A 57,671-nucleotide genomic window follows, 5' to 3' on the forward strand; every position below is an offset into this window, starting at 1 on the left:
TAGCTCGTAATCATAGTAGCTCACCTGCTTAAGAATTATTTTATAAACACCCTCTTAGACAACAATGAATTTGCTAAACCAACACCCATAATTGAACCAATCAGCGTATGTGAACTGGATGCAGGTAAGCCCAAGTACCAGGTTCCCAAGTTCCACATGATCGCTGAAATCAAAAGTGCAAATACCATTGCAAAGCCTGCACTTGAGCCAACATTAATTACCAACTCAACCGGAAGCAGGGCAATAATGCCAAAAGCAACGGCTCCAGTTGATGTCAGCACACCAATTAGGTTCCAACATCCTGACCAAACGACGGCGATGTTTGGCTTTAGGCTATGAGTGTAAATGACTGTAGCAACTGCATTTGCAGTATCATGAAAACCATTGACAAATTCAAAGCCGAGTGCAAGACTCAGCGCCAAAGCTAGAAATAAATATTCCATTTAGCACTCCCAATAAAAGACAAGAATGCAGTCTGACAAAAACAAGTTGGTGACAAAAAAACTATTAAAACTAGGAAATAAACCTGGATTTACTGCAATTCAGAGAACTACTTAAAAATTTATAGTTATAAATACAACTTTTTCCTAAATAGATTCTCTGATTGCGCCTACTATCTCGAAATAAGAATGGGTTCTAATTACATTTGAAGATTAGATTAGATAAGTTAAGAAATGACTAAGTAATGGTAAATAATAAATTAAGTAACTTCAAATCATAGTTGTGGGGAGCAGGGAAGTGGGTAGAAATAAATTCAAAATTCAAAATTGAAGAACTCCTGCCCAATGCCCAATGCCCGATTGTTATCTAACGTTTCTCAGTAAGAAATCTGGCTGACCACAACTTTTTTGCGATCGCTTCAAAATCTCGGCGCTACAAATACCAGCTTCACCGTTTTTGGAATAACAAAAGAAGACTTCTTGCAAAAATCGTCCTGAACCAGAACAAAAAGGTGCTACACCATCAGCAGTAAAATTATTATTAGCACTGACAAATGAATTTTTAAAATTTGTAATTGTGGTACGCAAGGGTTTATTAGGACGATTATAAGCTGCGGGAATAGCGATCGCATCTTTTAACTTTTTACTGAATGCCAAGTATTCCGCAGGAGTTTTCCCCGAACAAGTACCATGTTTTTCCCATTCATGATCGTAAAGTTTATTGCTAGGATACAAATTGGGAAACTGCCGCTTTACTTCCGACGGTAATTTTTGCGTGGAGCAATTAGCAGGATAACCAGTTTGGTACTCTGGCCACAAACCATGTAGTACAAAACCAAGTTTCTTTGCAGAACCGCACTGCTGCTGGTCACGGGTACCATTTGCTGCACAATAATCCGGCGACCAAGAGAGTGTCAGTACATAAAAATCAAATTCACCCGGAGTACCGCGATTTTGAGCAATGGCAGCATTCGGTAGAAAAAGACCAGTAATTAACAGAGAAGATGCGATGAAAAGTTTTTGGAACTGCATATTATAAACAGCTAGTTTACCTTAAAAATAAAGTTATCAGAAAAATGGGACTAAAACCCCGCCGTAGAACGGCGGGGAGTGTCAAACAGAATACATTGTTAAGAGTCAAGGCTGAGGAATTCTTCCTAATTCCCCAGTTTTCAATCCCGAACGAATTCAGAAACAGCAAATCTTGGTAGGGATTCTGGGATATCCTTAGATAAGTGAAAGATTTGCCAAAAATAGTAAGAATGAAGCTGGCAGCAAGAATAAGTAAGGTAACACCTTCATTAACCTTAGCGATCGCAGCCAAGGCTAAGGCACTGAAGGCAGAGGGAATAGATGTTTGTAGTTTTAGCGCTGGAGAACCAGATTTTGATACCCCAGCGCATATTAAAGCCGCAGCAGTAAAAGCTTTGGATGAAGGCAAAACCAAATATGGTGCAGCAGCCGGAGAACCAAAGTTAAGGGAAGCGATCGCCCATAAGCTTAAAATTGATAACGGTCTTGATTACAAGTCAGAAAATGTCATCGTCACCAATGGCGGTAAGCATTCTCTGTACAACTTAATAGTGGCGCTGATCGATCCAGGTGATCAGGTAATTATCCCTGCACCCTACTGGCTAAGTTATCCCGAAATGGTGACTTTAGTCGGTGGAGTTTCGGTGATTGTGCCCACAGATGCAACGACTGGTTATAAAATTACTCCCGAACAACTCCGTAAAGCAATCACGCCCAAGACAAAGCTATTTATCCTCAACTCCCCATCTAATCCTACAGGGATGGTTTACACGCCAGATGAAATCAAAGCACTGGCGCAGGTAGTAGTTGATGCAGATATCTTTGTTGTCTCTGATGAGATTTACGAAAAGATTCTCTACGACGGTGCAGAACATATCAGCATCGGTTCTCTAGGGAAGGAAATTTTTGACCGCAGTTTGATTAGTAATGGGTTTGCGAAGGCTTATTCGATGACTGGGTGGAGACTTGGTTATTTAGCAGGCCCAGTGGAAATTATTAAAGCCGCGAGTACCATCCAAGGGCATAGTACATCTAACGTGTGTACCTTTGCTCAATATGGTGCGATCGCGGCTTTGGAAAGTTCTCAAGATTGTGTCGAAGAAATGCGCCAAGCCTTCGCCAAACGACGACAGGTAATGTTACAAAGACTCAACGCCATTCCCGGATTGAGTACCGCAAAGCCAGATGGCGCTTTTTATCTGTTCCCTGATATCAGCAAAACCGGTCTTAAATCCCTAGAATTTTCTGACGCTTTGCTGGAAGAACACCAAGTTGCAGTCATTCCCGGAATTGCTTTTGGCGCTGATGACAACATTCGCCTTTCCTACGCCACAGATATGGCGACGATTGAAAAGGGAATGGATAGATTAGAGAAATTTGTCAAGTCGCGTATTTAAACCACATCTATTTTCAGAACCATAGTTTTAAAAGTAGTGGGAGCATCTTGCTAAGATGCGGGTAGTAGCAAGTAAGATGCCCGCACTACTCCCAATACGGTTCGGATAAGGTTTTTTGATGACACGCCGCTAATCGCAAAGACGCGATAAATCGCCGTCTTTACAATAATCAGTCCTTTGTAGAGACGGCGATTTATCGCGTCTCTTACCTTAACCGAACCATATTGGCACTACTCCAGGTTTCAAAATGGACGAGGTTTAGTTAGTAGTCATTTGTGAGGATAATTTACCAACTGTCCAACTTATTAACTCCTTTCACCTTTTCGGCTCAGAACGGGTGAAGTTCATTTTCAAACCTGAAGTTTCGAGTTCCGAAGTCAATACGCTTGGGTTAAGGATTTTTGGTATGTAGAGACGTTGCATTGCAACGTCTTTACAAAGGATTTGGGGCTTAACTTAACTGAACCGTATTGGTTCCGAAGTTGAAGTTCTCAGTTCCAAGCTCGAAGTTTCAGGTTATTAGCAATAATACTGCTCTCTTCTATTTTTTCCTTGTGAATCGATATATTTTTATATAAGGCCAATCAGCCTCATCTTCCAAGTTATATAAATAATTCATTTCTCTTTGAAAAACATCTTTCATTTTCCAATTAAATTCGCGATTAATTATTACAAAAACTGTATCTGCATTTTTAGTCATTCTACTAACTTTTTCTGCCAGATTTTTACCATTTACTGTTTTGAGAACATATTCTGGTGCATTGAAAGAACTAACTGCTAGGATCATGGACGACCATAAGGCATGTTGTTTTCCATAAACACGTAGGCTAGTAAAGAATATGGCAATTACTGAGCCGACTCCGAGCAAAGCTGAGAGCGATCGAATCGCAAATTCACTATCTCCAAAAGCCGAACGCCAATAGAACAAGACCAAATAATAAAGCGGTTGGTATTTGTCACCAGCTTCTCGATTTACAATATGGAAGAGATTTTCTTGAAAGGTTGTACCATCAGATAAAGCTAGGCTCCAGCCTTCATCAAACCAAAGACTTTGATTTTGCAACAAAAAGAAACGCAGAAAGATGCTAATTATGATAATAATAAAAACAACAAAGTAGTATTTTGATTTCATCTAAATTTCCAAAGCGCTGGGACACAAAATATGCAACTTTCTAAGGATCAAAATGCCAGCTAATAGTTGAGGAAGAGATTATAATTATTGTCTCTATGCTGGGGTATAACGAATTTTCTCTATGGAAAACTTTATCACAGGAACGAGTATTTTGTTGTGTAGATGATCAAGTCCTACAGTAAACTTTTAAAATCTCTAGCAGATGAGTAGGTAGATTAGCATGAGTGAAACTACAGAAACGATTTTCAGCAAAATCATTAGTCGGGAAATTCCGGCTGATATTGTTTATGAGGATAATTTAGCCCTGGCATTCAAAGACATCCACGCCCAAGCGCCCGTTCACATCCTCGTCATTCCCAAAAAACCCATTCCCTCACTAGCTGATGCTGAATCTCACGATCATGCTCTGTTGGGGCATCTTTTGTTAACCGCCAAACGTGTTGCCGAAGAAGCTGGACTGAAAAACGGTTATCGAGTTGTGATCAACACTGGTGATGACGGTGGTCAAACAGTCCATCACTTACATGTGCATATTTTGGGAGGACGGCAGTTGAGCTGGCCTCCTGGTTGATAAAAAAGCAGGATGAATTGTATCTCTAGACGCAATTCATCACTAAAAAAAATCACTGGTAAGCTGTTCCATATCTAGTTTACATATCTAAATTTAATTAAAATCTTGTGGGGTGGGCATCTTGCCCGCCCTAATGGGAGCAAGTAAAATGTGGAACAGCTTATTAGAACGTAACTACTTTAGGAAAAACTCCAGCACGACTGCAATTGCCTAATTGAGGGGGAATAGGTCTAAGGTTTAGGTTGTCGATGGTTTATACCTGTGTTTGTAACCTAGCAGACGGGGTGTGCAGAGTCTGCTTGACCTCTGATAAATTAAAGGACTAATCCAAAAACCAGTAAGAATGTCATTATAGTAAAAGTAAGAACATCCTGGAGACAAGACAACGGTTTACGCACGTCCCTTAGCACGGTTAATTGAGCAATTGCAACGCCTACCGGGAGTTGGCCCCAAATCTGCCCAGCGACTGGCTTTGCATATTTTGAAGCGCCCAGAAGCAGAAGTAGAAGCTTTGGCACAAGCTCTTATTGAGGCAAAAAAGCAGATAGGCTTGTGTTCTGTTTGCTTTCACTTATCTGCTGAACCAGTTTGTGAAATCTGCCGCAATTCCAACCGTGACAACAGCACTATCTGTGTCGTAGCAGATCCCCGCGATGTGATTGCGCTGGAAAAAACCCGTGAGTATAAAGGTAAATATCACGTTTTGGGTGGAGTGATTTCGCCAATTGATGGAATTGGGCCAGAACAATTGACTATACTGGCTTTGCAGCGCCGGGTGAGTCAGCAAAAACCTCAAGAAGTAATTCTGGCAATTAGTCCGAGTGTAGAAGGGGAGACAACAACACTGTATATCGGTCAGCTACTGAAACCATTTACCAAGGTGACGCGCATTGCTTTTGGTTTGCCTGTAGGTGGTGATTTGGAGTATGCCGACGAAGTGACCCTGGCAAGGGCATTGGAAGGACGCAGGGAGTTAGATTAGGCTTAAATAAACTTCCTTATTTAAAGCTAGCTTTACTAATTCTGTTAAAATCACGTTTGCCAGCACATAAATTTTGAGGCACTACGATGTGTGCAAAGAGATTTGGGCAATCTCATAACCCAAAAATCAACAAGCTAGTCTTAAAGGAGTGAGCTATTGTTAGCAACGCCGTCCAGAAGCCTTAATTAAAAGCATTTGCCTCTGGTGTCGCTTGAATAAGGAAAATGATAGAGTTAAGAGCGATCGCTACGCAAAAAATGTAAATAAGATATGGCTGACCAAAAAGATAAAGCTCAAGAAAAAAACCGTCTTGAACAGCTTCAAGAAGAACAAGGCAACACCGATTCTAAACACTCAGGGGGTGCTGGCGCTTCTGGCGGCAACTCAGGTGCAGGTAAATCTGGCGCATCAAAAATTTCTGCCACTGGTACACCTGATGATATCGAAAAAGTTGATCAAGAGCAAAGCTGACTCCGACAACGAGTCAAGCTTTAACTGCGTCGGCTCTCATTTGTAACTAAACTCAACAATGGTGGATTGAATACCTGATTATTTAGTCCACCATAGCGATCGCAAAAGGAGCATGATACTGATGTTATTTACAGTGCTGATGCTAGGTAGTTGTAGTCAGAAACCTGAAGAATCTACTACTACTACGCCTCAAACACCAACTGCTGTTGCTCCATCAGCTAGTCCTACCTCTGGAAATACAACTATCTAGCTCTAAGAAGCCAGAATCGGCGAGGAATAAAACAGCAGTTTTAGCAGCAACACAAAAAATTAATTCGGCTTACCTGTAATCGTGAATGCTGCCCAGTAGTAAGGATGATTATAAAGATTTTTATCTGATGCCATTTTACTATTTCTATATAGCTGTGTCGCTAAATAAGTTTGAATGCGTAATTCTTCAGGATGCAGATTATTCAATACATCTTCATACCATTTTGTCAATTCTCCAGCAGTTAGTTCTTTCAGCCATCGTGTTGCTTCAGCTAAGGCAGTAACTGCTGATTTATTGGGCTGTAATCGTCGGTAAAACTCGATCATTACCAACGCACTAGCCGAAGATTCAACACTCCACAGAGTACTCACTACATGAGGAACACCCTGACTCACAAAACCACTCACTAAACTCACATATTCGCTGCTGATAGTGTGGTTGCTAGTACTTAAATTTTCACAGGCAGAGAGAGTAATCAGGTTGTAACTTGCTAGATTTTGCTGGCAGATTTCATCTAGAGTAAGTTTGTCTCCACCTGCTAATGCTAATTCTGATTTTTTGGGTTCAGCCAAATTATTAGTGACATGACCCGTAAAATGAAAGATGTTGTAATTAGCAAATAAGGCGTTTTCGACAATATTTTTTGTAGCTTCTGTCCCCTGAATTCGTTTGATGTTATTGAACATCTGGCTCACAACTTCAGACTCAAGTTTGGCAAATTTTAGCGTGGGATAAGCTGCACTCTCAGGATGTTCAACACTGAGCAATAACTGATTTTGCCACTGCCAAATCTCTTCAGTTTTTATTGATAAACCTATTTGGGCACTAGGCAGATAGGTGACGCTGAAATTTGACTCCACATTCGGCAACTCTTCCGGCGATGGGTCAGAGAGATGGAAAAGGGTATGAATGGGCAATCTGTACAAGTCACGGTGAGGAATTAAAACCAGTTGGGTGATGCCTTCGAGTTCCTGTGCAATTGTGGAAATATTCAGGATTTCATACAGTTGCAGCAGCTTCTGTTCCATATCAACTCGCCAAGAATGCTGGCTTTTACTTTCTTTGTCTTGAGCCATGCTGCGATATTCTTGGTATTGTTGATGCCAATCTTCTAGCCAACTTTCAAATTCAATTAAGCGTTGCACTGCTTCGGGTAGAGGCAATTCATTTAGACGGATAGCTTCTTCTCCTAAAGGTATTGCCCCAGGATCTTGCATGGGTGTAAACAGGAGGATTGGTGATGGCGCTTGGTCTTTGAGAATGAAAGTATGTAGGGCAACCGGACTAATATGCCAGTAAATAATTGCTGTTGTGGGATTGAATAGTTGTTGAATTGCGCCATAATCAGGTGAGTAAATATGATCATTCCAGCCAGAAAGCAGCCAGTTTAAACAAGCATTTTTGCCTTGTTCAGCAATTTGCCAAGCTTCAACTAAATCACCGGACTCTACGGCTAAATCAACTGCCAATTGCTCAAAACCTGTAAATTTCAGAGCTAGCTGTTTTTTACTTTCGTCTGAGCGAGTTTCTTCACTTAATAATTGTTGCAATAAATCTCTGCCGCGTTGCTGTAATTCTTGAACTTGTGTTGTTTGTCCCAAACCCATCAGCACTTTGCTTAGAGATTGCAAAACCTCTAGGTGCAACTGGGGAAAATATTCTAGCGTGAGGGTTAACAGCGCCTGATGATATTCAGATGCGGCTTTACGCCAATAATCGCGGGTATTGGTATGCTTTTTGCCTTGCTCGTAGTAAGTATTACCGATCGCAACATGCAATCTACCCCAACCTTCTGGGTGGGTATCTGTCCGCAGATGTTTTAAGCCTTCTTCGTAGCTAGCTAATTTTCCTTCATAGCCGCCCTGTTGTAAGGCGGGATTTGTCGCTGTTATCCTACTCGACAAATTCAGCAATGCCTGAGAATCGACTAAATTACCGATCGCAGTTCCTCGACCAATCCAAGCTTCCCAATAATCTTGTTTAATTTGCAAAGCGTTGTCATAACAAGCGATCGCTTCGGCAAATTGTTCTAAAGAAACCAGTGCTACTGCCTGATTATACCAAGCGAAGTGGAAGTCGGGTTTAATGGCGATCGTTTGTTGATAGGAGGCGATCGCTTCAATGTGGCGTCCTAAGTTGTCTAATGCTATACCTCTGTTATACCAAGCTAAGTAGAAATCACCTTGAACTGAAAGGGCTTTATCCCAGGAGGCGATCGCTTCTGACCACTTTCCTAAATTAAACAGCACTACACCCCGGTCTATCCAGACTTCATGATACTCTGGGTGAATTTCTAGCGCTTTGTCGTAAGATATAATCGCTTCGGCAAATTGTTCGTCTACAGCCAGTGCTATGCCTCGGTAATACCAGTTTTCCTGGTCTTCTGGTTCCAGATGCAGCGCTTGGTCATAACTAGAAATAGCTTCTGGTAGCCAACCTAACTTTAGCAGCGCCAAACCCCGGCTAGACCAAGCTTCTTGGTAGTCTGGCTTGATTTCTATGGCTTTGTCAAAAGAAGCGATCGCTTCTTCAAAGTATCCTAATTCTCCCAGAGTTCGGCCTCTGTTGTACCAAGCTTTGTAGAAGTCGGGTTTCAGTTCTGTGGCTGTTTGGTAAGATGCGATCGCTTCATCAAAACGTTCTAAATGAAACAACGTTAAGCCTCGATTAAACCAATATTCTGGGAATTCGGGTTGAAGTTCAATGGCTTGGTCATAAGATGCGATCGCGCCTAACAAATCACCCGTTTTAGCTTGGCTTAGACCTTGGTAAAACCACGCTTGAGCCTGGGTAAGGGGATTATCGCTATGTCGCTCAATAATACCAGGGGGATTACTGCTTTGAACTGCCAAGTTAGAAGCAAGTTGCTGGACTAAATTGGTACTTTGATCCAACCTCACCCACAACTCATCTAGGGTATAAGCCACATTTGGCTCTAAATTCGTCAAAGTGTTATCCCACGTTTCCTCTGAGTCAGAGGTTGTCAATTCAGTTTTTTGTCTAGTGGAAAGCAGATTTGTTGGTGTTTTAGTTGGAGTAACTTCTTCTTCTTCGCCGAACCTCAGTTGAGCTAATGAGGTGATTGAATCTTCTGCGGCGGGGAGAGGGAAATTTTCTGTTATTGTGGTTTGGGCGTCTTCTGGTTCATATTCCAATACCGATTCCTCTAAATTCTCGGTCAATCCTTCCTCAGAAGAGACATTTTGGGGTGCTGACGTTATTGGTTCAACATCTTGCACATCATATTCCCATAGCTTTTCACCTAAGCTACGGATTAGCTCTTGCCCAGGGGAAGTTGGGAAAATTTCTTCATCGGTTGTAATTTCTACGACATCTGGCTGATTATACTCCCATAACTGTTCGCCTAAATTGCGGATCAGTTCTTGCCCAGGAGTAGTTTCTATTTCTACCACATCTGGCTGATCATACTCCCATAACTGTTCGCCTAAGTCGCGGATCAGCGCTTGCCCAGGAGTGATTTCTACCCCATCTTGCGCCTGATTGCCCTCATACTCTATTGGTGTGGGGGAGTTTTGTATGGGTGAGTTTTGCATCAGCCGGATGCCAATGTTATAGGCAACGTCTCCAATTCTGCCAACACCAAGTTCTCCCAATTGCACCATCTGGGTTGCTAACAGAGGATTCGGTGTGGGTGAAGCAAGCAAGCTTTCGCCAAACATCACCAACCAATCTATCCAGCGTTCAGCCGGAATGCGATTTTCGATCCGTTGCAGATACCTCAATGCCCACTGTCGTCCTCGTGCTTGATGCACGCCTTCTAACAATTGCATAAACAATTGTTCCAGATCCGCATTGGTTAGTTCTGGTACTACCCCCACCAGATTACGTCCTCTCCCACCCTTGAGAGAACGACGAGTCTGCTTACTTTGAATGAGGCGCTTTAAAAACCTTTTAAGCGACTGCGATATCCGCCTGAGCATCTGCCACACTCTTGGATTTTGTTTTTCTAGATTGTAGCCATCGTTGTCTTCAAAAAATCGTCTATTACGTAAAAACCCATTAGATCCTGACAGCGCTTCCGTAGCAGACTAGCAAAAAATATACTAAACTTCAAGACAATAGCATTACAACGTTACAATTCCCAGATTCAACTCTTGAATTTTGAGTTTGCCAAGCCCTTAATTTTCTGTTTGCTCTGTAGTCGATTGACCAGCAGGATATAATTGATTAATCAATGCCTGGACAAGCAGTTGTGGATCGTCTGTCTCAACGGCAAGCTGTTGAGCAATCTGCTGGCGTAAGTTTTGATCCTGCTGCAACATTACAAACAACTCTTCTAGGGTGACAGTTTGGGATTCTCCCTCTGGGAGGTTCTCTGGCGCATCTGCTGACTCTGATATTGGGGTGGTTGCCTCAGAGGCGAAAGTTGTGCTAACAGCATCTGGCCCTTCATATTCCCAAATTGGTTCGCCTTGATTGCGTGTCAACAACTGCATCCCAATACTATAGGCAACATCTCCGATTTCTCCAATGCCCAACTCACCCAGTTGCACTAACCGCGCAGCTATTTCATTATTGGGTGTAGCTGATGCCAGCAATCTGTCGCCAAAGCGCCCTAACCACTCAACCCAGCGTTCAGTTGGGATGCGGTGTTCAATATTATGTAGCCACTTCCGTGCCCATGCTTCCCCTCGTGCTTGATGTACTCCTTGCAACAGTTCGTTGAAGAGATATTCCAGATCCGTATCGCTTAAGGGTGGTGCTGGTTCTTTTTGCACATCCCCCCGATATTTTGAGGCAGTCTGTTTTCCACCAAACAAGCTCTGAAAAAGCTTTTTGAGCCATTGAAATAGCCGCTTGAGCATCTGCTACACCATCGAGTATTGCTTATCCTAAAATTGTAGCGATCGCACTGGACTATGGCGTTAGTTCCGTCAATAAATGTATTTTTCCTGTTGGGCATTGGCCAAACAGGGCATTGGGCATGGGGCAGAGGGGGAAGACTTACTGCAACTTTCCCTGTGCTCCCCTGCTCCTTTGTCCTCTTCTGTGAGGTTTAATAGTTCATGGTGGAAGTGTTGAGATTTATTAAGAAGACATTATGAAATATTAGCGACTGTTAGCTAGTTTTGTCTTAGCTATGTGGACGGTGGCGAGGCTTTTATTGATCGCAAAGGAATGGCTGCTGATAGCCGCGATTTCCAATTGTCAGGTATTTCTTCCAAAAGTGGATGCTCCCAACCAATGGTGCTTAACCACATTGCTGAATATTGGCTCGACGGAGTATAGGCGATGTTTAATAATTTAGACTAGGCAATAGTCATGTTGACTCGCACGATCATATCGTTGAAATCTTTGTCACCACCACTTGGTAAATCCTCAAAGCCAAAAACGTTATTCCCTAACAAGCGAATGTGATCTACTTTATCAGCGTTAGCTCCCAAGAATGGGAAGTAAACTGCTGGATTGTTATTTGGATTGCTATCAATTAAAGCATCAGGTATACCATTAGCAATAATAAATGGTGCAAAGATAGAACCTGGCTGGAAAGCTCCTGTATAAGTTGCACTACCTTGGTTATTAACTGTCAAGTCAATGCCTGCAATACGCCCACGAACTGCGGCTTCAGTATAACCAGCCTGTCCGGTGAGAATATCTGCTTTACCATCTGCGTTGGTGTCAATGCCACCATTCTCATCAGCTACTTGATAGAAGCCGATAAAATTATTGAAAGCTGCTTCTCTGTTGACCACAAAATCAGCTTTTACCTGACTTGTGATACCGCGCAAATCAATCACTTCTCCTTGGGAGTTTCCTTGGAGATTTGTACCCAGAGGTAATGAATCATTTGTGGACTGAATTTTTACCACCAGATTATTGAAGTCAGCAGCGTTATTACCAGAGCCATCTTTCCAAGCAAGGGAAAAGTCATCATTCCCCAAATCTGTAATCTTTTGGCTTAAAGGATTAGAAAATAGTATGTCTGTGAGTGGAGTTACTCCAGCCCGTACAGCATCACTTGTGCTATTTTTCAGCAAATAAAATCTCAAGTTCTCATCGGAGTTAAATTCCAACAGATGTGTCAAATTGTCGGTATTAAACCCATTGGGAAGATTGGCAATAGCAGAGAAAATTACCTTAGCTCGGTCTAAAGCTGCTTGGGCATAACCTGCTGCGCCTGGAGCAATACCATTAATGTTACCTTGAGCATCGTCAACGGTAAACACTCCTAGTTCATTTACAAGATTAGAGCTTTGTCCGGTGAGAGTAACTTGAAGTTTTGATTTGCTACTGCTATTAGAGATTTTAAAGATATCATCCGCAATTTTTGAAAGCTTGAAGGTAGGTGTGTCTAGGCTAAAGGCACCAGTTGCGGGGGTAATGCCACCCTTGCCATCGATGACGTTGTAGTTAAGGCTAACTGTACCGTTGTAGTTAGCAGCGGGGTTAAAGGTGTAAGTTCCGTCGCCATTGTCAGTCAGAGTGCCATTGTTAGCAGTTAATCCAGAAACGGAAAGCGTATCATTGTCAACATCGGTGAACCCTTGTAAGAGTTGAACAGCAGTGATGGTATAAGCGGTATCTTCTGTGCCATTGCTGAGGGTGGCTGCTGTTGCTGTGAGGGTAGGTGCGTCGTTGACAGGCGTGATATTGATGGTTGCGGTGGCGCTTGCCGTCTGGCTGGCGTTATTTTCAACGGAAACAGTCAGGGTCTTCGACGTGTCGGGGTTATCCGAAGTGTTGTTGTACTGAACCCTGCGGGCGATGGTGGATAGATGAGTGTCGTTTAGAACTGGAGGCGGCACCGCCTGGGTAACGGTCACGTCGTCGATGTAAACCTGTGCGCCTGCAGCCGTACCGCCGCTAAAGTCGTAAGTACCGTCAACGAAGACGAACTTATACTCACCAGCCTTGGAGACGGTAATTGCCTTTGTCGCCCAAGTAGTGGAGGCAGAGCCACTGCTACCCGTCTCGTTCAGAATAGTCTCGATGTAGCCGGTGTTGACATCAACGATGTAGCCATAAACGTCATAGGCATCATCGCCACCCTCAGCCTGCCATTCAAAAGATACCTTGTCGCCAACTGATAGGTCTGCCGTACTATTGCTGTAGATGTAGGGCCCGCGAACGATATCATAGCCTTGGGCGGTCGTGATTCCTGAACTCGTCAACCGGACGGAATTGCCAGACCCATCGTTCTGAGTGGAATCGAGGACTGTTGTCATTGTGCCAGGGGACGCGGCCGTATTTTTGTCGGCGTTGGGCGCGTTTGCCGGAATAGTCGTGTCGATGGGCGTCGGCAAGCCAGCGATGGTATCGATACCGAATTTTACCTGCTGGTTCACGCTAGTCCAGCCCGTTATGGTGGTACTCCCAGGCGAGCCGAGATTAAAATTGCCGTTTTTGAAATCGTTGGAATCGTTGGAGAAGTTTATCCGCAGCTTTTGACCGTTTTGACCGTTGAACGTCGGGTCTACGCTACCGACTACTACTGCTTTAGTCCCATTGCCGATATAAACCGTATCACCAAAAATGGAAATTTCACTGTTGACGGTGGAAGGGGTTCCATCGGTGATTAGCGTCAGATTGTCGAATGAGGTCGGGGTGTCCAGGCTGAACTCGATATAGCCGCCCTTGTAGTCCGTACCCCCTGAGAAGCTGATGTCGTTGTCCAAGACAATGGCAGGAGCCTGCTCGGTATAGGATGAATTGCTGAGGTTGTTAATGCTCAGTGCCAGTCGTCCCATCCAGGTCGCCAGCACCGCTTCATTGAATGGGGCAGGTGCGTTTGTTCCTGTCGAGCTAACGTCGAGCGACCAGTAACCATCACCAATTACCTGGCGCGATGCAGCTACCTCTGCTCCAGTCAGTTGATGCAACTTCTCTATAAACTCTTCGCCTGCATCGCCAGCAGCCACGTTACAACCATAGAGGTGGAGAGAGGGGGAGGTGGAGAGAGTGAACCAGGTTTGAAGTTGTGACGTGTAGTTGTGCAGGGTATCAAGACACAGTTGGGTGTTGCGTAGGTATAAGCAACCGGGGCTACCATGAGAAACAATGTGAACCGTGTTAACTTCTGGACGGCGTTGCAGAATTTGGGTAATTTGGGCTACACCATCTTGCTCACCAGAAAGGACGTGCGTTTCAATACTAGGTAAAGCCCCCCGCAATAAAGTCTCAATGTCATTAACAGTCGCATCAATAAAAAGGAGTTGAGTCGGTTTGTAATTCATGTTGTGGAAAATTTTTGGTTTACTGATTAAATTTTGCTGACTGTTTGGTATTTAAAAGCATACGTAAATAGCGTCCTGATTCTTTGTAAAACAAGGACAAAGACTAGACAATTGCTACTGTTATGCAAGAATGAAAATCTTTAACTAAAGAAACCTCAAAACGTTAGTTTATCTAGCCTCAACCTCCAAGTCACAAGTTATTGGGAGTAGTTTTAAAAAGCATTTTTTTGTAATTCTTGTAACGTTAACGATACTTTTTGTTTTTAACCACAGTATAAACACTTAAAAAATGGCGTTTCTGATCTGTTCTGAGTCTAGTTTGAGATATATAGGACTTACACACTGAAGCCTGAAACGTAAATCCTCGCTAGCTCCTTAAGGTGGTTGGGGGATCTGAGTGCGTAAGTCATGATTGGGCAATAGTTATTCTTCCCAACTCCCCACTCCTTTTAATAGAACAAATGTACTAAATGATATGCTATAATTCCGATACTTTGATGTTGAAATCATAGTAGAGGATAAGCTGTGGTTGCTAGCTTTACTGAGTGCCAAAATTTACGGCATTAGTTGAGTCTTGCGCTATGGCAACATTGGCAAACAAAGCAGGTACGAGAGTTTAAAATAGTTGAATCCTAAACTCGACTCGGTGCTACTAATTAACTTTGAAAGGCATTGAAGTCTCTATTTCCATGTCTTACGAACCCCTGCACCACAAATATCGCCCCAAGAGTTTTGCTGAACTGGTGGGACAAGAAGCGATCGCTACCACCCTCACGAACGCGATCGCCACATCCAAAATCGCCCCCGCCTATTTATTCACTGGGCCAAGAGGTACGGGGAAAACTTCTAGTGCCCGGATTCTGGCTAAATCCCTCAATTGTCTCAAAGGTGATAAGCCCACTGCTGAACCCTGCGGCGTGTGTGAGGTTTGTCAGGGGATCACCAAGGGCTACGCCTTAGATGTAATTGAAATCGACGCCGCGAGCAACACTGGTGTCGATAATATCCGCGAGTTGATTGAAAAAGCCCAGTTTGCTCCTGTGCAGTGTCGGTACAAGGTTTATGTGATCGACGAGTGTTTAACTGGAGATTCTCTGGTTTTGACTGATGAGGGACTTCAAAGAATTGATGATCCTAAAATTAAAGACAAGAAGGTTCTGAGTTACAACGACTCATTAAGTAAGTGGGAGTTCAAGAAAGTTGTTAGGTGGTTAGACCAAGGAGAACGGCAAACCCTGGTTATCAAGACAACTAACCGAGAAATTAAATGTACGGGTAATCATTTAATTAGGACAAACCAGGGATGGCTACCAGCAAAGAACGTAAAAGAAGGAATGAAGATACTATCCCCTGTGAATGTGGATGTGGCATCCTCATTTACAAATTTGGTATCGATGGACGCACCCGGAGATTTGCTAGCGGACACCAGTTTAAAGGCAATACATCCGGGCAAAAATCATTCGACCTGGAATCTATCCTTAAACAAGCCGAATTACTCCGACCTTTCTGTGCTTGCGGGTGTGGAGAAAAGCTTGATATCCCAACCTTTTTACAAAAAAAAGGCCGAGGAATCATCAGCATCCAGTCTCGTTGGGAAAAACATCCATATAAAAAAGGACGCGGAATTTGGGAACTTAGAACAGAAAAGTTTCTTGCAGATGCGGCAGTTATCCAGCCAAATGTACTTGGACTTATCTACGGAACCTTACTTGGAGATGGCTCTATCAGTTATCCCAATAAATACAGCAGATTCCCCAGATTATGTTGGACACACTCAGAAAATCAGCAAGAATGGTTGGAATACAAAGCCTATCGCCTTCAAGAATTGCGTCCAAAACTACGAATTACAGCTAACAAAGGATACGGAAACATATCAGTTACCTGTAAGACAGGTTGCCATCCCCAACTCAAAGATGTCTTTAACATCGTTAAACCGAATCGGGATAAAAAACTCGTCTCTATGGACTGGCTTAATCGAATTACCCCAGAAGGACTTGCTTGGTGGTTTTGCGATGATGGTTCACTTGCCCTCAGTCCAGAAGGAAGTCCACAAATTCAACTACATACCGAAGGATTCTCTGCCGCAGAAAACCAACTCATTGCTACTTGGCTTACAGCAATGGGATACTCAGCAACAACAAAATTTTACACCAGAAGTAGTACTGGCAAGACATACCACTATATACGGTTGGGGGCAAGCACCAGTAGAAAATGGCTGGCAGACCTTAAACAATATTCCATCCCCTCGATGGATTACAAGTTTGGAGACAGTCGAATCTGTTCACCTCGCTGGGATTGAGCGAGTCTATGACATTGAAGTTGCAGATAATCATAATTTTGTGGCAAATGGGCTTTTGGTACACAATTGCCACATGCTCAGTACTCAAGCGTTCAACGCGCTACTGAAAACATTAGAAGAACCACCGAGACACGTTGTTTTTGTATTGGCGACAACAGACCCGCAACGGGTGTTACCAACGATTATTTCGCGCTGTCAAAGGTTTGATTTTAGACGCATTCAGTTAGAAGCGATGGTGAAGCATTTAAGTGCGATCGCCTCTATAGAAAACATTCATATTTCACCCGACGCTGTAACCCTGGTAGCCCAACTTGCTCAGGGAGGGTTGCGAGATGCCGAAAGTCTACTTGACCAATTGGGTTTGTTAGCGGGTGAAGTAACACCAGAGCGAGTTTGGGATTTGGTGGGGACGGTAAGCGAACAGGACTTGCTGGGGCTTTTAAATGCGATCGCTCAAGATAAACCGGAAGCAGTTCTGGACTGTACCCACTACATTTTAGATCGTGGTCGAGAACCCCTAACTATTTTGCAAAATCTCGCCGCTTTTTACCGCGATTTACTCATTGCCAAAACTGCACCCAATCGCCACGATTTGGTTGCTTCTACTCAGCAAACCTGGACAGCGCTGGTTGAGTTTGCCCAATACTTGGATATGAGCGCGATTTTAGCAGGACAGCAACACCTGCGAACATCAGAAGTACAAATTAAAAATAGCACCCAGCCACGTTTGTGGTTGGAGGTAACATTACTAGGATTGTTACCGAGTGCAACGAATATTCAGCCACAAGCCGCAAGTGTCGCGCCGCGAGTTAATACACCTGCTGTATCTCCAAGCTATCCTCCAGCAGTTGCCCAAAATCAAGCAGTCTCTTCTGTACCTTTACCTGATTCGCAAACAAATCAGAATTCTGCAAACCATCATCTAGCATCTGCCCAAAATCAGCCCGTCATTTCATCTCCCCCAGTTGAACGGCAAACGAATCACAATTCTGCTGCTAACTCAGTTTCACCACCAATCCCAGAACCGGAATCTGTACCTATATCACCTGTGAACGTTGAACCAGTAACTTCAGAAGTTGTTGGGGAAGCAGAATATGACTTAACTCAGGTTTGGCAACAAGTGCGTGCTAATTTTCCGATGCCTTCCAGGCAAGCTTTACTGGGGCAAATGTGCCAGCTAATAGAGTTTAACGGTACTGTAGCGCGTATTGCTGTTAAAGGGGCTAAATGGTATGAAACACTTAAATCTGATCTCCCGATGATGAAAGCAGCTTTCCAGCAGACTTTTCAACGTGAAGTTCAGGTAAATCTGGAACAAGTCAGTTCTGCAACTCCCACCTCAGCCAAAAAAAATCCACCCCCAAAAGACTCTACTCGCGTTCAGCAACCACCTACTCCCAGTTACAACCAGCAAATTTCGTCTCCAGCGCCAGTACCACAGCCAACCACTCCACCACCAGCACCGACAGCAGCAAAAAATGGAAATGGTGTAAATGGAAATGGGGCAAATGGAAATGGGGCAAATGGAAATGGGGTAAACGGAAATGGGATGCAAACTTTGCCTCCAGCGCCAAAGCGAACACCCGCACCTGATTGGGAACCTGACGAAGTAGCGATCGCAGCTCAACATCTAGCAAAATTTTTCAACGGACAAATTATCCGCTTTGCAGATGATTCCACAGAATTTTCCGACTCTATAACTACGCCTGAGTGGGTAGAAGAATCAGAAGTTGATGATGAATAAAAAATGCAAAATTATTTTTGGTAATTTTGCATTTTTAATTTTTAATTTTTAATTCCCGAAAGGGACTATTCCCCATTCCCAGTATGCAAAGTTTTCACCCATTTCAGCCGCTTTGGTCTTACCGACATCCGGGCAGTAGTACTGCTCATGACGACTAACCAGTGCAACATATATAAACTGCCACGCAGGGTTTGCACTAGCAACAGAAAATATGTAGAAAGGGGGAATTTTTGATCTTGACGTACCCGCCTCAGACCTGTAAACATCCCTACCATCGACATAGAAATGGACAAGCCTGTGATCGGACTTAACATTGGTGGACGATGACGAGCGATCGCCATCAATAAATCTGGGACTGTTGCTGTAGGTAAAATATACATAATCAGCATAAAAATCAGCAAATCCCAGCTTTTGCGTATTCCCATGCGGTTTTTGAGAATTAAATCCCAATAATCCAAATAGCGTTGATAACCGCCTTCAGCCCAACGGTTGCGCTGATGCCAGAGTGCGATCGCACTTCTGACTCCTTCTTCTTGCACCGCCGGATGGAAAACACACTCAATATCCCATTTGTCCAAATGTAAGCGGATTGTCAAATCCAAATCATCGGTAATGGTTTCTTCATTCCAGCCACCGCAGCTTTCCAAGGCTGAACGCCTGACAAATTGACCATTGCCCCGCAGTTCGCCAATGCCACCAAGAGCAGTTCGCTGTTGCTGAAACCAGGTATCAAGTGCCATTTCGGCCATTTGACCCTTAGTCCAAAAGTTTTCTTTAGCGTTGGCGATCGCTTTTCGCAATTGCACCGCCCCCACCTTTTCTCTTTGAAATAAAGGTATTACCTGTTGCAGCAAGTCTGGTGTCACTTGGGCATCAGCATCAAATACTGCGATAATCTCGCCCTTTGCCAGTGGCAATACCTGATTCAACGCCCCCGATTTGCCGCCACTAGCTTCTGCTGAACGCCTTAGTACTTTCAATTGCTTGTGTTTTTGCTCTAGTTCTGCTAATAAATGTGGGGTGCTATCACTGCTATGATCGTCAATTATCCATATTTCGTACTGCCCACCTGGATATTCCAGATTACAAAGATTTTTGACTAATTTAGCAATGACCGCTTCCTCATTTTTCGCAGCCACTAGCAAAGATACAAAGGGTAAATCTCCCTGTATTTCTTTTGGATAGCGACGGGATTTAGTAAACACTACCACCAAGGCATGAAATCCTAGAATGGTGGTCAGTCCTAGAATAAATATAGAAGCCCAAGAAACTAAATGTAGTGCGATCGTGCCACTCCAGACGATAGTCAAGACTAGAGCCGCCTTACGTCTACGACCTTGAAACCGCGATGGTAGAGACACAGGATCTGTCTCTAACACCGACTCCTCATCTACTGATAGGTCAGACAACAAGGAGTTGAGCGGATCAAGTTCTTGATAAGAATCTTCTTCGGGCCAGGAATTCGCTGGCATAGGTTAGGTTGCTTGATTCAAAAACCAGTATTTGTCTACAGTTAGTAATTTTACGGACAAATATCCCTAAGCTACTTTTCCCGATATTAATCGGAATGGGCAAACTGCAATACCCGCTATCTCTAAGCCAAAAGCCGCTGGGACTACCTTTGTTGTCACCGCCACTCTGCGTAATTACCTCACATTAACCACGTTTGCTACTCTTAGACAGAGGCTTGATTCCTTTGATAACCACTTGGGCAGGAAGCTTGTAGAGTCGGACTTTCTCCAATGAGAACTCCGGTTTGGGCAAAGTAATAGCAAGGTAGCAGCAGCTTGTTGTTGGGAGAAACTGCAATAACGGCATCCACCACTTTACAGTGGGGATCTTTAGTGTTATCTTCCCCAGCTTCGATAAAAGTTAATGCAGCATTATTGTAACCGAAATTTTAATATTTCTTAGCAGTAACTTCATTTATTGGCCAAACAGGGCATTAGTAATTCTTTCTCCCTCATCTCCCTCATCTCCCCCACTCCCCCACTCCCCACTCCCCTATCTATGTGCTTTAGACACATCTTTTGGGAATACTACCAATAGCCACTAATATCCCCAGTTGCCAACTAACTTGAGGAAGATTTAACAATGTCTATTGAGCAACTTCAGCCTGCCACCCCACAACAAGCCAGTGTTTACTTACCTTACGTTCAGGGCGCTAGGCGCAATTTCTTACCCTATGCCATCAGTCTTTATCAAAAAGGGGCCTTGGAGGGACATCGGAAGATAGAAGCCAGTGAACATATCCCCTTCGTCGCTTCCTGGAATGTTGGTACTTTACCCTCAGACTTAACCCGTTGCCGAATCCAGTTTGATGGCAACGCTGACCTGAGTTACGAACTGATGATGGCTAGTTTCGAGTTTATTAATTTTTTAATTGAACTTATGGACAACTATAAACGTCATCGTGCGACCGATTTTTCACAACCGTTTTATCGCAAGCTACTGCGTATAGACGATTGATTAAACTTAGCCGGACTTTTACAAGTTCGGCTTGTCTTTAAAACTGTTTATAAAGTCTAATATATTAATCACCTGGGCGACTCGAAGTCGCACGCCAGTTGCTCATGGGGAGCCACTCCGTTGCGGGGGTTCCCCCCGTTGAAGGAAGTGGCGTGGAAACCCCCAAGACCGCACTGGCTTGGCTACACAAACAAAACCTGCCTCCGCAGGTTAGCAAAACTTTGATTTTGATTAGTCCACCTCCGTGGACTAAGCTTTGTGTAGAGGGAATTAAGCGATCGCTATCTTTATTCTTGCTTATGATCGCTGAATATATCGAAGACAATTGCGTAGACTGCTTGCTTGCGATCGCTCCTGATCTCCCAACATCTAATTAAAAAGCGATCGCACTCTAAATCTTCGATTTCAGGTAATTTGTGAAAGACGTACATGAAAGTAAAAAGTACTTTGCATCAGCAATAGTTAGATCAGGCTCAGTCAACATAGCATGTCTGATACCTCCCTCATCACTTGTATATCCATACAGATTTAAAAATGAATTTTTTAAAGCGGGATGTAACTTATTAGAAACTTCCAGAACTTTCAGGGCTTCTCCTAAAGTTGCCTTTTGTTTTCCAGTAATAGCTTTCGCAAGACTTTCAACTGCGGAAATAGATTCTTTTATAGAGTTTCTATAGTCAGGATTTTCCCTGTCACTCATTAAAGCAAGGGAGCGCTTCAAATGGCTGGACACAGCAGGAAAATTTTTATCATCTACCGCCTGTTCAAGCATTTCAATTTCTTGCTCATTGGTGATATCTGTGAATACACCTCCGACAAATCTATAACCTGCAAGTTCTCTTTCTAATACAGAGTTTATATCATTTACAAGTTCTGGAGTTCTAAAATAGTTGATTGTAAACGCAAGAAAATCATAAACTTCATTATATTGGCACTTTTGGAAATATTTTAGTAACCAGTTTACAGATGCTCCTGATCCTCTAGGCAAGTTATCCAAAGGATACTTAAAATAGTTTTTCCAAAGATATTTAATAAAATTGTCTATATCCATGCCTGAATATCTCATAATTGTAAAACTGAATTTTTCTGAGTACTCAAGTAAGAAATTTGTACTTAAAACATTCCAAAGAGAATTCCGTAGATCATCATTCATACTATCAATTTGGATAATCTCAGATATTGGCTTCAAGCCTCGTCGTTGGCTAAAGCTCTTGGCTGAAACCTCATCTGCGAACATTTCAGGTAGATGTTGTTTCGCCTCGGATTCAGCAATTTTTTCAGGATCATGTATATGACAGTATCCAGAAGAATTAGCTTTGAGCTTACATTTTTCTCCAGATTTAGTTATTGCCTTGCAATTAGCTGATGACATGCTAGATCACATCGAGGACATCTTTATTAAGATAGCAGTTTTCTTAATAAAGCCTAGTATTAATTAAAACGCTGACAGTGGTCTAAGAGAATATTTGAAAAGTCTAATTTATTACTAGCCCTGGCGACTGGAAGTCGCGGCTACACAGACAAAACCCACCTCCGTGGGTTAAAAACCTTGATTTTTCGTTACAAACGAATTTGGCTCACTGTGTCTTCGCAGTATATTCAGCTTCCAAACGGTCGTATTCTTCAATTTCTGCGGCAATCTCTGTGTCAATTACTTCCTGGTTAGCATAGTAGTAAGCTAGCGCTGCATAAATTTGTGCCAACATTAGCTGTGGTCTTTCGACAACTATCTCTTCCGGTTTCATGCCTGTGTTGAAGTCGATCGCAATGTTGTGTACCGTAATCCGGTGTCCCGCAATCCGAGGGCGACCACCACAGGTTCCCGGTGTGCTGACAATCAGCGTACCAATGTCGGTAATGGTTTGCATAGCTTGTTTACTAAATTTTGCTCCCATAAGCAACTGAGCAATTTAAAACTTATTCTAATCTAGCAATATAAATGTCCAGTTATTTATTTAACTACCCACAGCAAAATAAAACATTTATCCTTAATAATTAGGAGTCTAGCACTAATCCCACAATACTAAAGATCATGCCTAGATTGGAGACGATAGACTTTTTATAAGAGTAATTTTTGCAAAAACTCGAATTTCCCAACATTTCAAAGCAGGTATGGGGCAATGGTGCGATTAAAACCGTGGCAATGGGTCGTGTTGGCAATCCCGATCGCGTTTATCATTATTTTCTTACTGGTATCCGCCGGTTCACAAATTCATGCGTGGGGCATTAATTGGATTTGGGGTGTATTCACCCTTCTATTCGTGGGTTGGCGTTGGCTGTTGGTCAAATGGACTCAACCAGCTGTTAACCAAGTGGAAGCTGTATTAGCCCAAGTCCAAGAAGAACTGGAATCGACAACAGAAGATAAAGTAGGGCTACCAGTGGGAAGTGACACCACAAAGCAAGCAGAAACCGCCCTTCAAGAAATTCTGCAAGTAGCACAAAGCGATCGCCCGATTTGGGAAGACTGGCAAACTTTTTGGACGCGATGCCAGGATTTGGTTGTAGCGATCGCTCATATTTACAATCCTCAAATTCAATATCCGCTACTGAACATTTACGTCCCCCAAGCTTACGGGCTGATTCGGGGAACGGTGGATGATATGGATCAGTGGATGCAAAAGTTATCCCCTGTCCTCAATCAGGTGACGGTTGGGCAAGCATACCAAGGATACGAAGTCTACCGGAAGTTGGAGCCATCGGCTCGGAAATTCTGGAAAGCTTGGAACTGGGCACAGTGGGTCTTAAATCCAGTGGCGGCAGTGGCAAAACAAGCCAGCAAAGGTTCTAGTAACCAGGCAACTCAGCAATTATTGGGGAATTTGAGCCAGTTATTCCGGGAAGCTGCCCTGAGAAACTTATGCCAGCAGGCAATCGCTCTCTACGGAGGTAGCAAATTACCAGTTTCAGCATCCTCACGTACAGCAACTTTACCCAAGGTAAAAACCCAAACACTCCGAGAAATCTTGACTCAAGCTCAACCAGTCGAGGCGGTTGAGCAAAAACCCGTGAATATTCTGCTGGTGGGGCGCACGGGAGCGGGAAAAAGTAGCCTGATTAACACGCTCTTTCAGGCGGATCTCGCAGCCGTTGATGTTTTACCCAGTACTGATCGCATTCAGAATTATCAATGGCAGACTCAAAGTGGCGAAATTCTGACGCTTTGGGATACACCTGGTTATGAACAAGTCAACCGTGCCGATCTCCGAAACCTGGTGCTTGATTATGCCATTAACGCAGACTTGCTGCTGTTAGCTACCCCTGCCCTCGATCCTGCCCTGCAAATGGATGTGGACTTTTTGCAAGACATCAAAGCAGAAGTTGCAGATTTACCGGCGATCGCGATCGTCACTCAAGTAGATCGTCTGCGTCCGATCCGCGAATGGCAACCACCTTATGATTGGGAATGGGGCGATCGCGCCAAAGAAATTGCGATTCGTGAAGCCACTGAGTATCGCGCCAAACTATTAGGAAACTTCTGTAATCTAGTTGTGCCTCTGGTTACAGGTGACAGTAAAACAAATCGAGTTGCTTGGGGAGTGGAGGCTTTATCGTTGGGATTAGTAGATGCGATCGCGCCTACCAAGCAACTCCGTCTCGCCCGCTTTTTGCGTAACCTAGAAGCCCGTACCATCGCCGCAGCCAAAATCATTGACCACTATACCTTCCAGATGACGACAACACAGGGACTAACGGCATTGCTCAAAAGTCCCGTCCTCCAGTTTGTTTCTACGCTCTCAACCGGATCTCCAGCCCTAGCATATATGCTGGCAGAGCAAATTCCCGTGGAACAGTTGCCGATTGTGATTGGTAAACTGCAAATGGGATATGAGCTTTTCTCGCTCTTGAATACAGGCAACCTTAACCCGCTCAACTTTGAATTGGCATCCCTCTGGCCGCTATTGCTGGAAAATTCCGCTTCACCCGATCGCAACGCCTGGGCATTTGGTCACGCCCTAGTGGAATACTGGACTCAAAATTTGACGGTTGAACAACTCCGGGAGCGATTTGAGTATTATTTAGCGATCGCTAAATAATTAGGACTTAGGCACTGTACAAAAACACTATCTTGTGTGTTAACGGAATTTGGTCTTCAAAAGCTTGAAACGACCAACTTCAGATAGAGAGCGATCGCTAAAAAATCCTCACACTATGATATACACCGAAATATCTCCTAACCGATTTAATTTTATTCAATGGTAAGAGGTATGGAACCGACCATCGAGCAACTTAAAGCATTCTTTGACTTTTGCGTTCGGGCTAGTAATTTACTTAGAGATATAGCATTAGTTAGATTTGATCAGAGGACAAGCCGAATCGTGATTTTGATAGGCGAAACCATCCAAGTAGAAATTCTTAGTAATGGGGAGAACATTATCCGATGACAGACTATTTAACTCTTAATGAGCAACAATTAAGACAATATGTGATATTAAACCCCCAGGATGAGGAGGCATTTCAGCATTACCTCAGCATCATGAGAGCGAAACCGGGGGTAGTGGTCAGCACTCCAGAACAATTAGAGGCTGAGTTAAAACGGCGTATTAATCAAGGTAGTTAACATAGAACCCGTTACTGACATTCCAGTAACGGGGTACACTTACGCATCTTTCATCCTCACATAGCTATTTAAGTATATTTACAAGGTAATACTTATCATAATTAAGTATATTTATACCATAATTACAAAAAATCAAAAATGCGGTAACGGGTCATACTCTTAACATCAAAGTTCAGATTACGATTAAGAGTAGGTGTCTGGTGAAACCTACCCGCTTTACTTGAGTTTCTACACAGACATCCCTTTTGTTCGGAGTTATTTATGAAAAATATATTACAAACCTGCATTTCTCAAGAACAGAATTCATATCAGAGCTATAATATTTCGTCTTACAACAGGCTGCTTTCGGTCGTGAAAGATTTGGCTTGTGTGCGGACTATTGAGGAAATTATTGAGATTGTGCGTTTGGCGGCTCGCGATCTCACCAATGCTGATGGAGTCACTTTTGTACTGCGGGATGGTGAATGTTGTCACTATGTCGATGAAAACGCAATTGGGCCACTTTGGAAAGGTATGCGTTTTCCGCTCAAGTCTTGCATCTCCGGTTGGGCAATGCTCAATAAACAAGCAGCCGTAATTGAAGACATTTACCAGGATGCTCGAATTCCTCTTGATGCTTATAAAGTGACTTTTGTCAAGAGTTTAGTGATGGTTCCCATACGGATTTCTGATCCACTGGGTGCGATCGGAGCGTACTGGAGTACACAACACCGAGCCACGTCCGAAGAGATAGAACTGCTTGAGATTTTGACCGACACTACGGCAGTTGCGATCGCGAACGTTCAACTTTTCCAGAAACTGACGAACCAAAACGCCCTGAAAGACAAATTCATTGCGATGCTAGCTCACGAGTTGAGGAATCCCGTTGCCCCGATCTCAAACGGGGTTCAGCTTCTCAAGTTAAAGCTGGGCGAGACTGGCGCAGTCGGAGAAACAGTTTTAATGATGCAACACCAGATTAAGCACCTCTCGAAATTAATCGATGAGTTACTTGACGTATCGTCCATCACCTATGGGAAAATTTCATTAAACCTTGAGAAAGTTAATCTGGTGGAATTAGTTCGCCAGAGTCTCAATGATCATGCACAAGCAATAAAGCGATCGCACCTTACCCTAGTACAAAACTTGCCAAACACGCCTCTGTGGGCTTATGTTGACCCGACGCGCTTCTTCCAAATCTTTGGGAACCTTCTTGATAACGCCTTAAAGTTTTCCAAGCCAGATGGGATGATCTGGGTGGATCTCTCATTTATTCCAGGTGAGAATGGCTCAGGCAGTGTAGCGGTATTATCTGTAAGAGACTCAGGCATAGGGATAGAGCCGACAATCTTACCAGAACTATTCGAGCCGTTTACCCAGGCCGATCGCAGTTTAGACCGTTCGAGGGGCGGGCTAGGTTTGGGACTCTCGGTAGTAAAAAGTCTTGTCGAACTTCATGGTGGTAATGTTGAAGCCTCAAGTAGAGGGGTCAATTTGGGAGCAGAATTCAAAGTCACTCTCCCCGTATGCGAAGAGATTACAGCTTGGGATAACGACCTGGAGATTATAGAGGCAGCTAAAAAATCGTTGAAGATTTTAGTCATCGAAGATAACGAGGATTCAGCCGTAACATTACAAGCAATACTTGAGCATTTTGGGCATGAGGTTTCCATTGCCAAGAATGGAATTTTAGGGGTAGAACTTGCAAGGGAATTGGAGCCTCAGGTGATTATTTGTGACATCGGACTTCCGGAAATGGATGGATTCGCCGTTGCACAGGAACTGAGTAAAGATCCCAAATTTAATCGCTCAATTCTGATTGCGCTCACCGGCTACGGTGGCCAGGAGGATAAAGAGCTTGCGCTTAAGTCTGGTTTTAAATGCCACTTGACTAAGCCTGTGGACTTTGAAATACTTACGGCAGAAATTGATCAATACTTTCTGATGAGTGTGTAAGTGTAGACTTCCTAGACATCGCTATTCTTCGATTAAATCATCTGTGGTAGGTTCACCTGGATAAAAGCGATCGCTGAGAATTTCCTCAAAAGGATATAAACATTGCTTGGGAAAAGTTGAGAGTCGCAGATTTGTTTCTCCTGATGCTAAATCCCTACCATTTTGATAAGATTCCTGGAGTGCTTCTTCAACGTAAGGCTTCAGGCTAGGATTTTCGCTCAACAACTTGAGAATTTCCCGTCGTTGTACTCTAATTGTTGCTAACCCTTCGGGTTCGCCAGTCGCTACAACGGGGGGAACCCCCGCAACGCGCTGGCTCACCAACTACGACTCCGTTGCTTTGGTTGATATTCCCATTTGAGCAAATGTCCAATTAATATACCAAGACGATTTCTCAATTCTTGGCGTTCCTTTCTTCCCAAAGATTCGATTTCCTCAATTAAATTGGGTAGGTCAAGCTGGTTCCATTGGTGATGACGCAAAAGGTTAGCTTGTTCTTGAGTCCAACTGTAAAAGTCTGCTTCATACAAGTTTTGCATCAGTTTTTTTGGCGTTTTTCAGGTTTGTAGTCTCTACATAATTGAAAAATTTATAATTCATAATTATGTTTTAGATAAGTAGGTAGGCATAAACAAACCTAACTATGTAACGAAATATAAAATGCTCGAAACCTTTGCGATTGCTTCTCTTCTCTACGAGAGGCTGCGCCAACGAGACGCTCCGCGAACGCTTCACTTCTCTACGAGACGCTACCGCGTTAAGCGAAGCTATGCCGAAGGCTTTACGTTCCACTCGCAATGACCTAGTTATAAATTTTCCCGCCTACCTACTTAGATATTTCTCTCGTCTCTCGTTCCCAGACTTTGGCTGGGAATGCCTCTCGTCAGGCTCCGCCTGCTGAATTTGCGGCAGAGCCGCAATGAGGTGCATTTCCAGCCAGAGGCTAGAAACGAGAATTTTCTCTCGTGTTTTAGCTTAAGTTCACACCCATAAGCAATGTTCCCTACAGTTGATTGTATCTTGAGAAAAAGCTTTGAATCTAATAGCTAAAAAGTTACCACACTGCGAATTGATTCACCTTTATGCATCAATTCAAAAGCATCATTAATTTGCTCAATCGGCATCACATGCGTAATTAAATCATCAATATTTATCTTACCTTGCATATACCAATCAACAATTTTCGGCACATCTGTACGTCCTCTAGCGCCACCGAATGCTGAACCTTTCCAAACGCGTCCAGTTACTAATTGAAAAGGACGAGTACTGATTTCCTGTCCAGCACCAGCAACACCAATAACCACGCTAACACCCCAACCTTTGTGGCAACATTCTAATGCTTGACGCATAATTTTGACATTACCGATACATTCAAAACTGTAATCAGCACCGCCTTTGGTTAAATCAACCAGATAGGGAACTAAATCACCCTCTACTTCCTGGGGATTGACAAAGTGCGTCATGCCAAACTTTTCCGCCAACGCGCGTTTACTGGGATTAATATCCACCCCGACAATCATATTCGCCCCTACCATCCGCGCTGCTTGGATGACATTTAAACCAATACCACCCAAGCCGAAAACCACAACATTTGCTCCCGGTTCCACTTTGGCAGTATTGATCACTGCACCAACACCAGTAGTCACACCACAGCCAATGTAACAAACTTTATCAAATGGGGCGTCTTCCCGAATTTTTGCCACGGCGATTTCTGGCAGCACCGTATAGTTGGCAAAAGTGGATGTACCCATATAATGATGAATAATTTGCCCATCAATGCTAAAGCGACTAGTGCCATCGGGCATGACACCGCGTGCTTGAGTTAGGCGAATGGCTTGACAAAGATTCGTTTTGAAGCTCAAACAATATTCGCACTGGCGGCATTCAGGAGTGTAGAGGGGAATTACATGATCCCCTGGTTTGACGCTGGTAACACCAGCACCCACCTCTACTACCACACCAGCACCTTCATGCCCCAAAATTGCCGGAAACAAACCTTCGGGATCGTCACCAGATAGGGTAAAGGCGTCCGTATGACAAACCCCACTGGCTTTAATTTCAACTAACACTTCGCCGGCTTGTGGCCCCGATAGTTGAACGGTTTCAATTGTCAACGGCTTACCTGCGCTGTAAGCGACTGCTGCTTTAACTTGCAACGTTAGTCCTCCTATATAGTTTTTGACGTTCTCCCCAATGCTGAACCACGGGGATTTTTTCACTTAAACATACTTGAAGACATGATAAACTTTTGTATCACTTCATCGTATTTACTCAGCACGATCGCCGCTAGAACGATAAATATTACTTTGTTAAAATATCATTCTCTAGCTAGATTGGTTAAAGGCGGCAACAGCTGTTTTGACAACGATGTAAACTGGATGTCAGCAGCAACTCCCAAATAATTTGTCCACCCCTTAATTAATACATTTTGTCACAGCTTATGAACCCTGCCCTAACTCAAATTGGCGCTCAAATGTCCAACCTGACTGGCGTAAGAGCAATCATGAAGGATATTATCGAAACATTACGAGCGGGTGCAGGGCAGCAGTTTATTAATTTGAGTGCTGGGAATCCGTTGATTTTGCCAGAGGTAGAGCAATTATGGCGGGATTGTACTGCACAGCTTCTCGCTAGTCCAGAATATGGTGAGGTAGTTTGCCGCTACGGTTCAAGTCAGGGCTATGCACCATTCGTTGAAGCGATCGCTAATGATTTTAACAAACGCTACGGGTTAAACTTGAGCGATCGCAATATCTTGATCACCCCCGGCAGTCAAAGCCTCTACTTCTACGCTGTTAATAGCTTCGGTGGCTACACCCCTAGCGGCGAGTTAAAACAAATAGTTTTGCCCCTCAGCCCTGACTACACAGGTTACGGCGGCATCTGCTTAGTTCCAAAAGCCTTAATCGCCTACAAACCGACTCTTGATATTGATACAGCTGCCCACAGATTTAAATATCGCCCCGACTTCAGCCAACTGTCGATTACAGAAAACACGGGTTGTGTCCTCTTCTCTCGCCCCTGTAATCCCACTGGTAATGTCCTCACTGATGATGAGGTGAAAAAAATTGCTGCTTTGGCTGCGCCTTACAATCTGCCCGTGTTAATTGACTCCGCTTATGCGCCTCCCTTCCCAGCATTGAACTTTACCGAAATGACACCAGTGTTTGGTGATAACATCCTCCACTGCATGAGTTTATCGAAAGCGGGATTACCAGGAGAAAGGATTGGTATTGCGATTGGGGATGAAAAGTGGATTGAAGTGCTGGAGTGTTTCCAAGCAAATATGAGTCTCCATTCTTCACGTTACGGCCAAGCGATCGCAGCTTTTGCAATCAATTCTGGTGCTTTAGTGGAAATTTCTCACACTGTCATCCGTCCCTTTTACCAAAATAAATTTACCGTTTTAGAAACCAGCTTAGAACAAGCGATGCCCAAGAATTTACCTTGGTTTCTCCATCGCGGTGAAGGAGCAATTTTTGCTTGGTTGTGGTTAGAGGATTTACCCATCAGTGATTGGGAATTTTACCAACGACTCAAGCAAGTAGGTGTGATTATTGTGCCTGGAAGTACCTTCTTCCCCGGTTTAGAGGAAGAATGGGCGCATAAGCACCAATGTTTCCGCATCAGCCTCACCGGCAGCGATGAGGAGATTGCCACTGCTATGCAACGTTTAGCAAAAGTGGCTGAAGAAGCTTATCAGCGTGCAGTTGTGAGTGCTTGATTAGGGGGAGTTAGGAGAGACGCGATGAATCGCGTCTGTACAAAAGTAGAGACGCGATGAATCGCGTCTGTTATAAGAATTCTTTCCCCAATGCCCAATGCCCAATGCCCAATGACAAATGACAAATGACAAATGACAAATGACAAATGACAAATCAGATGATTGGCTAGAAATTGGTAAGATTGTTGCCCCTCAAGGATTATCTGGGGAATTACGGGTTTATCCTGTATCTGACTTCCCCGAAAGATTTGAGGTGCCGGGAAAACGTTGGTTGTTACGTTCTGGTGAAACAGAACCACAACCAATCGAATTATTGACAGGACGTTATATTAGTAACAAAAATTTGTATGTGATCAAATTAGCTGGTGTGGTAAATTGCGATCAGGCTCTGGCGTTGCGCGGTTGTAAGTTAATGGTGCCAGCAAGCGATCGCCCCCAATTAGGCGAAGATGAATATCATGTCCTCGATTTGATTGGCTTGGAAGTCTTCATGCAAGCATCTGGCGAACTCGTGGGTACTGTGGTAGATATCATCGCTGCTGGTAATGATTTGTTAGAAGTAAAGTTGGATGAATCCTTTGCTAGTGACAAAAAGCAAAAGACTGTTTTGATTCCATTTGTACAAGCGATCGCACCAGTGGTAGACTTGCCATCTGGCCGCATTGAAATTACGCCACCGCCTGGGTTATTGGAAATTAATAATTAGGTCATTACTTGATCTGCTCTAGCTAATAATGAACACATTTCACCTTGAATCTTTAACCAAAATTTTGGAGGCTGGACAATGACTCAAGCTTTACCAAAAATCGTAACTTTTGAAGAATTTGTCAAGTGGAAACCAGAGAATGACCACTATGAATTGCACAACGGAACAATTGTTAAAATGCCTCAACCTGTAGGAGATCATGAAGAGGTAACAGGATTTTTAGCCTTTGAACTGACTAGAGAATGTATCCGTTTAAATCTCCCATCCTTCATACCCAAGACTGCACTAGTCAAACCACCTGTAAATGAATCAGGTTACTCGCCAGATGTACTGTTGTTGAATCGCCCTAATTTGATAAATGAATCTCTTTGGAAAAAAGAATCTACTGTTATTCAACCTGCATCAATTCCTCTAATTGTTGAAGTTGTTAGTACAAATTGGCGTGATGATTACCTCAAAAAATACGCGGATTATGAGGAAATGGGAATTCCTGAGTATTGGATTGTGGATTATGCTGCTTTAGGCGGTAGGGAGTTTATTGGCAAACCAAAACAACCTACTATCTTAGTTTGTTCTTTGGATGAAGGTGAGTATCAAGTTAGCAAGTTTAGGGATACAGACCGCATCCAGTCCCCAATATTTCCAGAGTTAAATTTAACTGCTCAACAGATTTTTCAAGCGGGTAATATTTCATATTAATTCATAATAGACATAGGCGTGAAATTAAATATGCGTTACCCAGAACCCTTGTAGAGACGTAGCAGTGCTACGTCAAAACAATTCTTTTTCACTCCTATGTCTAATTCATAATTTCAGGACAGAGCAACTTAATTTATAGTATTAATCAATAGCGTCATCAAACAGCCCGTTGTAGACATCGCTCTCCATCGTCTGCCAAGAAAGAAGGAATTTAGTCACAAAGGCTGGAAAAATTCATCATGGGTAGATGGCCATTATCTAGAAAATCAGTAAAATTGCATACTGATGAAGCCGTCAAAATCCTTTTGGAATGGAGTGTCGATAATGACATTAGCAACGACTCCACAAATCAAGCCTTTAACAGATGAAGAATTACGTAAGATAAACGCCTACTGGCGTGCAGCTAACTATCTTTCGGTTGGGCAGATATATCTACTCGACAATGCGCTACTGAGAGAACCCCTAAAGCTGGAACACGTCAAACCCAGACTCTTGGGGCACTGGGGAACAACGCCAGGGCTGAACTTGATCTATGCTCACCTGAATCGGGTGATTAAGAAATATGACCTAAACACGATCTATATTGCTGGGCCTGGTCATGGAGGCCCTGGACTGGTAGCTAATACCTACCTGGAAGGTACTTACACTGAGTATTATCACAACATCTCCCAGGATGCTGAAGGAATCCAGAAACTCTTCAAACAATTTTCTTTCCCCGGTGGGATTCCCAGCCACGTTGCACCGGAAACTCCTGGTTCGATCCACGAAGGCGGTGAACTAGGTTACGCCCTCGTCCACGCTTACGGTGCTGCCTTTGATAACCCTGACTTGATTGTTGCTGCTGTTGTCGGTGATGGCGAAGCTGAAACAGGTGCTTTAGCGACTAGCTGGCATTCCAACAAGTTTCTTAACCCTGTGCATGATGGTGCTGTACTTCCGATCCTCCACCTGAATGGGTATAAAATTGCCAATCCAACAGTACTGGCACGGATTAGCCATGAGGAATTAGAAAGCTTATTTGTGGGCTACGGCTACAAGCCATACTTTGTCGAAGGTGACGATCCCGCAGATGTCCACCAGCAGATGGCGGCGACTCTAGAAACAGCGATCGCCGAAATTCAAAGCATCCAGCGAGAAGCCCGCGTACATGGTTTCACTGAACGTCCGCAGTGGCCAATGATTGTCATGAGAACCCCCAAAGGTTGGACAGGGCCCAAGGAAGTCGATGGCAAAAAAACCGAAGGTTCTTGGCGATCGCACCAAGTTCCCTTGACCAACATAGCCAAACAGCCAGAACACCTGAAACTCCTAGAAGATTGGCTGAAGAGTTACAACCCAGAAGAACTCTTCGACGCTAACGGCACACTGATCCCCGAATTAGCAGAACTGGCTCCCAAGGGTCATCGACGCATGGGTGACAATCCCCACGCTAACGGCGGTATTTTGCTGCGCGACCTGAAGATGCCGGACTTTCAAGACTATGCTGTAGATGTTCTTAAACCAGGGCAAGCGATCGCAGAAGCTACCCAAGTTGCCGGAAAATTCCTGCGGGATATCATGCAACTTAACCAAGAAAGCCGCAATTTCCGCATCCTCGGCCCCGATGAAACGGTATCAAATCGCTTAGGCGCTGTGCTAGAAGTCACAGACCGGGACTGGGCAGCCCAGATCCTCCCGGAAGATGACCACCTTTCCCCCGACGGTCGGGTGATGGAAATTCTCAGCGAAACTAATTGTCAAGGATGGTTAGAAGGCTACCTCCTCACAGGACGCCACGGATTTTTCTCTTGCTATGAGGCGTTCATCCACATCATTGACTCGATGTTCAATCAGCACGCCAAATGGCTGAAAACGACCAGAGATATTCCCTGGCGTAGACCAATAGCTTCTCTCAATTATCTACTCACCTCCCACGTTTGGCGACAAGACCACAACGGTTTCTCTCACCAAGACCCCGGTTTTATCGACCATGTAATCAACAAAAAAGCAGAAATCGTTCGCGTGTATTTGCCCCCCGATGCCAACACTCTGCTATCGGTAACTGACCATTGTTTAAGAAGCCGCAACTATGTCAACGTCATCGTTGCAGGAAAGCAACCAGCATTGCAATACCTAAATATGGATGCTGCTATCAAGCACTGCACCAAAGGCATCGGTATTTGGGAATGGGCAAGCAACGACAAAGACGGCGAACCAGATGTAGTAATGGCTTGTGCTGGGGATATTCCCACCTTAGAAACTTTAGCGGCTGTGGACATTCTGCGCCAGCACTTCTCTGAGTTAAAGGTGCGGGTGGTGAACGTAGTCGATTTGATGACACTACAGCCAAAAAGCGAACACCCGCACGGTTTGAGCGAAAAAGACTTTGAAACGATTTTTACCACAAACAAACCGATTATCTTTGCATTTCATGGCTATCCTTGGCTGATTCATCGCCTAACCTATCGCCAGGCCAACCATGATAACTTGCATGTGCGTGGCTATAAGGAAGAAGGAACCACCACCACTCCCTTTGATATGGTTGTGCTTAACGATCTAGATCGCTTTCACCTAGTGATGGACGTAATTGATCGCGTACCAAAGCTAGGATATAGGGCAGCTTATGTCAAACAGCAGTTGCAAGATAAGCTGATTGAACACAAACATTACATTGAGAAGTACGGCGACGATATGCCGGAAATTCGTGACTGGAAGTGGCCCTATTAACAAGGAATGAGGAGAAAGAGGCAGAGGGGAAACTTTTCTCCCTGTTTCTCCCTTTTTTAGGACTTACGCAGAAGAGCAACATCAGTTTAGTTGCTGCCTAATCCCCGATTTGTTGCAGCTAATTGTTAAGACTGCGGATTTTGCCGAAGCCCCAACAAGTTTCCGTCAATATCCTTGAAGACAGACAATTGCACTCCATGACCGACATCTGTAATTGGCCCAACTTCAACTCCTTTTTCAATAAGGCTTTGACGAGCAGCAACTATATTGTTTACAACAAAGGTACTGACACTACTACCTGTTTCAACTGAGCTACTTAAGTTCAGCCCAATTGCAAAGCGTGGAATATCAGGAAAACTAAACTGTCTCCAGCTAGGCGTATCATATTTGTCTTCAGGTACTAATCCGAGCTTGGACTTGTACCACTCGACACTTGCTTCCAGATTCGTAACGTCTACTTTAGTGACAAAACTATATTCACCAAAGGTGTTTTTCAATGTCATAATCTACACTGCTAATCCAAAACTTTTGCAATATAGATATTATCAACCTTTTTGACAATTAAAAACCCTGTAAGCCGATAGGTTTACAGTAGTTTACTATAGCAATCCTGATATCATGTCCGGTAAATTAGTTGTGATATAGCAATCATATCTGAGTTGTGAAAAATAACTAATCGCCTTCTTTGCCAGAGGCTCCGCCAAAGCTCGCAATGACAAGTGTTTAACCGGACATGATCTGAATCATTCGTGAGAAAAATACTGAAGAAAAATATTAGGACTTACGCAAAATATCTCTCAAACTCCTATTTCTCCGTGTCGCGCCAGTTGCTTCTCCCAAGGGGAGACGCTGCGCGAACAAGTCGGAAAACCCGCCCAACGCACTGGCTTCTCTGCGCCTAGAGTGGTTCGTTATTCCGTAACTCTTGCGTAAGTCCTAAATATATACCAATACAGTTCAGTTAAGCATTTCTTCCTTCTCTTTCTTCTCTTCCTTTGCGTCCTTCTCTACGAGACGCTACGCGAACGCGTCCTTCGCGGTTCGTTAAAAAAATTGACTTTGACAAAGAGTTAGGCCTTAACCCAAGCGTATTGAAATATATACAACTAATACTTCATCTGTAAACTGGTCTGATTGCATGTTTCAAGAAGCCAGGATTCTCCTCTGCTCTCCCGCCCTTGTGGCTCTTCCCCATTGCCAATGCCCCATCATGTACGTCCGGTGAGGTTGGCAATTACAGCTGCTAACTCACCCGGATTAACCGGCTTGGGGACGTGGAGTTGAAAGCCTGCCAGCAGGGCTTGCGTGCGATCTTCTGCCCTAGCATAGGCTGTCAGCGCCACTGCTGGAATCCGTCCTCCTTCCTCTGTTGGCAGCGCCCTCACTTTCTTTATCAGTGTGTAGCCGTCTTCTTGGGGCATACTAATGTCGCTTACCAGTATATGGGGGCGAAATTGTTGCAGGGCAAGCAGTGCTTCACAAGCAGATGCAGCTGCTATAACTTGGATGCCAAACTCTGTCAGAATTGTGGTGAGCAAATGACGCGCGTCTGCCTCATCATCGACGATTAGCACCCGCAAGCCATCTAAATTCGGCAGGTAATTGTTAGCCTCTTGGGCATCTACAACAGATGAAACCTCCTCTGCTGTAGATGCCTCTACGTCAACGGCTTTCATTGGCAGATTGACAATGAATGTCGCCCCCAGTCCAATTCCTGGACTTTGGGCAGAGATTGTGCCACCGTGTAATTCTACCAAGTGGCGGACGATCGCTAACCCTAATCCTAATCCACCATGCGATCGCGTGCTGGAACTGTCAGCTTGACAAAAGCGTTCAAATACATGGGATAGGTATTCGGCAGCAATTCCCGCTCCCGTATCACTCACCCGAATTTGCACATGGGATTGAATCCGCTTCAATTGCACATCAACTCTTCCCCTCTTGGGTGTAAACTTGATAGCGTTGGAGAGCAAATTCCACACAACCTGTTGCAAGCGGTTGCCATCACCCACAACTACCCCTACTTCCGGGTCAAATTTACACTTGATGCGAATTTCTTTCGCCTGGGCTGCTGGACGCACAGTATCGATTGCTGCCTCTACAAGTGGTACAAGTTTTACCTGATGAATATTTAGATGGAGCGTACCTCTAATAATCCGCGAGACATCTAGGATATCTTCGATCAGTTGAGTTAGAGATTTGCTGTTACGATCGATTGTCTCTAGTGCGCGGACAGCAGTAGTCTCATCCAACTTGCGACTCCTAAGTAGCTGCGTCCAGCCCATTATGGCGTTTAGGGGTGTGCGGAGTTCCTGGGAGAGTGTGGCGAGAAACTCATCCTTGATGCGGTTTGCAGTTTCGGCATCGGCGCGTGCTGTCTGTTCGCTCTCAAGCAATTGTTCGCGTTCTTGCTCTGCTTGCTTGCGTTCTGTGATGTCGCGTTGAGTTCCCCACGCTCTGACTAAAAGCCCATTTTCAACAATTCCCACCAGATTATTCAAAAAATATTTGGGATTACCTTGCTTATCTATTTCATGAGACTCTGCATCGATTAGTCGGTAGTTAGAACGGATAAAAGTACGCAGGTATGCAATATTATGTGGATCGGAGCGAACCAGAAAGTCTCCTAGTCTGGCGCTGATAATTTCTTCGGCACAAGAAAAGCCATACATCTGCGCCATCACATTGTTGCATTCCGCTAAGTAAACATATTGGTAAAAATGTTGAATTTGTTCATCTTCTGGACAATCTGGCGAAATTGGTACTTCCAGTTCGATGCACCAAATACCTTCTGAACTCTGCTCTAAAAAAGCGCGGTAGCGTTCTTCACTTTTGCAAAGCGCAAGCTCTACTTGTTTGCGTTTGCTTAAATCAAGTACAAAACTGATAATATTATTTGGATTATTTTCTAATAAAGCAGAACCTAACAGGATGGGAACCCGGCTGTTATCTTTGCGGATATATTCGTTCTCAAAGGGCTGACACACGCCTTTGGTTGTGAGTTCTGCGTTAGCGTTCGCGAAGCGTCTCGTAGAGAAGCTCACCGTTCGCGTAGCGTCTCGCAGAGAAGGTATCGCACTATTGTTAGCTTCAATATATTCTGGTGGTATGATGTCGCGCCATCGGATTCGCCCTGCTTGCAAATCCTCTTGCGAATAACCTACCATTTCTAAAAAAGCATCATTAGCCTCTGCGATCGCTCCGTCCATATTGGCTACAATTACCCCAATAATGTTGGAATCTACCAACCTTTTAAACCTTGCTTCGCTCACCTGAAGATATTGTTTGGCTGTGCGTAACTCTGAATTGAGCAAGTTAATAAGTATTGTCACCAGCGCAAACAAGCCTAACCGCACTATGGTATCTAGACTCGCAACAAACAACGAAAACACTGGCTCTAAAAAAAAGTAGCTGATAGCTAAAGTAGACAAAGCAGTAGCCAGCAACCCTGCTTTCATGCTGCCATACCAGGCACTAACCGCCACGGCAGTAAAAAACAGCAGAAAAATAATTGCTTCCAGGAGTGGCTGTAGCAATAGTGTTAGTAGCAAGACACTAGCAACTGCCAATAGCGCCACAGCATAAGGCGCTAGTAGCGAACGTATTCCTTTCAATGTGGCTTCTCCTTTTATGCAGCTAGCTAAAGGATTATTCCCAAAATCAGCTAGACAATGCGTTGGCGTAGCCCGTCGTAGACATCGCTCAACACCTATTATGAGGGAAAAATACACATTTAAACAGTTAGTTCCTCCGAATCTATCTAAAGTAGTAAAACTTAGTTCTAGCAAAGGTTCAATAGATGATAATCGTCGCTCTAATTATAGATACTTTCTTTTTTCTTCTCTATCAAATAGTAGAGATTTATTAAAGTTTTAAATTGATTTGTTTTAGGATATAAGTCATCATTTCACCTTTACCTTTAACCTGAATTAAACCTCGTTTTTCCAATAAGTATTTATCCTTTAAAAGCTGATAAGTTGCTTCACAAACCTGGATACTACCTGCTATACCATGTGATTCCATTCTACTAGCAATATTGACTGTATCTCCCCAAAGGTCGTAGGCAAACTTTTTCAGCCCAATCACCCCTGCTACTACTGGCCCTGTACTAATGCCAATACGGATGCTAAAAGATTGGTTATTTTCTTCGTTAAACGTAGCTATAGCATTTTGCATATCTAAGGCCATATTAGCTATTGCTGGAGCATGGTAGTTAGACTGCTTTGGCAACCCAGCAACAGCCATATATGCATCGCCAATCGTCTTGATTTTCTCTACCCCATGACGTTCTGCCAATTGGTCGAACAAACAGAATATTGTATTTAATAACTCGACTAATTCCGCAGGAGATGTCCGAGTTGAAAGCTCTGTGAAGCCAACAATATCGGCAAATAGCACCGTAACTTCTAGAAAGCTATCGGCAATAGTTGTATGCGATTGTTTTAATTGTTCTGCAATCATCTCTGGCAGAATATTTAGTAGCAGCCGTTCTGATTTGTACTGCGCTAGTTCCATTGCCTTCCGGGCGTAAAATTCTTTTTTTCGCAAGCGTTCGTATAAATAGACAGAGAAGACACAAATTATGCAAGTCCAAAATAAATATAAACCTTGCTCAATGTAAAAAGCTGATGGATTTTTTAATATGGGATTATATAAGATATATAAAATTAAATAGCAAATAATTGTCCCAATTTGTGATATTAAATGTATCCACCATTGCACTGGAACGATTGTAGCCTGAGTGAGAAACATCCAATTCCAGAGATTGCTTCTAGGTTCTAGATTATTAAACAGCAAAGCTACATGAATTTGGACAGCACAAGTTACAGACCAGCATAAAGTCAAAAAAATTAAATTTGGGTAACGACGGCCTATAGAGGTTTTACATAAACCCCAGCAAATGAGCGTGACTAGTTCTACTAAAAGACCAATTTTAAAAGCATATATCTTACCATCTAATTGTGAATTTGCCCAAAGAAAAAAAGCGATTAAAGTCAAGCCAGCTACCAGGATAATCTGCGCCTGCAATTGCAGCCGTTTCAGCATAAAACTCTGGCGCTGTTCTTTGTAGGATTCGGCAAGGTTATTGTTTGTTTGCCGATAGGACATTCCGTGACTAATCAGCGCATCTAGTTGGGTTTTGTCGGAGTTACTTGGATGAATCATGCACTTTTTGCGTTATTAGTAATTAAGGGAGTAGGGAGTAGGGAGTGGGGAGTGGGGAGTGGGGAGTGGGGAGTTAGGAGTTAGGAGTTAGGAGTTAGGAGTTATAAATATTAACTCTTCACCAATGCCCAATGCCCAATGCCCAATGCCCAATGCCCAATGCCCAATGCCCAATTTCAAATTTCCAAAATGGCTCGTACCCCTACATTAAATTTTGATCGTGGCACATTAATTTTGCATCCACCACCACGCGGCAAAGGTTGGATGGACTATGCTACGTGGGATGATAGAGTTGAAAAATTCCGCATTCCCGCAATTAGATACCGATCGCTAGTGGAAGCACTACAAGCGGAAGATGTTTATTTTATCGATGAGGCAAAGCAATTTTATCCTGTAGATTTGGTTCCCAGTCTGGAAATGGAACCCTATCCCCACCAGACTGAGGCGCTAGCGGCTTGGAAACTGGCGGGTAGACAAGGGGTCGTTGTGCTTCCCACGGCGGCGGGAAAGACTTATTTGGCGCAAATGGCGATGCAGTCAACGCCGCGCACGACGCTAATTGTGGTACCAACTTTGGATTTGATGCATCAATGGTATGCACACTTGGTAGCGGCTTTCCCCGATGCTGAGGTGGGATTGCTGGGAGGTGGTTCGCGCGATAGAACGGCTATTCTGGTTGCAACTTATGATAGTGCAGCAATTCACGCTGAGACGTTGGGAAATCAATATGCGTTGATTGTTTTTGACGAATGTCATCATTTACCGACAGATTTTAATCGGGTGATTGCTGAATATGCGATCGCACCTTATCGCCTGGGACTCTCCGCGACACCGGAACGCACTGATGGTAAACACGCTGATTTAAATATCCTCATTGGGCAAGAAGTATATCGCAAACGTGCTGAGGATTTGGCGGGGAAGGCGTTAGCAGAGCATGAAATTGTCCAAATTAAGGTTAAGTTATCGCAACTTGAGCGGGAAAGATACAATCAATTAATTCAAACCCGCAACGATTTTTTGAAGCAATCTAAGATTTCTTTGGGGAGTCTGCAAGGTTGGCAAATGTTCGTGCAAATGAGTGCGCGATCGCAATCTGGACGTAGAGCTATGTTAGCGCACCGGGAAGCGAAAGATATCGCTTTGGGTACTGATGGTAAATTGCGAATTCTGGCTGATTTATTGGCAGAACATTATCCGGCAAGAATTTTGATTTTTACTGCTGATAATGCGACGGTTTATCGCATTTCTCAAGAGTTGCTAATTCCGGCAATTACTCATCAAACTCCTGTGAAGGAACGGCATGAGATATTAACAAAGTTTCGAGAGGGTAAATTTAATACTTTGGTTGCTTCTCATGTGTTGAATGAAGGGGTTGATGTGCCTGCGGCTTCTGTGGCGATTATTTTATCGGGGACGGGTTCGGCTAGGGAGTATACTCAGCGCTTGGGGAGGGTTTTACGGAAGGGGAATATTGAGAATAAACGGGCGATTTTGTATGAGGTGGTGGCGGAGGATACGAGTGAGGAGGGAACTTCAGCTAGGCGGAGAGGGGAGAGGAATAACGAACCGCATTCGCAAAGCGTCTCGCAGAGAAGGCGCGAAGGACACGAAGGGAAGAAAGAGAAGGAAGGGAAGTTACAGGTTGTGTATGGAAGTGGGAAGGAAAGGAGTTTGAAGGCTGCGGAACAGTTAGAAATTAATTATTCAATCCAAAATCCAAAATCTAAAATCCAAAATTCAGCAGATGTTACCGACAGACTTACTGATGCATCGCCAAAACGGGGAGGAGATCATTCCGAAGAGACTGAAGATTGATCAGAAAACTTCGGAGTTGGCGATTGAGTTAATTAATTATTTTCAATCAGCAGTGGGGAAAACTCAAGGTGTGCTTGAGCGACAACTAACTGATTTTGAAGGAGATTCTACAGATTATCGGGTGAAGCGGGGATTAGCTTATATTCTCAAAAGCAGTTTTTGCACTTTTGAGGTGGTTAGTCCTTTGGAACCACAAATGTTAAGAGAACGGGTGTTTTCTCTGGCTGCAAAGTCTATTTCTAGTCGGGAATCAACACAAGCTACTTTAACTAAAATTGCTGATGAGTTAACTCAAGAACTTGAGCGGGAAGTTTTACTAGAACAGGTTCGGAATGGACTATATGCTGATTTATCTGAAAATAAAATTTTGACTGTGTTTGATGCACCAACAGCACCAGATTTGTTAAATCGATATAATTTATCTCAGGTGCAGGGTGTGTTCTATAAGGCCAGTCAACTGGTGTTAAATGCTCACCGGAATGTTCCAGGTGAATATAAGCTGTTATTTCGCTATTTGAAGTTGTTTCAATTGATGGCTTATATTGAGGGTGATGCTGACCACGGGTTTACAATTACGATAGATGGGCCAACGAGTTTGTTTAATTCTAGTACGCGATATGGGTTAGCGATCGCTAAACTTATTCCTGCTTTACTTCACGTTACTAGATGGAGTCTTTCTTCTATTCTCCAAAGCCGTGACGCTTATACAAATACTTGGAAAACTGGACGTTTTACTCTCAATTCCGAATGTGGTTTGGTATCCCATTATCCACCAGGTAAGCCCTACGATAGTATGCTAGAAGCATCCTTTGCTGATAAGTGGGATACCTTGAAAAGTGGTTGGGCGTTAGAGCGAGAAGTTGATTTGATACCAATCCCCGGTAGTGTGATGATTCCCGATTTTCGCTTGGTGCATTCTGATGGACGTACTTTCTTATTAGAAATTGTTGGTTATTGGCGACCAGAATATTTACAAAAGAAGTTTTCTCAGGTGCGGCGGGCTGGACGTGAAGACTTGATTTTGGCGATTTCCGAGCGACTTAATTTAGAAAAGGCGGGAGTAAAATTAAATGATGTCCCCGCCAGAATTGTTTGGTTTAAAGATAAGTTATTGCCGAAAGCTGTGTTAGCTGTAATGGATTGATTAAGCAGTAATGAGATGAGAACTATAGAAACAATTGCCACAGTTACTAAAGATGGTAAGATTACAGCCCAATTACCATTGGATATTCCAGAGGGCGAACATCAGGTGGTAATAGTAATTGATGAAAAGCCTTTGACTGAGAAAGCAGAGAGGAAAGAAAAGCGTCCTCCTCTAAACTTTCCTGTGCATAATTATGGCCCTTGGCCTGAAAATCTTTCTTTAAGACGTGAGGATATGTATGGTGATTGGGGACGCTAACTCTGTATTTATGGACACTAACATCTTGGTGTATGCAAATGTGTCTGAATATCGTTTTTACCAAGCAGTGATGTATTAATCTAATAGAAATACTATGAAAACTATAGAAACAATTGCCACAGTTACAAAAGATGGTAAAATTACAGCGCAGTTACCATTGGATATTCCAGAAGGTGAACATCAGGTAGTAATAGTAATTGATGAAAAGCTTTTGACTGAGGGAACAGAGAAGAAAGAAAAGAAAGCGCCTCTCAAATTTTCCGCCTATCCTGTAGGATTAGTCTCGGAAAGTTTAACTTTCCGTAGAGAAGACCTTTATGCAAACGACTAATAGCTCTGTTTTCGTCGATACGAATATTTTAGTTTATGCAAATTTAGCCTTGTCGCCATTTCATATACAAGCGACAGAACGACTGCAAGCGCTTACAGAACAAGGTATTGATTTATGGATTAGTCGTCAAACTTTGAGAGAGTATTTGGCAGCAATGACAAGACGAGGTGACTTAACTGAGAACATTTCTATTACATCTTTAGTAGCAGATGTGAGATATTTTGCTAGTTATTTTCACTTGGTTGAAGATAATTTGCTAGTGACAGAAAGGTTACTGGCACTCATGGAGGAAATTCCTAGCGGTGGTAAGCAAGTTCATGATGCAAATATTGTCGCCACAATGCTAGTTTATGGTATTCCTCAGTTACTCACTCACAACATAGGTGATTTTGCCAGATTTTCTGGGTTAATTACTGTGTTGCCATTACAAGGTTAACGCCGTGTGCAACTTTATTATAACTCTTGTGGGGTGGGCATCTTGCCCGCCCTAATTATGCAAGTTAAATGTGGAACAGCTTAACCCCAAACACTTCTGCGTTCCCAAAATTGGGCGACTCTTTTTTCCCACTCCTCCCAGTAATCTTTAATAACTGCTGATTCAAACCAAAATACTTCTGCTGGCATTTCTGGAATCGCTACTACCAAAAGAGCCTGCTTTAGCTGAATACCATAATCTCGATAATATTCGTTAGCTGCTCCTATGTATGCCGTAAGTTGCAGTGGATGTTCATATAAATGCTCAATTGAACCTTTGGGTTTGTCTGCTGTTTTCCACTCGCAAATACAAGGAATACCTTGATAGCTGGCAATACAATCAACTTTGCCAGAATAACCCAAATCATGATGAAAAACTGAGCCTTCCACGAGTCTAACTGTGTCGATTTCTTCTAAAACTGGCTTGATACTCTCCCAATAAGGGCGACTCGCTTCAGGACAAACAGGGTTTTGACCAAGGAGGTAGCGCTCAATTTGTTTGTGTGTTTGGGTTCCCCGACGGCTAGCAGTTGTAGTAATGCGGGTAGCTTCTTCTGTACCAACACGCGTTTTCCAGTTTAATAATCTGTCTCTGTCTGCTTGTGATTTGGTGGCATTAAGTATTGTAGTAACGCTGGGAAAGCGATTTCCGTTGGTATCTACATAATATTGTTTACCATTTTCTCTTTTGGCTGTGGCATTAATCCGTGGTAGCAATTGGGTATCATGCATCAGTTGGTGTGTTGCTTTGAGATTCCCTTAAGAAGGAAAGTGAATAAAACCCTATTCCATTGTAAGGAATGAGGCTGGAGATAAGGGTTTGTTAGAGTGCAAAATGTCACTTTTATCGGTTATTCTTTCAAATTATCCCTTACTTAAAATCTATTAAACTCAAGTCCGTAAGTCGGAGATATTGCGTCTGTTGCATTACCCGCCATAGGTTTCTAACCTATGGCTAATAGCTAAAGTCTTCTAAGAGGATGTTTTAAAAGTCATGATTGATATATCAAATATTTTTTTACCTCACCCTAACCCTCCCCGATATATTGGGGAGGGAACCGGATTTTCTTGTTTCCCACCTTTATAAGGGGGGATTAAGGGGGGTAAAACCTTGGTTAATCGGCTATTTCAGACTTGTGTGTACACTGTAGACTAAGGAGAGGAGAGATAAAGCTGTACCATCGGAGACATCGCCGCACTTAAAATGTAGAATTATTAGCGATCGCACACTTAAACCTCTGCTGCCCCCAGTATCAAGGCGGCAGCCCACCCGTTAGGCATTCTCAGTCTCCAAATGGGAACAGCTATTAGCCCAAAATGCAATTAAGGCGGGATTTTGGGCTAAAGCTACGCAGTATTGCTTTCTTTTCTGGTTGTCTATTTGGGTACTCCAATCGGATATTTGGGTACTCCAATCGGATATTTGGGTACTTCAATCGGATATTTGGGTACTCCAATCAGATATTTGGGTACTCCAATCAGATATTTGGGTACTCCAATTAGATATTTGGGTACTCCAATCGGATATTTGGGTACTCCAATCGGATATTTGGGTACTCCAATCGGATATTTAAAGACTTAAGAGTAATAAATAAAAATTTTATACCTTTCTTTGTAATATTTTTAAGTAAAACTAACGAATAAATATGAGATTTTATTGTAGACCATACTTTAATTTTAGTTGTTTTTGCTCAGGGCAATGGGGATAGCAGATGGCTAGAGTTTAAACAGAAGCTTGTACTAATTTTCACATTAGCTTTGAGAGGAGATACATATATGGCACGATTAAAACGCAGTTCTACGGCACTGAATAAGGGAACACGACGGATCGCGGGGATGCGATCGATTAGTGAAACGCTGGAATTTGGTAATGGCTTGAGTTTGGTAGAGTATGAGAGGCGGATTCAAACCTTGCAAGCGAAGCTATCGAGCTATAACACGATGCTTTCTAGCGTGGATGAAGCGATGGGACAGATTGAATTACTAGAGCAGGATTTGATTAGCTATTCGGAAAAGATGTTGATGAGTGTAAGGACGTACTATGGCAAGAACAGTTTGCAGTATATGCAGGCGGGGGGAAAGCCGCGCCAGAGTCATAAGCGACCTGCTCTTAATGCTGCATTGACGACTGACAGTGATAGCACCAAATCTAGAGAAAGCGATGGGGAATGACAAAAGTACGAAGACAGGAGTGAATTAGGGGAGTGGACTCATAGGTGCAATTGCCCGAACACAAGCGATAAATCGCCGTCAAGACAAAGGACTGATTATTGTAAAGACGGCGATTTATCGCGTCTTTGCGATCTAGGACGTGTCATTAAAAAACCTTATCCGAACCGTATTGAGATCCTGGTAGAGTTAGCAAACCTTAAAGGCTATCCCCTCATCTCAAAACTTGTTGTGTTGAATCATAGGATGAGAAAATAAGGATAAGTAATAATCCCCAAACTTGCTGGGCTATTTACCCAAGACAGATAATCAGCAAATTTTATTAGTCAAAATTTATGACTTTAACCACTCGGAAGCCGCCCACTCAAGCAATAGGAGCTAAAATTTTCCACTCCTGTAACATCATTAGTCTGTTTATCATGCTCACCAGTGGACTACAAATTTACAACGCCAACCCTGTTTTTGGTGGACGCGCAGGTTTGCACATTCCTCCGATATTTACTTTAGGAGGTTGGCTCGCAGGAGGTAGACACTGGCATTTTGCAGCAATGTGGCTATTCTCGCTGAATCTTTTGTGGTATGGAATTTACGTTTTAATTACTCGGCGCTGGCGACATCGGTTTGTCGGTGCCAATGACCTCAAAGCATTACAAAAAACTCAAAATTCCCAGCGTCTAATTTATGCTTGGCATCGGATTGCCTATACAGCAATTATTCCGATCTTGCTGCTGGCATTATTTACAGGAATAGGAATGTATAAACCTGCTCAATTTCCCTGGATTGTGGATCTATTTGGCAGTTGGGAAGCATTGCGAATTGTTCACTTTGCCTCAGTGCCGATGGTTATCTTATTTGCAGTCATTCACTCTCAATTAGGGCAAAAAGCTGGAGGCACTCAACTAACAGAATCGATGTTTTGGTAAACGAGACATCAATAACTAATAACTCTTTTTTAAAACCGAAAAATATGAACTTTTTTGATAAATTGAATCGTAATATCTTGCAAAATCAAAGCTTACTGTTTGTCGGACTTGATCCGAATCCAGAGATGATGCCTGTGCGTTATGAATCTGAAGAACTCATCGCTGGTTTGGGGAAGTGGTTACAATTCATTATTGCTGAAACTGCCGATTACGTTTGTGCGTATAAACCAACACTTGGCTTTTATGAAGCGTTAGGTATTCCCGGTTTAGAACTGCTGTATAAAACTTTAGCAGCTATTCCAGCCCACATCCCAGTTATTTTAGATGCCAAACACAGTGACTTAAATACTAGTACCATCTTTGCCAAGACTGTGTTTACAGAATGGCAAGTGGATGCAATTACTCTCAGTCCTTATACAGGACAAGATCATGTAGCACCTTTTTTGGTATATCCTGAGAAAGCGGTGTTTATTTTATGCTGTACTTCTAATCCAAGTGCAGAAGCTTTACAGCAATATCCTACGAACGAATCACCCCTTTATTTACAGGTGGTAAAAGAATCAAAAACCTGGGGAACTCCAGAACAATTAGGTTTGGAAGTGGGAACTACAAACCCGGAAATTTTAGCACTTATTCGAGCGATCGCACCTGAACGAATTATTATGGCGCGTAGTATCTGGGCGGAGGGTCAAAACCTGAAGCAAATTTTAGAAGCAGGTTTGAATGCTAACGGTGATGGTTTGCTGATTCCTGTTCCTCAAGATATGTTGGGAAATACAAAACTATCTGAGGAAGTCCAATCTTTACGCACAGAAATTAATCAAATCAAAGCTGAAATTATTCATGAAAATTCCACTTGTTCTGTGTGGTTTCCTGATGTTTGTTTGCTAAATCAGCACCCGCAACAAGATTTGATTTTACAACTTTATGACATTGACTGTATTATGTTTGGCAGCTTTGTCCAAGCATCAGGAGCGATATTTCCTTATTACATCGACTTACGCAAAATTATTTCCAATCCCCAAGTCTTTAATCAAGTTCTCACTGCATATCAAGATATTTTGAAGAATCTCAATTTTGATCGGTTAGCAGGTATTCCCTATGGTTCTTTACCTACTGCGACTGGTTTAGCTTTGCGCCTTCATTGTCCGATGATTTTTCCCCGTAAAGAGGTGAAGGCGCACGGAACTCGGAAAGTAATTGAGGGTAACTTTCATCCTGGTGAAACAGTTGTGGTGGTTGATGATATTCTGATTAGCGGCAAAAGTGTTATGGAAGGGGCAGAAAAATTGAAATCAGCAGGATTAAATGTTAATGATATTGTGGTATTAATCGACCATGAACAAGGAGTGAAAGATAGGTTACAGCAAAATGGTTATCGCGGTCATGCAGTTTTAACTATTTCGGAAATTACTAATACTCTATATCAAGCTGGGCGAATAAATGAGGAGCAATTTTTGGCTTTTGCTGAAAGTTAGTAATTGGAATAATGGGGAGTGGGGAGTGGGGAGTAGAGACGCGATTAATCGCGTCTCTACTAGGGAATGGGGGAAGATTTTTGTTATCTACTTACCATTAGGCATATTTAATTTCCAGGTTCAATCTAGTAACTAAAATAATTTTGATTTCTAAATTAATGATGAATTTTTCACTGAATCAACTACTTAGATGGTTAATTTTTACTCTGCTATTTCCTCTAGTCTTTCTCAATGGTTGGCTAGCATTTTTGCTTGTTAAAAGTCTTCAACCTGTCGTAACAATTCTTGTGTTGGCTACTTTGCTTGCATTCGTTTTAAACTATCCTGTTTCGATTCTCCAACAGAGGGGAGTTAAACGAGGCTATGCAGTAGCATTAGTTTTTATATTAGCATTGGTAATTGTTGTTGCTCTGGGTATCACTTTATTGCCCATTGTTTTAGAGCAATTTAATGACATGGCTAAAGTCCTTCCTCAATGGATTGATTCTAGCGAAGAAAAACTTCAGATTTTAAATGATTGGTTTTCTAGGCACAAATTAAATGTGAATCTCAGTCAGTTATTAACACAAATAACCAACAAATTGCCTAATGAATTAGAGTTTATTTCCGATAAACTTTTAAGCATTATCATAGATACTATTGATAGTATTTCTGAGTCATTGATCACAGTAGTATTGACTTTTTATCTGTTGTTAGATGGCCCAAGAATTTGGGAGGCAATATTTAAGAAGTTACCTGGAAATGTTGCCCAGGACATTAGCCAGTCTATTCAGCAAAACTTCCAAAATTACTTGATTGGTCAGGGAAGTTTGGCTTTGCTGATGGGTTTTTCAGTAACATTATTGTTTTTAGCTTTTCAAGTCCAGTTTGGTTTACTCTTTGGTTTGGGAGTTGGGCTTTTGAGCTTAATTCCCTTTGGTGATGTCGTCAGTCTGATTGTAATCACTTTCATAATAGCTACACATGACTTTTGGCTAGCAGCAAAGGTTTTTGCAGTAGCTGTTGTCATTGACCAGTTAATTGATCAGGCGATCGCACCTCGTCTTTTAGGCAAATTTACTGGAATTAGACCAATATGGGTGTTAATTGCTTTGCTTGTAGGAACCAATGTTGCTGGAGTTTTAGGTTTGCTAGTCGCGGTACCTATAGCTGGTTTTATCAAAGATGTAGCAGATGGTTTTTCTACATCTGGTGATTCTGATAATGCTGTTGATGGTAAATCAGCATCAGAATTGTTACCAGAGGAGTCAGCATCGTGATTAATTTGTAAGGGGGTAGTGGGATGAGGCAATTCAAAATTACAATCTCCTGTAAAATTGCCCGATTTCTAGATAAGAAAAAAAATTTTCAAGCCACAGTAGTTGCAACTGAACTGATTATTTTTAGTAGCAAATGGTGACAACGAAACTCAGCAGGGTATTGCTTATCTGATGGAACTATACGGTTGTGATCCGAGGTTTTGTGATCGCGATTTGGAAAATCTGGATGATGACTTAATGTACAAGGTACTTTGGCTTCAATTTTGCTGAAAGTTTTACTAGGATCGCCGGAAAAAAGATAACCAAGCATTCCTCCCTCACTAGAGAAGGGCGCGTATCGACAAGTCAGAAAATTGCCGTTTATCTCTTTTATATATTCAGCCACAGCCCCATCAGAAATCAATACTTTTGCTTCTAAAGGCCAAATAATCCTCTCATTAGCCCTGAGAATGAATGCAATGTCATACTGTGGTGGTTGCGCTTGTGCTGATTGACTACTTTCAAATTCATAGACTTCATGTTGTACATCAAATGGCTCATCTCCGGTCATAACTCTACGAATTCTTAGCTCAAGAGATTGAGTGATGCTCCTTTCTATCTGCTCCTCTTCTCCATTAAAATTAATTTTTGATAGAACATCGATAACGAGTAGATCATAACCTTGCCAAACCAATTTTATGAGAACTGTGATAGCATCAAGATTCCATTCTCTAGCCAATCTAACAAAGTCATCTGGATTTTTCCACCTCTGTTCTAGAATAGTTCTACCTCTTCTACCCACTGTATGACTCCTGTATAACCTCAGATTCATTGTCAAACTTTGAACGCCACATCATAATATCTGCGGCAACTTCGTCAGCATCCCTTAAAGCCATAGAGCGAGTCCAGTAACGAATTTTGTCAGGTTTTATCAAATAAATAGTGGGGAGTTTTAACCCATTCAATTGAATGGAATCATAAACCCTCGCAACACGCTGATAAAAGATTCCACCATCTTCTGTAGCCCCTCTATCCAAGCACAACTGATTCAGATTTTCCAATTGTTCCAGTAAATTAGGAGAATCAATAGCCTTTATATGCACCCCTTCATAGTCTGGTCTATTAAGATGAATTGCAACTAAGCGGACAGGAAGACGAGTGCTAGTTTGCTCTTGAAATATGGTGGCGCAAACTTGTTTATCTTTTCCAAATCCTGCTTTGAGAACTCGCAAGAAATACTCGCAATATGCTGTAAGTTCTGGTTCAGTATTATTTTCCGACTGACCATTATCTCTACGACGAGTTCTTTGCCGTCCAGGAGAAGAACTGTCTCCTTTAAAATCTGGTAGGGTGTAATTAAATAGATCCTCAATCAGCACCCATTCACTATCTTTGAATAAAAAAGCTTGACGTATACTCTGATCTACCTCCTCAACATTTTTTATATTTTGCAATACTTCTACCTGGGATTGAGGTATTGGCACACGCAGTAAATCGTCTACATTAACTTCTGGAATATAAGAAGCAAAACGACCACTAGAAAGAAGTAGATAGTAGACTGCTAATTTACTATTGTATGCTAAACAGGCAGCACTTAGTTGCAAAAAATACTGCTCATCAATATGTATACTGACATAACTTTCAGAGCAGATGATTCCTTCATTAGTATCATTAGCTTCAATTATTACTGAACGAAATCTGCCGCTATTTTTTTGCCAACTTAGCTTTAAAATCATTTGTGGCAGTTGAAATGCAGCAAAGTTAGTGGAGTCTTTGGAGTGAGTACGTGAATCAGAATTTATAGGAAGTTCTTCAGCTTTTAGATAGAGAAGGCTTCTTTTGAGAAAGTTAGAAGATTTTAGAATTCGCTTGTTTTGGATCTCGCCTTGTAATTTTCTTTTATCACCTCTTACCACACCTTGGCGTGTTTTAGCAATGCCACTTTGTTTAAGTTTTTCAATACTTAATTCCTGGCTCAATCTCCTCATAAACGAAAGATCGCGTCTCCCTCCCCACATTAATCCTGTCCAAACTAAAGGATCTACTATTGCTTCATGTGGGTAGATCGTATTGATATCGTGTGGTTCTATGACTATGTGATAGTCATCCTCATTCGTCAGGACTGGTTTAGGACAGATATATATTAAAGGCTCACCATCAGGAAGCATCACTGACATTGTGATGATACAAGCCGGAGAGATCGCATTTTTGAATAACCCAAAACGCAAGGCAGATAAATTAACTATCTCCTCAACTTTAAATTCTGAAAAAAGCTTGGCTCGAAATTCTTTAGCAGTACCAATTTGATTAAAAATTAGAACACCAGCAGGCTGCATCATTGCAATCTGTCCACCCAGCTTCGTCAAAGCGGCAGCTTTTGGTAAAAAGAGTGGGCCAATATTACCGTAAGTTATCTTCCACTCATCTCCAGCCCAAGATTTAGCTGTTTGGGTGACAGTGTTTCTTCCCCATGGTGCATTCCCAACAACTAAATCATATTTAGCTGCATCAGCATCAGAGCGAAATCCTTCTTTATCCTCTTGAAAAAAATCAGCATTTATTAATTGATGTTCTCGTAATCTTGGGAAGTGGAATTCATTTTCCCAATAGTACAGAGGTTCAATCTTATCAAGCATAGTTAAATAGAGGCTGAAAGATGCTACTCTTACAGCTTGAGAATCTACATCAACACCAAATAAATTGTTTTCAAGTAAAGACCTCAAATCGCTGGGCTGAATTGTTCTATTCAGATGAGCTTGTTCCCATCGATAAATTAAACGCTGGAATGCTTTAACAAGAAAAATCCCTGAGCCACAGGCAGGATCAAGAATCTTGATATTCCATTCTTGACTATTCCACGAGAGAACACCATCAAGGATAAAATCAACTATGTGTTCTGGGGTGTAATGAATTCCTGTACCAGATTCTTTACTAACAAATTCTTCATAGATACTGCTAATAAAATCAAGAGGTATAACGTCAAAGCGATAGTATGGCCATAGACATCTCTGCCCTTTTTCCATTTCCAAGTCACCACGGACAAACTCTGCAAGTAAATTGAGATGCGCTTGTGTAACTTTCGCTTCTTCGATTTGCCATTCAGCGTCACGTTCTTCTTCTGTGGCTCCTTTACCTGGGAATAAATCACCATTGAACTTGCCGTTGAGCCAGCGAAAGAACTGATAAGTGTCTCTATGATTTATTAATATTTCAGGTAAATTAGAGTATTTAGCTGATAGTTCTCCCATCCTATACAAATTAGCAAGAAATTTTGCATCTAGAGCCGGATTACCCTGAGAATCTTTTCTATGGAAAAGAAATTGAATAAAAATAATCCTTGCTAATAAATCATGAATAGTATCGTAATCAAGTTCAAGTGCATTGAGTTGCTGTCGAACGCTTTTAAGGTTGCTAAGTAGCATTTGATCAGCAGCCTGGCTTCGTTGAAACCGTTGGCTATGTTCTTGAAAAAACTGGCCAGTTACTAAATCAGCCCAGTGTAAGCGCAAAGTTTCAGCAGCTTGTTCTGAAAGAGAAGACTGACTGAAAGATTCAAGCTCTCTCCGGGAAACTTCAACGACTGGATGAATGATCTCATATTCATCTGGTGGTTCTTCGTAACATGTCCAAATTCTTAATCGGTTAGGTTCCGTTGTAATTAATGATGGAGTACGAGAGAAGCTCCATGCGAGTTTATAAGTTTCTCTAAGAGTAGCCTCTGACACTTCCATCTCGAAATTACACACAATGGCAATGGGTGCTTCAGTTGAGTTACCTTCAGGATTTGCTGCTAGAACTCCTATTTGCACACCATGGCCATCTGGAAGTTTGCTTATAGTCCTTCCCAGTTTTTCTCTAGCCATCCGTGCATAAATACTCGGGCCAGCACCAATTGGCTCCAATATTTGTGTTGGAGTCGGCCAGTGAAGCTTCTCATGTGCTAGTTCAAGTAGTCCAGACTGTGGCATTCTATTCTTTAAGCTGCATTAGAGTATGATTTCATATTTCAACCACCACATTGTGATGAATTGATTCATTTTATTCAACAGTACAAAAGTATTAGTCACTGCTGCAACAATACTAAGTGCAGTTTTAAAAATTTTGATGAGGGTAATCACCTGCATCAAAAAAACACGCTCCAACACAAAAAAAGCCCCCGGTATTTCTACCAGGGGTGAAAGATATAATACCATTTCACTTGATGTTTGTCGGAGATGCCCCTGCTTGTACCTCTACTTAGATAACAGGTAGTCAGCGCAGTCTTCTCCTCCGGGGAAGCAAGCTATGCGTAGCGTCTCCGACAGGAGAAGGGCTGGAGTGTTTCTCAAATATTACACCAAAAGCAATCAGGTATAAAATTAGCCAACATTTGCCAAGAGTAATTCTCGTTTTTCTGATTTTTGTACTCTCACCTGAGAGTCATCATCAACATCGATAATCGCTGTGTCTCCATCTGTAATTTCACCAGACAGCATTGCTTCGGCGAGAGAATCTTCTAGGAGGCGCATAATTGCCCGACGTAATGGCCTAGCACCATAACTAGGGTTGTAGCCTTCTTGAATTACACGCTCTTTGAAGCGATCGCTAACTTCTAGGATAATTCCTCTTTCCGTCAAGCGGCTAGCAACATCACGGAGCATAATCTCAGCGATTTGCTTAACTTCATCCTTGGAAAGCTGGGTGAAGACGATAATCTCATCGAGACGGTTGAGGAACTCTGGACGGAAGTAAGCTTTCAATTCCTCATTTACCAAGGTGCGGATGCGGTTGTAACTAGCGTCGGCTTGAGTGTCGAAGTCAAAGCCTAAACCACTACCACCTTTTTCAATCACCTTGGAACCGATGTTAGAAGTCAAAATGATCAGCGTGTTCTTGAAGTCCACTTTCCGACCTTTGGCATCGGTAAGATGGCCGTCATCCAAGAGTTGCAGCAGCATATTGAATATATCGGGGTGAGCTTTTTCGATTTCGTCGAATAGCAGCACTGTATAAGGTTTCCGCCGCACAGCTTCCGTCAGCTGTCCGCCTTCGTCGTATCCCACATAACCAGGAGGCGAACCAATCAGCTTGGCGACGGTGTGGCTTTCCATGTATTCGGACATATCTAGCCGAATCATCGAGTCTTCCGAACCGAAGAAGTAGCCAGCTAGTGCCTTCGCCAATTCTGTTTTACCGACTCCAGTAGGGCCAGAGAAGATAAAGCTAGCAATGGGACGATTGGGATTTTTTAGTCCGACGCGGGCGCGACGGATACCGCGAGATACAGCCGAGACTGCTTGCTCTTGTCCGATGAGTCGTTGATGCAGAGTGTCTTCCAGGTGCAGGAGCAACTCTGACTCAGATTCAGTTAGTTTGTTAACTGGTACGCCAGTCCAAGAGGCAACGATTTGGGCGATGTCTTCTTCGTCAACTACATTAGAGTTGACAGGTTGACCATTTTGTGCAAACGTTGCTTGCAGTTGTTCTGCAAGTTCTAATTCTTGGTCGCGCAGGCTTCCAGCTTTGTCAAAATCTTGGACTCTGACTGCTGCTTCTTTAGATTTGGTAACGCCAGCGAGTTCCCGCTTAAGTTCTTTATTCGGAGAACTTTGAGAGTTCCGCAGATGAACGCGAGAACCTGCTTCATCAATCAAGTCTATTGCCTTATCGGGCAAGAAGCGATCGCTAATATAGCGGTCTGATAATTCTGCTGCTGCTAGAAGTGCCGCATCCGAAATTGTGACTTTGTGGTGTTGTTCATAAGCACCGCGTAAACCGTAGAGAATTTGTACGGTTTCCTCTACTGAGGGTTCCCCAACCATAATCGGTTGGAAACGACGCTCTAGGGCGGCATCGCGCTCGATATGCTTACGATATTCATCGATGGTAGTTGCGCCGATGCACTGGAGTTCGCCTCGTGCTAAGGCAGGTTTGAGGATGTTCGCTGCATCCAAGCCACCTTCTGTACCACCAGCGCCAACCAAGGTGTGAATTTCGTCAATCACCAGGATGATATTGCCTACAGTGCGGACTTCTTCCACGACTTTTTTGATGCGTTCTTCAAAATCGCCACGGAAGCGAGTTCCAGCTACCAATGACCCCATATCGAGGCTGATAACTTGTTTGCCTTGTAAGCTTTCGGGAACATCCTGGTTGATAATACGTTGAGCTAGACCTTCTGCGATCGCAGTTTTACCAACTCCTGGTTCTCCAATCAACACTGGGTTATTCTTAGTGCGGCGACCGAGGATTTGGATAGCACGCTCAATTTCCTTCTGGCGACCAACTACGGGGTCGAGTCTGCCTTCTTGTGCTAATTTGGTCAAATTCCTGCCAAACTCTTCCATAGTTAGCGGTTGCGTGCGCTTTTGATTACCACTACCAGCGAAAGCCGGTGCATTTTCACCCAAACGGCGAACGATGGCACTGCGGACACTCTTGAAGTCAACCCCTAGATTTTGCAGTACTTTGGCGGCGACACCTTCACCAGCCTCGGTCAATCCCAAGAGTAAATGTTCAGTGTTAATGTAATTCTGTCCCAGACTATGAGCTTCTTTAAACGATTGCTCGAAGAGGCTTTTCACCTTCGGGGTAAAAGGAATTTCTGGTGGTACAAAGCCAGAACCTCTACCAATAATTTTTTCTACCTCACGGCGTGCGTCTTTGAGGGTAACGCCTAATTCGGCCAGCACTTTAGCAGCAACCCCAGTTCCTTCTCCCATCAAACCCAGGAGAATTTGTTCTGTTCCTACAAAGTTATGTCCCAGGCGACGTGCTTCCTCCTGAGCTAGCATAATTACTCTAATTGCTTCGGAAGTGAAGTGTTCAAACATAGCGGGTTCTTGCTCCCTAGCTGCTTGGACTTTGGGTGAGATAAAATTCACCCTCATCTAAAGTTTTTTGTATTTTCTTAAGGACTAATGTAACTTTATTTAAAGTTAGGTGGCAGTGGTGAGAGCCGTAAGACCTCAGGTGTAGTTGCCGTCTAGTATGAGTGAGGAGTTAGGAGTTAGGAGTGATGAGTTCGGACTGAATGAGTAGGTAAGGAGTTATCAATTTTACAATTAATTTTTCAGTGCAGAAGATAATTTTCTTTTGCCTTTTCTGCTCCTCTGCTCTCGGCTAAACTTAAAACTCAGGACTCAGCAATGTTAACTCTTTACTCACGATGACTGATGCACCCGCAGGGAAAGACCAACAACATCCTCTTTATAATCGCGATCGCCCTGTTATTGATATTTTACTCCTTCAAGAGGCGACAGACTATAACTTAGCAGAATTGGCTCGACTGCGAATGCGTTATCAAGGGTTTCCAGGCGCGAGAGATATCCAAAAAGACCTAGATAAAGTCTTGCAGCAGTGGGGTTTGACCGAAGCCGAGCT

The 57,671-nt window shown here is 43.0% G+C and carries 46 protein-coding genes and 1 pseudogene (1 of these 47 running past the window's edge); 28 read left to right on the top strand and 19 right to left on the bottom strand.

All coding sequences use genetic code 11. The features are described from left to right. Positions 1 to 35 precede the first annotated feature (35 nt). Together HWQ23_RS21940 and HWQ23_RS21945 are read right to left on the bottom strand one after the other, a co-directional pair. On the bottom strand, positions 36 to 443 hold the full coding sequence (locus tag HWQ23_RS21940; protein WP_292832747.1) for an inorganic phosphate transporter: 408 nt from the start codon (positions 441 to 443) through the stop codon (positions 36 to 38). Positions 444 to 803: 360 nt separating this feature from the next. Continuing rightward, positions 804 to 1,472 carry a ribonuclease T2 family protein gene (locus HWQ23_RS21945; RefSeq protein WP_292832749.1) on the bottom strand — a complete coding sequence of 223 codons (669 nt, stop codon included), beginning with the start codon at positions 1,470 to 1,472 and terminating at the stop codon, positions 804 to 806. Positions 1,473 to 1,702: 230 nt separating this feature from the next. On the opposite strand from HWQ23_RS21945, the gene HWQ23_RS21950 reads away from it, so the two are divergent. Further along, positions 1,703 to 2,869 (top strand): pyridoxal phosphate-dependent aminotransferase, encoded by a 1,167-nt coding sequence (locus HWQ23_RS21950; RefSeq protein ID WP_292832752.1) that lies wholly within the window; start codon positions 1,703 to 1,705, stop codon positions 2,867 to 2,869. Positions 2,870 to 3,410: 541 nt separating this feature from the next. Here HWQ23_RS21950 and HWQ23_RS21955 read toward each other — a convergent pair. Further along, positions 3,411 to 4,001, bottom strand: coding sequence for a glycosyltransferase family protein (locus tag HWQ23_RS21955; RefSeq protein WP_292832755.1), 591 nt, complete (start codon positions 3,999 to 4,001; stop codon positions 3,411 to 3,413). Between the two features lie 220 nt (positions 4,002 to 4,221). Between HWQ23_RS21955 and HWQ23_RS21960 the strand changes: the two genes are divergently transcribed. From HWQ23_RS21960 to HWQ23_RS21975, 4 genes are all read left to right on the top strand, one after another. Further along, positions 4,222 to 4,572 carry a histidine triad nucleotide-binding protein gene (locus tag HWQ23_RS21960; RefSeq protein ID WP_292832758.1) on the top strand — a complete coding sequence of 117 codons (351 nt, stop codon included), beginning with the start codon at positions 4,222 to 4,224 and terminating at the stop codon, positions 4,570 to 4,572. A 424-nt stretch (positions 4,573 to 4,996) separates the two neighbouring features. Continuing rightward, positions 4,997 to 5,554, top strand: a complete 558-nt coding sequence (gene recR / locus HWQ23_RS21965; protein ID WP_292760440.1) for a recombination mediator RecR — start codon at positions 4,997 to 4,999, stop codon at positions 5,552 to 5,554. 270 nt (positions 5,555 to 5,824) lie between these two features. Then, positions 5,825 to 6,025: a hypothetical protein gene (locus HWQ23_RS21970; RefSeq protein WP_292789634.1), complete on the top strand. Its 201-nt coding sequence runs from the start codon at positions 5,825 to 5,827 to the stop codon at positions 6,023 to 6,025. A gap of 121 nt (positions 6,026 to 6,146) precedes the next feature. Next, the gene (locus HWQ23_RS21975) at positions 6,147 to 6,275 is read left to right on the top strand and encodes a hypothetical protein (RefSeq protein ID WP_292832761.1); all 129 of its coding nucleotides are present in this window, start codon (positions 6,147 to 6,149) and stop codon (positions 6,273 to 6,275) included. Positions 6,276 to 6,334: 59 nt separating this feature from the next. On the opposite strand, the gene HWQ23_RS21980 is transcribed toward HWQ23_RS21975, so the two are convergent. Then, on the bottom strand, positions 6,335 to 10,216 hold the full coding sequence (locus tag HWQ23_RS21980; protein ID WP_292832764.1) for a CHAT domain-containing protein: 3,882 nt from the start codon (positions 10,214 to 10,216) through the stop codon (positions 6,335 to 6,337). A 198-nt stretch (positions 10,217 to 10,414) separates the two neighbouring features. Further along, complete coding sequence (locus tag HWQ23_RS21985) at positions 10,415 to 11,101, bottom strand: hypothetical protein (RefSeq protein WP_292832767.1); 687 nt, start codon at positions 11,099 to 11,101, stop codon at positions 10,415 to 10,417. 277 nt (positions 11,102 to 11,378) lie between these two features. Between HWQ23_RS21985 and HWQ23_RS21990 the strand changes: the two genes are divergently transcribed. Further along, complete coding sequence (locus tag HWQ23_RS21990) at positions 11,379 to 11,525, top strand: hypothetical protein (RefSeq protein WP_292832770.1); 147 nt, start codon at positions 11,379 to 11,381, stop codon at positions 11,523 to 11,525. Positions 11,526 to 11,545: 20 nt separating this feature from the next. Here the strand turns inward: HWQ23_RS21990 and HWQ23_RS21995 are convergent, their stop codons facing one another. Then, positions 11,546 to 14,470 (bottom strand): DUF4347 domain-containing protein, encoded by a 2,925-nt coding sequence (locus HWQ23_RS21995; RefSeq protein ID WP_292832773.1) that lies wholly within the window; start codon positions 14,468 to 14,470, stop codon positions 11,546 to 11,548. A 689-nt stretch (positions 14,471 to 15,159) separates the two neighbouring features. On the opposite strand from HWQ23_RS21995, the gene dnaX reads away from it, so the two are divergent. Continuing rightward, on the top strand, positions 15,160 to 18,513 hold the full coding sequence (dnaX, locus tag HWQ23_RS22000) for a DNA polymerase III subunit gamma/tau (RefSeq protein WP_292832777.1): 3,354 nt from the start codon (positions 15,160 to 15,162) through the stop codon (positions 18,511 to 18,513). Between the two features lie 65 nt (positions 18,514 to 18,578). On the opposite strand, the gene HWQ23_RS22005 is transcribed toward dnaX, so the two are convergent. Together HWQ23_RS22005 and HWQ23_RS22010 are read right to left on the bottom strand one after the other, a co-directional pair. Beyond that, positions 18,579 to 19,985, bottom strand: a complete 1,407-nt coding sequence (locus HWQ23_RS22005) for a glycosyltransferase family 2 protein (protein WP_292832780.1) — start codon at positions 19,983 to 19,985, stop codon at positions 18,579 to 18,581. A 203-nt stretch (positions 19,986 to 20,188) separates the two neighbouring features. Beyond that, positions 20,189 to 20,335, bottom strand: a complete 147-nt coding sequence (locus tag HWQ23_RS22010; RefSeq protein WP_292832783.1) for a hypothetical protein — start codon at positions 20,333 to 20,335, stop codon at positions 20,189 to 20,191. 272 nt (positions 20,336 to 20,607) lie between these two features. Between HWQ23_RS22010 and ebsA the strand changes: the two genes are divergently transcribed. Both ebsA and HWQ23_RS22020 read left to right on the top strand, forming a co-directional pair. Continuing rightward, positions 20,608 to 20,982, top strand: coding sequence for a type IV pilus biogenesis protein EbsA (ebsA, locus tag HWQ23_RS22015; RefSeq protein WP_292832786.1), 375 nt, complete (start codon positions 20,608 to 20,610; stop codon positions 20,980 to 20,982). A 152-nt stretch (positions 20,983 to 21,134) separates the two neighbouring features. Further along, positions 21,135 to 21,359 carry a hypothetical protein gene (locus tag HWQ23_RS22020; protein WP_292832788.1) on the top strand — a complete coding sequence of 75 codons (225 nt, stop codon included), beginning with the start codon at positions 21,135 to 21,137 and terminating at the stop codon, positions 21,357 to 21,359. Positions 21,360 to 21,373: 14 nt separating this feature from the next. Here the strand turns inward: HWQ23_RS22020 and HWQ23_RS22025 are convergent, their stop codons facing one another. Continuing rightward, the gene (locus HWQ23_RS22025) at positions 21,374 to 22,354 is read right to left on the bottom strand and encodes an AbiJ-NTD4 domain-containing protein (protein WP_292832791.1); all 981 of its coding nucleotides are present in this window, start codon (positions 22,352 to 22,354) and stop codon (positions 21,374 to 21,376) included. 205 nt (positions 22,355 to 22,559) lie between these two features. Beyond that, the gene (locus HWQ23_RS22030) at positions 22,560 to 22,850 is read right to left on the bottom strand and encodes a DUF433 domain-containing protein (RefSeq protein WP_292832794.1); all 291 of its coding nucleotides are present in this window, start codon (positions 22,848 to 22,850) and stop codon (positions 22,560 to 22,562) included. A 252-nt stretch (positions 22,851 to 23,102) separates the two neighbouring features. On the opposite strand from HWQ23_RS22030, the gene HWQ23_RS22035 reads away from it, so the two are divergent. From HWQ23_RS22035 to HWQ23_RS22050, 4 genes are all read left to right on the top strand, one after another. After that, positions 23,103 to 25,019 carry a GTPase family protein gene (locus HWQ23_RS22035; protein ID WP_292832797.1) on the top strand — a complete coding sequence of 639 codons (1,917 nt, stop codon included), beginning with the start codon at positions 23,103 to 23,105 and terminating at the stop codon, positions 25,017 to 25,019. Between the two features lie 171 nt (positions 25,020 to 25,190). Then, the gene (locus HWQ23_RS22040; RefSeq protein WP_167407638.1) at positions 25,191 to 25,367 is read left to right on the top strand and encodes a DUF6888 family protein; all 177 of its coding nucleotides are present in this window, start codon (positions 25,191 to 25,193) and stop codon (positions 25,365 to 25,367) included. After that, a complete protein-coding gene (locus HWQ23_RS22045; protein ID WP_292832801.1) occupies positions 25,364 to 25,543 on the top strand; it encodes a DUF6887 family protein in 180 nt (59 codons plus the stop codon). Before HWQ23_RS22040 ends, HWQ23_RS22045 begins: the two co-directional genes overlap by 4 nt. A gap of 261 nt (positions 25,544 to 25,804) precedes the next feature. Continuing rightward, positions 25,805 to 27,478, top strand: coding sequence for a hybrid sensor histidine kinase/response regulator (locus tag HWQ23_RS22050; protein WP_292832804.1), 1,674 nt, complete (start codon positions 25,805 to 25,807; stop codon positions 27,476 to 27,478). A gap of 21 nt (positions 27,479 to 27,499) precedes the next feature. Here HWQ23_RS22050 and HWQ23_RS22055 read toward each other — a convergent pair. Both HWQ23_RS22055 and HWQ23_RS22060 read right to left on the bottom strand, forming a co-directional pair. Further along, positions 27,500 to 28,017: pseudogene (locus HWQ23_RS22055) on the bottom strand (DUF29 domain-containing protein). A 507-nt stretch (positions 28,018 to 28,524) separates the two neighbouring features. Next, positions 28,525 to 29,634 carry an S-(hydroxymethyl)glutathione dehydrogenase/class III alcohol dehydrogenase gene (locus HWQ23_RS22060; protein WP_292832806.1) on the bottom strand — a complete coding sequence of 370 codons (1,110 nt, stop codon included), beginning with the start codon at positions 29,632 to 29,634 and terminating at the stop codon, positions 28,525 to 28,527. Between the two features lie 284 nt (positions 29,635 to 29,918). Between HWQ23_RS22060 and HWQ23_RS22065 the strand changes: the two genes are divergently transcribed. From HWQ23_RS22065 to HWQ23_RS22080, 4 genes are all read left to right on the top strand, one after another. Further along, the gene (locus tag HWQ23_RS22065; RefSeq protein ID WP_292832809.1) at positions 29,919 to 31,202 is read left to right on the top strand and encodes a valine--pyruvate transaminase; all 1,284 of its coding nucleotides are present in this window, start codon (positions 29,919 to 29,921) and stop codon (positions 31,200 to 31,202) included. 139 nt (positions 31,203 to 31,341) lie between these two features. Continuing rightward, positions 31,342 to 31,908: a ribosome maturation factor RimM gene (gene rimM / locus HWQ23_RS22070; RefSeq protein ID WP_292832812.1), complete on the top strand. Its 567-nt coding sequence runs from the start codon at positions 31,342 to 31,344 to the stop codon at positions 31,906 to 31,908. Positions 31,909 to 31,986: 78 nt separating this feature from the next. Further along, complete coding sequence (locus HWQ23_RS22075; RefSeq protein ID WP_292832815.1) at positions 31,987 to 32,607, top strand: Uma2 family endonuclease; 621 nt, start codon at positions 31,987 to 31,989, stop codon at positions 32,605 to 32,607. A 324-nt stretch (positions 32,608 to 32,931) separates the two neighbouring features. Further along, positions 32,932 to 35,313, top strand: coding sequence for a phosphoketolase family protein (locus HWQ23_RS22080; protein ID WP_292832818.1), 2,382 nt, complete (start codon positions 32,932 to 32,934; stop codon positions 35,311 to 35,313). 125 nt (positions 35,314 to 35,438) lie between these two features. On the opposite strand, the gene HWQ23_RS22085 is transcribed toward HWQ23_RS22080, so the two are convergent. The 3 genes from HWQ23_RS22085 to HWQ23_RS22095 form a co-directional block, all read right to left on the bottom strand. After that, positions 35,439 to 35,816, bottom strand: a complete 378-nt coding sequence (locus HWQ23_RS22085) for a VOC family protein (RefSeq protein WP_292832821.1) — start codon at positions 35,814 to 35,816, stop codon at positions 35,439 to 35,441. Positions 35,817 to 36,521: 705 nt separating this feature from the next. Further along, positions 36,522 to 38,927: a hybrid sensor histidine kinase/response regulator gene (locus tag HWQ23_RS22090; RefSeq protein ID WP_292832823.1), complete on the bottom strand. Its 2,406-nt coding sequence runs from the start codon at positions 38,925 to 38,927 to the stop codon at positions 36,522 to 36,524. 250 nt (positions 38,928 to 39,177) lie between these two features. Next, the gene (locus tag HWQ23_RS22095; RefSeq protein ID WP_292832826.1) at positions 39,178 to 40,479 is read right to left on the bottom strand and encodes an adenylate/guanylate cyclase domain-containing protein; all 1,302 of its coding nucleotides are present in this window, start codon (positions 40,477 to 40,479) and stop codon (positions 39,178 to 39,180) included. A 189-nt stretch (positions 40,480 to 40,668) separates the two neighbouring features. On the opposite strand from HWQ23_RS22095, the gene HWQ23_RS22100 reads away from it, so the two are divergent. From HWQ23_RS22100 to HWQ23_RS22120, 5 genes are all read left to right on the top strand, one after another. Beyond that, the gene (locus tag HWQ23_RS22100) at positions 40,669 to 42,294 is read left to right on the top strand and encodes a DEAD/DEAH box helicase family protein (protein ID WP_292832873.1); all 1,626 of its coding nucleotides are present in this window, start codon (positions 40,669 to 40,671) and stop codon (positions 42,292 to 42,294) included. Then, the gene (locus HWQ23_RS22105) at positions 42,224 to 43,438 is read left to right on the top strand and encodes a DUF790 family protein (protein WP_292832828.1); all 1,215 of its coding nucleotides are present in this window, start codon (positions 42,224 to 42,226) and stop codon (positions 43,436 to 43,438) included. Before HWQ23_RS22100 ends, HWQ23_RS22105 begins: the two co-directional genes overlap by 71 nt. Before the next feature lie 15 nt (positions 43,439 to 43,453). Then, complete coding sequence (locus HWQ23_RS22110) at positions 43,454 to 43,696, top strand: hypothetical protein (RefSeq protein WP_292832830.1); 243 nt, start codon at positions 43,454 to 43,456, stop codon at positions 43,694 to 43,696. Between the two features lie 94 nt (positions 43,697 to 43,790). Beyond that, positions 43,791 to 44,027, top strand: a complete 237-nt coding sequence (locus HWQ23_RS22115) for a hypothetical protein (RefSeq protein ID WP_292832832.1) — start codon at positions 43,791 to 43,793, stop codon at positions 44,025 to 44,027. Continuing rightward, positions 44,014 to 44,463, top strand: a complete 450-nt coding sequence (locus tag HWQ23_RS22120; RefSeq protein ID WP_292832834.1) for a type II toxin-antitoxin system VapC family toxin — start codon at positions 44,014 to 44,016, stop codon at positions 44,461 to 44,463. The genes HWQ23_RS22115 and HWQ23_RS22120 overlap by 14 nt, the downstream gene beginning before the upstream one ends. A gap of 80 nt (positions 44,464 to 44,543) precedes the next feature. Here the strand turns inward: HWQ23_RS22120 and HWQ23_RS22125 are convergent, their stop codons facing one another. Further along, positions 44,544 to 45,233, bottom strand: a complete 690-nt coding sequence (locus HWQ23_RS22125) for a PD-(D/E)XK nuclease family protein (RefSeq protein ID WP_292832837.1) — start codon at positions 45,231 to 45,233, stop codon at positions 44,544 to 44,546. Between the two features lie 641 nt (positions 45,234 to 45,874). Between HWQ23_RS22125 and HWQ23_RS22130 the strand changes: the two genes are divergently transcribed. The 5 genes from HWQ23_RS22130 to HWQ23_RS22150 all read left to right on the top strand — a co-directional run bounded on the left by HWQ23_RS22130 (position 45,875) and on the right by HWQ23_RS22150 (position 50,330). Continuing rightward, the gene (locus HWQ23_RS22130; RefSeq protein ID WP_292832840.1) at positions 45,875 to 46,075 is read left to right on the top strand and encodes a hypothetical protein; all 201 of its coding nucleotides are present in this window, start codon (positions 45,875 to 45,877) and stop codon (positions 46,073 to 46,075) included. A gap of 202 nt (positions 46,076 to 46,277) precedes the next feature. Further along, on the top strand, positions 46,278 to 46,673 hold the full coding sequence (locus HWQ23_RS22135; RefSeq protein WP_292832843.1) for a hypothetical protein: 396 nt from the start codon (positions 46,278 to 46,280) through the stop codon (positions 46,671 to 46,673). A gap of 332 nt (positions 46,674 to 47,005) precedes the next feature. Beyond that, positions 47,006 to 47,593: a cytochrome b/b6 domain-containing protein gene (locus HWQ23_RS22140; protein WP_292832846.1), complete on the top strand. Its 588-nt coding sequence runs from the start codon at positions 47,006 to 47,008 to the stop codon at positions 47,591 to 47,593. A 44-nt stretch (positions 47,594 to 47,637) separates the two neighbouring features. After that, the gene (locus HWQ23_RS22145) at positions 47,638 to 49,071 is read left to right on the top strand and encodes a bifunctional orotidine-5'-phosphate decarboxylase/orotate phosphoribosyltransferase (protein ID WP_292832850.1); all 1,434 of its coding nucleotides are present in this window, start codon (positions 47,638 to 47,640) and stop codon (positions 49,069 to 49,071) included. A 161-nt stretch (positions 49,072 to 49,232) separates the two neighbouring features. After that, on the top strand, positions 49,233 to 50,330 hold the full coding sequence (locus HWQ23_RS22150) for an AI-2E family transporter (RefSeq protein WP_292832876.1): 1,098 nt from the start codon (positions 49,233 to 49,235) through the stop codon (positions 50,328 to 50,330). Positions 50,331 to 50,418: 88 nt separating this feature from the next. On the opposite strand, the gene HWQ23_RS22155 is transcribed toward HWQ23_RS22150, so the two are convergent. The 3 genes from HWQ23_RS22155 to HWQ23_RS22165 all read right to left on the bottom strand — a co-directional run bounded on the left by HWQ23_RS22155 (position 50,419) and on the right by HWQ23_RS22165 (position 57,121). Then, entirely contained in the window at positions 50,419 to 51,048 is a 630-nt protein-coding gene (locus tag HWQ23_RS22155) for a hypothetical protein (protein ID WP_292832852.1), read from the bottom strand. Between the two features lie 55 nt (positions 51,049 to 51,103). Continuing rightward, a complete protein-coding gene (locus HWQ23_RS22160; RefSeq protein WP_292832855.1) occupies positions 51,104 to 54,277 on the bottom strand; it encodes an HsdM family class I SAM-dependent methyltransferase in 3,174 nt (1,057 codons plus the stop codon). Positions 54,278 to 54,667: 390 nt separating this feature from the next. Further along, on the bottom strand, positions 54,668 to 57,121 hold the full coding sequence (locus tag HWQ23_RS22165; protein WP_292832879.1) for an ATP-dependent Clp protease ATP-binding subunit: 2,454 nt from the start codon (positions 57,119 to 57,121) through the stop codon (positions 54,668 to 54,670). 335 nt (positions 57,122 to 57,456) lie between these two features. Here HWQ23_RS22165 and HWQ23_RS22170 point away from each other — a divergent pair, with 335 nt between their 5' ends. Further along, positions 57,457 to 57,671: the 5' portion of a DUF3288 family protein gene (locus tag HWQ23_RS22170; protein WP_292832858.1), read on the top strand. The gene runs 82 nt beyond the window's last position; only the first 215 of its 297 coding nucleotides appear in the window; its start codon is at positions 57,457 to 57,459; its stop codon lies beyond the right edge, outside the window.

This window comes from Nostoc sp. JL33, from assembly GCF_017114985.1.
In the GTDB taxonomy this organism is placed as follows: domain Bacteria; phylum Cyanobacteriota; class Cyanobacteriia; order Cyanobacteriales; family Nostocaceae; genus Nostoc.

Bases quoted from the DNA above. Each gene is read 5' to 3' on its own strand.
- HWQ23_RS21940 (WP_292832747.1), bottom strand. From the start codon at position 443: ATGGAATATTTATTTCTAGCTTTGGCGCTGAGTCTTGCACTCGGCTTT.
- HWQ23_RS21945 (WP_292832749.1), bottom strand. From the start codon at position 1,472: ATGCAGTTCCAAAAACTTTTCATCGCATCTTCTCTGTTAATTACTGGT.
- HWQ23_RS21950 (WP_292832752.1), top strand. From the start codon at position 1,703: ATGAAGCTGGCAGCAAGAATAAGTAAGGTAACACCTTCATTAACCTTA.
- HWQ23_RS21955 (WP_292832755.1), bottom strand. From the start codon at position 4,001: ATGAAATCAAAATACTACTTTGTTGTTTTTATTATTATCATAATTAGC.
- HWQ23_RS21960 (WP_292832758.1), top strand. From the start codon at position 4,222: ATGAGTGAAACTACAGAAACGATTTTCAGCAAAATCATTAGTCGGGAA.
- HWQ23_RS21970 (WP_292789634.1), top strand. From the start codon at position 5,825: ATGGCTGACCAAAAAGATAAAGCTCAAGAAAAAAACCGTCTTGAACAG.
- HWQ23_RS21975 (WP_292832761.1), top strand. From the start codon at position 6,147: ATGTTATTTACAGTGCTGATGCTAGGTAGTTGTAGTCAGAAACCTGAA.
- HWQ23_RS21980 (WP_292832764.1), bottom strand. From the start codon at position 10,216: ATGCTCAGGCGGATATCGCAGTCGCTTAAAAGGTTTTTAAAGCGCCTC.
- HWQ23_RS21985 (WP_292832767.1), bottom strand. From the start codon at position 11,101: ATGCTCAAGCGGCTATTTCAATGGCTCAAAAAGCTTTTTCAGAGCTTG.
- HWQ23_RS21995 (WP_292832773.1), bottom strand. From the start codon at position 14,470: ATGAATTACAAACCGACTCAACTCCTTTTTATTGATGCGACTGTTAAT.
- dnaX (WP_292832777.1), top strand. From the start codon at position 15,160: ATGTCTTACGAACCCCTGCACCACAAATATCGCCCCAAGAGTTTTGCT.
- HWQ23_RS22005 (WP_292832780.1), bottom strand. From the start codon at position 19,985: ATGCCAGCGAATTCCTGGCCCGAAGAAGATTCTTATCAAGAACTTGAT.
- ebsA (WP_292832786.1), top strand. From the start codon at position 20,608: ATGTCTATTGAGCAACTTCAGCCTGCCACCCCACAACAAGCCAGTGTT.
- HWQ23_RS22025 (WP_292832791.1), bottom strand. From the start codon at position 22,354: ATGTCATCAGCTAATTGCAAGGCAATAACTAAATCTGGAGAAAAATGT.
- HWQ23_RS22030 (WP_292832794.1), bottom strand. From the start codon at position 22,850: ATGCAAACCATTACCGACATTGGTACGCTGATTGTCAGCACACCGGGA.
- HWQ23_RS22035 (WP_292832797.1), top strand. From the start codon at position 23,103: ATGGTGCGATTAAAACCGTGGCAATGGGTCGTGTTGGCAATCCCGATC.
- HWQ23_RS22040 (WP_167407638.1), top strand. From the start codon at position 25,191: ATGGAACCGACCATCGAGCAACTTAAAGCATTCTTTGACTTTTGCGTT.
- HWQ23_RS22045 (WP_292832801.1), top strand. From the start codon at position 25,364: ATGACAGACTATTTAACTCTTAATGAGCAACAATTAAGACAATATGTG.
- HWQ23_RS22050 (WP_292832804.1), top strand. From the start codon at position 25,805: ATGAAAAATATATTACAAACCTGCATTTCTCAAGAACAGAATTCATAT.
- HWQ23_RS22065 (WP_292832809.1), top strand. From the start codon at position 29,919: ATGAACCCTGCCCTAACTCAAATTGGCGCTCAAATGTCCAACCTGACT.
- rimM (WP_292832812.1), top strand. From the start codon at position 31,342: ATGACAAATGACAAATCAGATGATTGGCTAGAAATTGGTAAGATTGTT.
- HWQ23_RS22075 (WP_292832815.1), top strand. From the start codon at position 31,987: ATGACTCAAGCTTTACCAAAAATCGTAACTTTTGAAGAATTTGTCAAG.
- HWQ23_RS22080 (WP_292832818.1), top strand. From the start codon at position 32,932: ATGACATTAGCAACGACTCCACAAATCAAGCCTTTAACAGATGAAGAA.
- HWQ23_RS22085 (WP_292832821.1), bottom strand. From the start codon at position 35,816: ATGACATTGAAAAACACCTTTGGTGAATATAGTTTTGTCACTAAAGTA.
- HWQ23_RS22095 (WP_292832826.1), bottom strand. From the start codon at position 40,479: ATGATTCATCCAAGTAACTCCGACAAAACCCAACTAGATGCGCTGATT.
- HWQ23_RS22100 (WP_292832873.1), top strand. From the start codon at position 40,669: ATGGCTCGTACCCCTACATTAAATTTTGATCGTGGCACATTAATTTTG.
- HWQ23_RS22105 (WP_292832828.1), top strand. From the start codon at position 42,224: ATGTTACCGACAGACTTACTGATGCATCGCCAAAACGGGGAGGAGATC.
- HWQ23_RS22110 (WP_292832830.1), top strand. From the start codon at position 43,454: ATGAGAACTATAGAAACAATTGCCACAGTTACTAAAGATGGTAAGATT.
- HWQ23_RS22115 (WP_292832832.1), top strand. From the start codon at position 43,791: ATGAAAACTATAGAAACAATTGCCACAGTTACAAAAGATGGTAAAATT.
- HWQ23_RS22120 (WP_292832834.1), top strand. From the start codon at position 44,014: ATGCAAACGACTAATAGCTCTGTTTTCGTCGATACGAATATTTTAGTT.
- HWQ23_RS22125 (WP_292832837.1), bottom strand. From the start codon at position 45,233: ATGCATGATACCCAATTGCTACCACGGATTAATGCCACAGCCAAAAGA.
- HWQ23_RS22135 (WP_292832843.1), top strand. From the start codon at position 46,278: ATGGCACGATTAAAACGCAGTTCTACGGCACTGAATAAGGGAACACGA.
- HWQ23_RS22140 (WP_292832846.1), top strand. From the start codon at position 47,006: ATGACTTTAACCACTCGGAAGCCGCCCACTCAAGCAATAGGAGCTAAA.
- HWQ23_RS22145 (WP_292832850.1), top strand. From the start codon at position 47,638: ATGAACTTTTTTGATAAATTGAATCGTAATATCTTGCAAAATCAAAGC.
- HWQ23_RS22150 (WP_292832876.1), top strand. From the start codon at position 49,233: ATGAATTTTTCACTGAATCAACTACTTAGATGGTTAATTTTTACTCTG.
- HWQ23_RS22160 (WP_292832855.1), bottom strand. From the start codon at position 54,277: ATGCCACAGTCTGGACTACTTGAACTAGCACATGAGAAGCTTCACTGG.
- HWQ23_RS22165 (WP_292832879.1), bottom strand. From the start codon at position 57,121: ATGTTTGAACACTTCACTTCCGAAGCAATTAGAGTAATTATGCTAGCT.